At 63.3% G+C, this 56,484-nt stretch carries 54 protein-coding genes (1 of these 54 only partly in view); 25 read left to right on the top strand and 29 right to left on the bottom strand.

Annotated elements, in window-relative coordinates; all coding sequences use genetic code 11:
* Positions 1-293 carry the 5' portion of an MmcB family DNA repair protein gene (locus D0Y60_RS22970; protein ID WP_117372277.1) on the bottom strand. Its footprint begins 238 nt before the window's first position, so only the first 293 of its 531 coding nucleotides appear in the window; the start codon lies at positions 291-293; its stop codon lies off the left edge, out of view.
* Positions 294-679: 386 nt separating this feature from the next.
* Here D0Y60_RS22970 and D0Y60_RS22965 point away from each other — a divergent pair, with 386 nt between their 5' ends.
* A complete protein-coding gene (locus D0Y60_RS22965; RefSeq protein ID WP_117372276.1) occupies positions 680-1,342 on the top strand; it encodes a L,D-transpeptidase in 663 nt (220 codons plus the stop codon).
* Positions 1,343-1,449: 107 nt separating this feature from the next.
* Here the strand turns inward: D0Y60_RS22965 and D0Y60_RS22960 are convergent, their stop codons facing one another.
* Together D0Y60_RS22960 and D0Y60_RS22955 are read right to left on the bottom strand one after the other, a co-directional pair.
* Positions 1,450-3,618: a malate synthase G gene (locus D0Y60_RS22960; RefSeq protein WP_117372275.1), complete on the bottom strand. Its 2,169-nt coding sequence runs from the start codon at positions 3,616-3,618 to the stop codon at positions 1,450-1,452.
* 126 nt (positions 3,619-3,744) lie between these two features.
* On the bottom strand, positions 3,745-5,751 hold the full coding sequence (locus tag D0Y60_RS22955) for a hydantoinase/oxoprolinase family protein (protein ID WP_117372274.1): 2,007 nt from the start codon (positions 5,749-5,751) through the stop codon (positions 3,745-3,747).
* A gap of 124 nt (positions 5,752-5,875) precedes the next feature.
* Here D0Y60_RS22955 and D0Y60_RS22950 point away from each other — a divergent pair, with 124 nt between their 5' ends.
* Complete coding sequence (locus D0Y60_RS22950; protein WP_117372273.1) at positions 5,876-6,427, top strand: hypothetical protein; 552 nt, start codon at positions 5,876-5,878, stop codon at positions 6,425-6,427.
* Here D0Y60_RS22950 and D0Y60_RS22945 read toward each other — a convergent pair.
* The 6 genes from D0Y60_RS22945 to hslV all read right to left on the bottom strand — a co-directional run bounded on the left by D0Y60_RS22945 (position 6,372) and on the right by hslV (position 11,730).
* A complete protein-coding gene (locus D0Y60_RS22945) occupies positions 6,372-7,781 on the bottom strand; it encodes a cytochrome P450 (RefSeq protein WP_117372272.1) in 1,410 nt (469 codons plus the stop codon). The genes D0Y60_RS22950 and D0Y60_RS22945 overlap by 56 nt on opposite strands.
* 107 nt (positions 7,782-7,888) lie before the next feature.
* Positions 7,889-8,185, bottom strand: coding sequence for an immunity 53 family protein (locus tag D0Y60_RS22940; protein WP_117372271.1), 297 nt, complete (start codon positions 8,183-8,185; stop codon positions 7,889-7,891).
* A gap of 76 nt (positions 8,186-8,261) precedes the next feature.
* A complete protein-coding gene (locus D0Y60_RS22935) occupies positions 8,262-9,143 on the bottom strand; it encodes a DUF1402 family protein (protein ID WP_117372284.1) in 882 nt (293 codons plus the stop codon).
* Between the two features lie 232 nt (positions 9,144-9,375).
* The gene (hslU, locus tag D0Y60_RS22930; protein ID WP_117372270.1) at positions 9,376-10,680 is read right to left on the bottom strand and encodes an ATP-dependent protease ATPase subunit HslU; all 1,305 of its coding nucleotides are present in this window, start codon (positions 10,678-10,680) and stop codon (positions 9,376-9,378) included.
* Positions 10,681-10,688: 8 nt separating this feature from the next.
* The gene (locus tag D0Y60_RS22925; protein WP_117372269.1) at positions 10,689-11,183 is read right to left on the bottom strand and encodes a GNAT family N-acetyltransferase; all 495 of its coding nucleotides are present in this window, start codon (positions 11,181-11,183) and stop codon (positions 10,689-10,691) included.
* Entirely contained in the window at positions 11,170-11,730 is a 561-nt protein-coding gene (hslV, locus tag D0Y60_RS22920) for an ATP-dependent protease subunit HslV (protein WP_117372268.1), read from the bottom strand. Before hslV ends, D0Y60_RS22925 begins: the two co-directional genes overlap by 14 nt.
* Before the next feature lie 226 nt (positions 11,731-11,956).
* Here hslV and D0Y60_RS25275 point away from each other — a divergent pair, with 226 nt between their 5' ends.
* The 8 genes from D0Y60_RS25275 to coaA all read left to right on the top strand — a co-directional run bounded on the left by D0Y60_RS25275 (position 11,957) and on the right by coaA (position 16,994).
* The gene (locus D0Y60_RS25275) at positions 11,957-12,085 is read left to right on the top strand and encodes a hypothetical protein (RefSeq protein ID WP_281048175.1); all 129 of its coding nucleotides are present in this window, start codon (positions 11,957-11,959) and stop codon (positions 12,083-12,085) included.
* Positions 12,086-12,417: 332 nt separating this feature from the next.
* Positions 12,418-13,011 carry an imidazoleglycerol-phosphate dehydratase HisB gene (gene hisB, locus D0Y60_RS22915; protein WP_117372267.1) on the top strand — a complete coding sequence of 198 codons (594 nt, stop codon included), beginning with the start codon at positions 12,418-12,420 and terminating at the stop codon, positions 13,009-13,011.
* A gap of 25 nt (positions 13,012-13,036) precedes the next feature.
* Positions 13,037-13,507: a DUF2628 domain-containing protein gene (locus D0Y60_RS22910; RefSeq protein ID WP_117372266.1), complete on the top strand. Its 471-nt coding sequence runs from the start codon at positions 13,037-13,039 to the stop codon at positions 13,505-13,507.
* Position 13,508: 1 nt separating this feature from the next.
* Entirely contained in the window at positions 13,509-14,150 is a 642-nt protein-coding gene (hisH, locus tag D0Y60_RS22905; protein WP_117372265.1) for an imidazole glycerol phosphate synthase subunit HisH, read from the top strand.
* Between the two features lies 1 nt (position 14,151).
* On the top strand, positions 14,152-14,895 hold the full coding sequence (hisA, locus tag D0Y60_RS22900) for a 1-(5-phosphoribosyl)-5-[(5-phosphoribosylamino)methylideneamino]imidazole-4-carboxamide isomerase (protein ID WP_117372264.1): 744 nt from the start codon (positions 14,152-14,154) through the stop codon (positions 14,893-14,895).
* Positions 14,892-15,668: an imidazole glycerol phosphate synthase subunit HisF gene (gene hisF / locus D0Y60_RS22895; protein ID WP_117372263.1), complete on the top strand. Its 777-nt coding sequence runs from the start codon at positions 14,892-14,894 to the stop codon at positions 15,666-15,668. The genes hisA and hisF overlap by 4 nt, the downstream gene beginning before the upstream one ends.
* A gap of 10 nt (positions 15,669-15,678) precedes the next feature.
* A complete protein-coding gene (locus tag D0Y60_RS22890; protein ID WP_117372262.1) occupies positions 15,679-15,999 on the top strand; it encodes a phosphoribosyl-ATP diphosphatase in 321 nt (106 codons plus the stop codon).
* Positions 15,999-16,994: a type I pantothenate kinase gene (gene coaA / locus D0Y60_RS22885; protein WP_117372261.1), complete on the top strand. Its 996-nt coding sequence runs from the start codon at positions 15,999-16,001 to the stop codon at positions 16,992-16,994. Before D0Y60_RS22890 ends, coaA begins: the two co-directional genes overlap by 1 nt.
* Positions 16,995-17,000: 6 nt before the next feature.
* Here coaA and D0Y60_RS22880 read toward each other — a convergent pair whose 3' ends face one another.
* From D0Y60_RS22880 to D0Y60_RS22865, 4 genes are all read right to left on the bottom strand, one after another.
* Positions 17,001-17,624, bottom strand: coding sequence for an alpha-ketoglutarate-dependent dioxygenase AlkB (locus tag D0Y60_RS22880; RefSeq protein ID WP_117372260.1), 624 nt, complete (start codon positions 17,622-17,624; stop codon positions 17,001-17,003).
* Positions 17,625-18,137: a peptidoglycan-binding protein LysM gene (gene lysM, locus D0Y60_RS22875; RefSeq protein WP_117372259.1), complete on the bottom strand. Its 513-nt coding sequence runs from the start codon at positions 18,135-18,137 to the stop codon at positions 17,625-17,627. It lies immediately after the preceding gene.
* A gap of 172 nt (positions 18,138-18,309) precedes the next feature.
* On the bottom strand, positions 18,310-18,744 hold the full coding sequence (gene arfB, locus D0Y60_RS22870) for an alternative ribosome rescue aminoacyl-tRNA hydrolase ArfB (protein ID WP_117372258.1): 435 nt from the start codon (positions 18,742-18,744) through the stop codon (positions 18,310-18,312).
* Between the two features lie 113 nt (positions 18,745-18,857).
* Entirely contained in the window at positions 18,858-20,468 is a 1,611-nt protein-coding gene (locus D0Y60_RS22865; protein WP_117372257.1) for a phosphoenolpyruvate carboxykinase, read from the bottom strand.
* Positions 20,469-20,782: 314 nt separating this feature from the next.
* Between D0Y60_RS22865 and D0Y60_RS22860 the strand changes: the two genes are divergently transcribed.
* The 12 genes from D0Y60_RS22860 (at position 20,783) to trxA (ending at position 38,464) form a co-directional block, all read left to right on the top strand.
* Positions 20,783-21,520, top strand: coding sequence for a response regulator transcription factor (locus D0Y60_RS22860; protein ID WP_117372256.1), 738 nt, complete (start codon positions 20,783-20,785; stop codon positions 21,518-21,520).
* Between the two features lie 249 nt (positions 21,521-21,769).
* Positions 21,770-23,500, top strand: a complete 1,731-nt coding sequence (locus D0Y60_RS22855) for a sensor histidine kinase (RefSeq protein ID WP_245409281.1) — start codon at positions 21,770-21,772, stop codon at positions 23,498-23,500.
* Positions 23,497-23,952, top strand: a complete 456-nt coding sequence (locus D0Y60_RS22850; protein ID WP_117372254.1) for an HPr kinase/phosphorylase — start codon at positions 23,497-23,499, stop codon at positions 23,950-23,952. The genes D0Y60_RS22855 and D0Y60_RS22850 overlap by 4 nt, the downstream gene beginning before the upstream one ends.
* Before the next feature lie 151 nt (positions 23,953-24,103).
* The gene (locus tag D0Y60_RS22845) at positions 24,104-24,505 is read left to right on the top strand and encodes a PTS sugar transporter subunit IIA (RefSeq protein ID WP_117372283.1); all 402 of its coding nucleotides are present in this window, start codon (positions 24,104-24,106) and stop codon (positions 24,503-24,505) included.
* Between the two features lie 15 nt (positions 24,506-24,520).
* Entirely contained in the window at positions 24,521-24,793 is a 273-nt protein-coding gene (locus tag D0Y60_RS22840; protein ID WP_117372253.1) for an HPr family phosphocarrier protein, read from the top strand.
* 108 nt (positions 24,794-24,901) lie between these two features.
* On the top strand, positions 24,902-26,302 hold the full coding sequence (gene ahcY, locus D0Y60_RS22835) for an adenosylhomocysteinase (protein ID WP_117372252.1): 1,401 nt from the start codon (positions 24,902-24,904) through the stop codon (positions 26,300-26,302).
* 294 nt (positions 26,303-26,596) lie between these two features.
* The gene (locus D0Y60_RS22830; RefSeq protein WP_117372251.1) at positions 26,597-29,050 is read left to right on the top strand and encodes a PAS domain-containing sensor histidine kinase; all 2,454 of its coding nucleotides are present in this window, start codon (positions 26,597-26,599) and stop codon (positions 29,048-29,050) included.
* Positions 29,051-29,059: 9 nt separating this feature from the next.
* Positions 29,060-30,556 (top strand): tRNA (adenosine(37)-N6)-threonylcarbamoyltransferase complex ATPase subunit type 1 TsaE, encoded by a 1,497-nt coding sequence (gene tsaE, locus D0Y60_RS22825; protein ID WP_117372250.1) that lies wholly within the window; start codon positions 29,060-29,062, stop codon positions 30,554-30,556.
* A 13-nt stretch (positions 30,557-30,569) separates the two neighbouring features.
* Entirely contained in the window at positions 30,570-31,304 is a 735-nt protein-coding gene (locus tag D0Y60_RS22820) for a nucleotidyltransferase family protein (protein WP_117372249.1), read from the top strand.
* A complete protein-coding gene (addB, locus tag D0Y60_RS22815) occupies positions 31,301-34,477 on the top strand; it encodes a double-strand break repair protein AddB (protein WP_199564259.1) in 3,177 nt (1,058 codons plus the stop codon). Before D0Y60_RS22820 ends, addB begins: the two co-directional genes overlap by 4 nt.
* On the top strand, positions 34,470-38,039 hold the full coding sequence (gene addA, locus D0Y60_RS22810; protein ID WP_117372248.1) for a double-strand break repair helicase AddA: 3,570 nt from the start codon (positions 34,470-34,472) through the stop codon (positions 38,037-38,039). Before addB ends, addA begins: the two co-directional genes overlap by 8 nt.
* Before the next feature lie 104 nt (positions 38,040-38,143).
* Positions 38,144-38,464: a thioredoxin gene (trxA, locus tag D0Y60_RS22805; RefSeq protein ID WP_117372247.1), complete on the top strand. Its 321-nt coding sequence runs from the start codon at positions 38,144-38,146 to the stop codon at positions 38,462-38,464.
* A gap of 54 nt (positions 38,465-38,518) precedes the next feature.
* On the opposite strand, the gene D0Y60_RS22800 is transcribed toward trxA, so the two are convergent.
* From D0Y60_RS22800 to D0Y60_RS22780, 5 genes are read right to left on the bottom strand one after another with little or no spacing between them, the layout of a single operon-like run.
* Positions 38,519-39,862: a folylpolyglutamate synthase/dihydrofolate synthase family protein gene (locus D0Y60_RS22800; protein WP_117372246.1), complete on the bottom strand. Its 1,344-nt coding sequence runs from the start codon at positions 39,860-39,862 to the stop codon at positions 38,519-38,521.
* Between the two features lies 1 nt (position 39,863).
* Positions 39,864-40,766 carry an acetyl-CoA carboxylase, carboxyltransferase subunit beta gene (gene accD, locus D0Y60_RS22795; protein ID WP_117372245.1) on the bottom strand — a complete coding sequence of 301 codons (903 nt, stop codon included), beginning with the start codon at positions 40,764-40,766 and terminating at the stop codon, positions 39,864-39,866.
* A gap of 42 nt (positions 40,767-40,808) precedes the next feature.
* Positions 40,809-41,648 carry a tryptophan synthase subunit alpha gene (trpA, locus tag D0Y60_RS22790; RefSeq protein WP_117372244.1) on the bottom strand — a complete coding sequence of 280 codons (840 nt, stop codon included), beginning with the start codon at positions 41,646-41,648 and terminating at the stop codon, positions 40,809-40,811.
* A gap of 2 nt (positions 41,649-41,650) precedes the next feature.
* Positions 41,651-42,871: a tryptophan synthase subunit beta gene (trpB, locus tag D0Y60_RS22785; RefSeq protein WP_117372243.1), complete on the bottom strand. Its 1,221-nt coding sequence runs from the start codon at positions 42,869-42,871 to the stop codon at positions 41,651-41,653.
* Entirely contained in the window at positions 42,868-43,542 is a 675-nt protein-coding gene (locus D0Y60_RS22780; protein ID WP_117372242.1) for a phosphoribosylanthranilate isomerase, read from the bottom strand. Before D0Y60_RS22780 ends, trpB begins: the two co-directional genes overlap by 4 nt.
* 129 nt (positions 43,543-43,671) lie before the next feature.
* Between D0Y60_RS22780 and D0Y60_RS22775 the strand changes: the two genes are divergently transcribed.
* A complete protein-coding gene (locus tag D0Y60_RS22775) occupies positions 43,672-43,866 on the top strand; it encodes a YqaE/Pmp3 family membrane protein (RefSeq protein ID WP_117372241.1) in 195 nt (64 codons plus the stop codon).
* A gap of 17 nt (positions 43,867-43,883) precedes the next feature.
* On the opposite strand, the gene D0Y60_RS22770 is transcribed toward D0Y60_RS22775, so the two are convergent.
* From D0Y60_RS22770 to D0Y60_RS22730, 9 genes are all read right to left on the bottom strand, one after another.
* Positions 43,884-44,645: a SprT family zinc-dependent metalloprotease gene (locus tag D0Y60_RS22770; protein WP_117372240.1), complete on the bottom strand. Its 762-nt coding sequence runs from the start codon at positions 44,643-44,645 to the stop codon at positions 43,884-43,886.
* Between the two features lie 95 nt (positions 44,646-44,740).
* Positions 44,741-45,175, bottom strand: coding sequence for a DUF2852 domain-containing protein (locus D0Y60_RS22765; protein ID WP_117372239.1), 435 nt, complete (start codon positions 45,173-45,175; stop codon positions 44,741-44,743).
* Between the two features lie 128 nt (positions 45,176-45,303).
* On the bottom strand, positions 45,304-46,593 hold the full coding sequence (gene phaZ, locus D0Y60_RS22760) for a polyhydroxyalkanoate depolymerase (RefSeq protein WP_117372238.1): 1,290 nt from the start codon (positions 46,591-46,593) through the stop codon (positions 45,304-45,306).
* 192 nt (positions 46,594-46,785) lie between these two features.
* On the bottom strand, positions 46,786-47,799 hold the full coding sequence (locus tag D0Y60_RS22755) for a zinc-binding alcohol dehydrogenase family protein (protein ID WP_117372237.1): 1,014 nt from the start codon (positions 47,797-47,799) through the stop codon (positions 46,786-46,788).
* Between the two features lies 1 nt (position 47,800).
* Positions 47,801-48,775 carry an ABC transporter permease gene (locus D0Y60_RS22750; protein ID WP_117372236.1) on the bottom strand — a complete coding sequence of 325 codons (975 nt, stop codon included), beginning with the start codon at positions 48,773-48,775 and terminating at the stop codon, positions 47,801-47,803.
* Positions 48,776-48,803: 28 nt separating this feature from the next.
* A complete protein-coding gene (locus D0Y60_RS22745) occupies positions 48,804-50,357 on the bottom strand; it encodes a sugar ABC transporter ATP-binding protein (RefSeq protein ID WP_117372235.1) in 1,554 nt (517 codons plus the stop codon).
* 86 nt (positions 50,358-50,443) lie between these two features.
* A complete protein-coding gene (locus D0Y60_RS22740; RefSeq protein WP_117372234.1) occupies positions 50,444-51,433 on the bottom strand; it encodes an ABC transporter substrate-binding protein in 990 nt (329 codons plus the stop codon).
* A gap of 210 nt (positions 51,434-51,643) precedes the next feature.
* Positions 51,644-52,093, bottom strand: a complete 450-nt coding sequence (locus tag D0Y60_RS22735) for an RbsD/FucU domain-containing protein (protein ID WP_117372233.1) — start codon at positions 52,091-52,093, stop codon at positions 51,644-51,646.
* A gap of 27 nt (positions 52,094-52,120) precedes the next feature.
* Positions 52,121-53,140, bottom strand: a complete 1,020-nt coding sequence (locus tag D0Y60_RS22730) for an aldo/keto reductase (RefSeq protein ID WP_117372232.1) — start codon at positions 53,138-53,140, stop codon at positions 52,121-52,123.
* Positions 53,141-53,324: 184 nt separating this feature from the next.
* Here D0Y60_RS22730 and D0Y60_RS22725 point away from each other — a divergent pair, with 184 nt between their 5' ends.
* On the top strand, positions 53,325-54,203 hold the full coding sequence (locus D0Y60_RS22725) for a GntR family transcriptional regulator (RefSeq protein ID WP_117372231.1): 879 nt from the start codon (positions 53,325-53,327) through the stop codon (positions 54,201-54,203).
* A 10-nt stretch (positions 54,204-54,213) separates the two neighbouring features.
* Complete coding sequence (locus D0Y60_RS22720) at positions 54,214-55,305, top strand: mannitol dehydrogenase family protein (protein WP_117372230.1); 1,092 nt, start codon at positions 54,214-54,216, stop codon at positions 55,303-55,305.
* On the opposite strand, the gene D0Y60_RS22715 is transcribed toward D0Y60_RS22720, so the two are convergent.
* Both D0Y60_RS22715 and D0Y60_RS22710 read right to left on the bottom strand, forming a co-directional pair.
* The gene (locus D0Y60_RS22715; RefSeq protein WP_117372229.1) at positions 55,299-56,099 is read right to left on the bottom strand and encodes an HpcH/HpaI aldolase/citrate lyase family protein; all 801 of its coding nucleotides are present in this window, start codon (positions 56,097-56,099) and stop codon (positions 55,299-55,301) included. The genes D0Y60_RS22720 and D0Y60_RS22715 overlap by 7 nt on opposite strands.
* Positions 56,100-56,167: 68 nt before the next feature.
* On the bottom strand, positions 56,168-56,484 hold a 317-nt coding region (locus tag D0Y60_RS22710; RefSeq protein ID WP_117372228.1), incomplete at its 5' end, for an aldehyde dehydrogenase family protein.

The following is a 56,484-nucleotide window of genomic DNA, read 5'->3' as shown; positions in this document are numbered from 1 at the left end:
ACGTCCTTGTGGGTCGCGAAGAACAGCCGGTCGCAATGGCGGCGGTAGTCGGGCCATTTGCGGTCGACGCGAAAATCCTCGATCGACGTCTTGATCTCGACGATCCAGATCTCGCCCTTGTCCGACAGGCTGATCAGATCGGCGCGCCGGCCGCTCGCGAGCGTCAGCTCCGGCAGCACCGCATGGCGCATTTCCATCAGCATGCGCTGCACGCCGCGGCGCACCATCATGGCACGATCCGACTGGCGGCCGTCCAGCAGCGGATTGTCGTTGTGAAGAGAAACGATCGTCATCGGTCAAAACCTCGCGAATCACATTCTAGCCGTCGATCCCGCGAAATCGATTCGGCCCTGCCGGAAAACGTTAAGACAGCGGGCAAAACTGCGGCGAGAAAAAGACTCTGTTAACTGCGCGACTTTGTTCTTGTGCGGCTTCGACCCGATAGGCGGCAAGGCTATTGAATGGCGCGCGGCGGCGTGCTTGGCACTGTCTGGGCTGAGCGGAAGCGGCGGGATACCGGTATTGTTGTTGCAAAAAAACAATCCGGCAGCTTTTTGCTTTCGCATAAGCCCATGCCGCAGCGCACACACTTGCATTGACTGGTTTAATCGAAAATAAACCATAATCGATGAAAGTTCCCGCGTCCCGGAACTTCTTAATTCCTTTACAAGAGACTCTCATGCGCTTCCGCAATGCCCTCCTCCTGTGCGGCCTCGCAGCAGCCGTCACGCTCGCCGGTTGCTCCTCGTCCTCGACCTCCCTTCCGGGCGAGAAAGTGGCGACGAATGCCATCTTCACGTCGGATTACGGCGCCGTCGAAGACAATGGTTATGCCCTGCCGGCAATCCCGATCAACAAGGTGAACACCAAGTTCCACCGCCAGATCGTCGATTACGCCACCAGCGAGAAGCCCGGCACGATCGTCGTCAATACGCCGAACCGCTTCCTTTACTATGTGCTGCCCGGCGGCAAGGCCGTGCGTTACGGCATCGGCGTCGGCAAGTCGGGTTTCGCGTGGCAGGGTGAAGCCTACATCGCCTGGAAGCAGGAATGGCCGACCTGGCATCCGCCGAAGGAAATGGCAGACCGCAAGCCTGACGTCGCACGCTACGTCAAGGACGGCATGGGTCCGGGTCTGAAGAACCCGCTCGGCGCGCGCGCCATGTATCTCTTCAATGAAAAGGGCCAGGACACGCTGTTCCGCCTGCATGGCACGCCGGAATGGGCCTCCATCGGCACGGCCGCCTCGTCGGGCTGCATCCGCCTGATGAACCAGGACATCATCGACCTCTACAGCCGCGTCCGCCCCGGCAAGGGCGCCCGCGTCGTCGTCCAGCAGTAAGCAGACGACAGTCTCTGTATATAAAGAAGACGCCAGAGCGATCCGGCGGCTTCTTTCGTTTGGGGCATTGAACGGCAAGGCGATCAACCGCCTTGCCGGAAGGCACATCAGGCCGCAGCGGCCTTCAACTCGAGGCGGCGGCGGTGCAGGACCGGCTCGGTGTAGCCGTTCGGCTGCGCGCGGCCCTCAAGCACGAGTTCGACGGCGGCCTTGAAGGCGATAGAGCCGTCGAAATTGCCGGCCATCGGGCGATAGAGCGAATCACCGGCATTCTGCCCATCGACGACGGCGGCCATGCGCTTCATCGTCTCAAGAATCTGGGCTTCGGTGATGACACCGTGGTGCAGCCAGTTGGCGAGGTGCTGGGCGGAGATGCGCAGCGTCGCACGGTCCTCCATCAGGCCGACATCGTTGATATCGGGCACCTTCGAGCAGCCGACGCCCTGGTCGATCCAGCGCACGACATAACCCAGAATGCCCTGCGCATTGTTGTCGAGCTCGCGCTGGATTTCCTCCGGCGTCCAGTTCGGCCGCACCGCGACCGGGACGGAGAGGATGTCGGTGAGCTTTGCGCGTGGACGCGTGCGCAGCGAGGCCTGCACCGCAGCGACATTGACCTTGTGATAGTGCGTCGCATGCAGCGTCGCGGCCGTCGGCGAGGGAACCCAGGCGGTGTTGGCGCCGGCCTTGGGATGGGCGATCTTCTGCTCCAGCATCGCCGCCATCAGGTCCGGCATGGCCCACATGCCCTTGCCGATCTGCGCATGGCCCGACAGGCCGCAGGCGAGGCCGATATCGACGTTCCAGTTCTCGTAGGCGGAAATCCAGGCGGCCTGCTTCATGTCGCCCTTGCGGATCATCGGACCCGCTTCCATCGAGGTATGGATCTCGTCGCCGGTGCGATCAAGGAAGCCGGTATTGATGAAGACGACGCGCTCCTTGGCGGCGCGGATCGCCTCCTTGAGGTTGACGGTCGTGCGGCGCTCCTCGTCCATGATGCCCATCTTCATCGTGTTGGGCGCCATGCCGACGGCGGCCTCGACGCGACCGAACAGCTTGGACGCGAAGGCGACCTCTTCCGGGCCGTGCATCTTCGGCTTGACGACATACATCGAGCCGGCCGGCGAATTCTGGCGGCGGCCGTTCGGACCGACATCGTGCAGCGCGATCAGCGCGGTGACCATGGCATCCATGATGCCCTCCGGCACCTCGTTGCCGTCGCGGTCACGGATCGCCGGATTGGTCATGAGGTGGCCGACATTGCGCACCAGCATCAGCGAACGGGCGCGCAGCGACGCGGCAGAACCATCCGGCGCGGTGTAGGCGCGGTCGGGGTTGAGTCGGCGGGTGATGGTCTTGCCGCCCTTGGCGACCTCCTCCGTCAGGTCGCCCTTCATCAGGCCGAGCCAGTTGCGATAGACGACGACCTTGTCGTCGGCATCGACGGCGGCGACGGAATCCTCGCAGTCCATGATCGTGGTCAGTGCCGATTCGATCGCGACGTCGGAAATATGCGCCGCGTCGTCCTTGCCGGTCGGCGTCGTCGCATCCACGCGGATTTCGATATGCAGCCCGTTGTTGCGCAGCAGAATGCGCGTCGGTGCAGCGGCCTCGCCGACGAAGCCGGCGAACTTCGCTTCATCCGTAAGACCCGTCTTGCCGCCGCCGATCAGCGCGACGACGAGCTTGCCGCCCTCGACGGCAAGGCCCGCGGCCTCGCGCCAGGACGTGCCAGCAAGCGGTGCGGCCTCATCCAGGAAACCGCGCGCCCAGGCGATGACCTTGGCGCCGCGCACGGGATTATAGCCCTTGCCCTTTTCCGCGCCGTCGGTTTCCGGAATGGCATCCGTGCCGTAGAGCGCATCGTAGAGCGAGCCCCAGCGCGCATTGGCGGCGTTCAGCGCATAACGCGCATTCATGACGGGAACGACGAGCTGCGGGCCGGCAAGGCTGGCGATCTCCGGATCGACATTGTCCGTCGTGACGGAGAAGTCGCCGCCCTCGGGCAGGAGATAGCCGATCTCGCGCAGGAAGGCTTCATACGCCGCCATATCAACGGGCGCACCGTTTTCACGATACCAGGCGTCGAGCTTTTCCTGCAGCGCATCGCGCTTGGCGAGCAGGGCGCGGTTTTCCGGAGCCAGATCATGCACGATGGCGGAAAAATCGGCGAAATAGCGCTCCGCATCCACGCCCGTGCCGGGAAGGGCCTCCGTGACGATGAAATCGTAAAGGGCGCTGTCGATCGAAAGACCGGCTTTTTCGGTATAAGACATCTGAAAAGGCTCCGAATGGGCGGGACAAGGGGGAGTATCCCGAATGGTCCCACTTTCCGGAGGTTTCATTGAGTGTCAATTCGGCAAGGGTATAAAGAATTTATTCCGCTCGGGAATAAATCCTACTTATGCCTCTTCCGCGATGCGTGGCCGGCCGCTGGCGGTGGCCGTAAAACGCGCCTCGATCAGCTTGCGCGACCCCTCGACTTCAGGCGCATCTATGGCCTCCGACAGGGCGACGACCGGCTCGTCCGCCCCATTGGCCCGCGCGGCCTGCAACGCAGCCGTCATCGCCCGTTCCTTGGCCAGCGAGAAGGCTTTCTCCTCATCGATAAGGCGTACGCTGTCGCCGGCACCGTTGACGATGAAGATGCCCTCTTCGGGCTGGGTCACGAAGACCGTCACGGCATTGCGCACCTGGCCGACGACGGCCCCGACGGCATTGGCCACGCCGGCATCAGCGGGAATAGAGGATTCCGCGCCCAGCATGTCGGCAATGGCAGGATAATAGACCGGCGCAGAGGCGCCGAGGCCCACCAGCGGCCGGTCGAGCGCGATGCGGAATTTCACGATGCCGGGAACGCGGTGCAGCGCCCGGTCGATCGAGATCGAATTGGCCGGATCGAGCGCGCCGACGCCGTCATCGGCCAGGCAGGCGGAGAGGATGACATCGGCCGATTGCCGCGTGAGGCGGTCGACCAGCGTGCGGGCCAGCACTTCCGGCGTCTCGGCAATTGGTTTCCCGGTGCCGTCTTTGGTGCGGGCGGCAAGTTCGAGGCCGAGACGGGCGGCGACGGCATCCCATTGCCCCTGCCCGCCCAGCACATGCATGGCATCCGACGGCGTGATGCCGCAGATATGCACGAGACCGCGCGCGACCAGCCGGTCGAGCGTCGCCTTCTGCGGTGTGGAGACCAGCAGGCCATCGAGCGGCAGCGGTGTGGCACCGATCTTGTCGTAAAGCGCCTGCTCCTGCGCCGTCAGGCCGCTCGCCAGCCGCTCCGGCACGCCGGTGCGCACGGCAAAACGGCCATCATGCCGGCCCATATGCGGCGCGCGCAGCTGGCGTTCCAGCACGGGAACCACCGCTTCGGGATGCAGCTGCGAGGCGAGGCTGAGCGGCATGAAGCGGCGCGGCCCGAGATCAATCTTCGCCTTCAGCCCGCGGTCGTTGATACGCACTTCCGAATCACCGCCCAGCCCGAAGGTCCGCATGGCGACGGCTTCCACCATGGTGCGATAGCCGCCGACGACGGCGCCTTCGGCATCGAGCTTCGGCCGGCCGTTGTCCAGCACCGCGACGTCGGTCGTCGTGCCGCCGATATCGGAGACGACGGCATTGTCGAGGCCCGTCAGGTGGCGCGCGCCGACAAGGCTTGCCGCCGGGCCGGAGAGAATGGTCTCGATCGGCCGCAGCCGCGCTTCCGCCGCCGAGATCAGCGCACCATCACCGCGCACCACCATCATCGGCACATGGATGCCGCGGCGCTGGAGATAGTCCTCGCAGGCGCCAATCAGCCGGTCGATCATCGAGACGAGGCGGGCGTTGAGCAGCGTCGTCAGCGCCCGGCGCGGGCCGCCGAGCTTCGAGGACAGTTCGTGGCTGCACGTGACCGGCAGGTGCGAGACCGCGCGGATGCGGTCGCGCACGCGCTGCTCATGCGCCGGGTTGCGCACGGCGAAGTAGCCGGCAACGGCGAAGGAGGAGACGGTTTGCGACAGCTGCGGCAAGGCCTCGTCCAGCGCCATCATGTCGAGCGGCGTCTCGTTACCATGCACGTTGTGGCCGCCGGGCAGGAAGAGAACGGGGTCGTTGCCGAGCGCGTCGGCAAGCCCATCGCGCTTGAGATCGTCAGGCCCAAAGCCGATCATTACGAGGCCGGCGCGACCGCCCTGCCCTTCGACCAGAGCATTCGTGGCAAGCGTCGTCGACAGCGAGACGAGGCCGATGGCCGCGACCGGCACCTGCGCCTCGGTCAGCACCGCCTCCACCGCGCCGGATATGCCAACCGCAAGGTCATGTCGCGTGGTCAGCGCCTTGGCGCGGGCGACGACGCCCCTGGTTTCGCTGTAGAGCACGGCGTCCGTATAGGTGCCGCCGGTATCGATGCCGAGTAACAAATGGTCTGCCACGAGAATTCTTCCGGAGAGATCGCCGTCTCTTTTCAAAGCGGGTGTGGAATGGTGTTATTGCATGTCCAGGCCAAATGCCACCATCCCGCCGGCGACATCAGGTGAAAGAACGAGGAGCATTCCAGTGATCCACCCCTCCCTCCGACGGCCGCTGCTGGCGCGCCTGCTTCTTGGCGCCGCGCTCGCTGCCGCCAGCCTGCCCGCAAAGGCCCAGGAAAATGACGAAGAAGAGTACAAGGCGCAGATTCCCGATGTCGCGATCTACAAGGCGATGCTGGACGCCAACAAGCAGACCGGCTGGGTGCAGTTCCGCGAATTCTCCGGCCAGCAGCTCATCTATTTCACGGCTTTGCAGACCATGCATTGCCGGCTGAAGGAGGTGCGCTATTCGATCAATTCCGACACGCTGGACAAGACCTTCCCGATGGCCGCCTGCGATCCGGAACTGCCCTTCAACCTGCCGTCCGACGACAGCCAGAACTGGCTCTACCTCAACCTGAAGCCGGGTGAAGCGCAGACGATTGCCGTGCAGGCGGTGTGGGACGACGGCAGCGGCAGCGAGATCGTCGTTTACCAGCCCTGCAAGAACCCGGAAGCGACCTGCGCCTCGATCAAGACGATCAAGAAGCCGAAGAAGCGTGGGGACGAGCCTGCACCCGCAACGCAAGCCCGTTAGCCGGCTGCGTCGTCAGGCGCTGCACCGGCCAGGGCTTCGTGTCCTCGGTCATATCGAAGCGGAAACGGTGCATCAGAACACCAAGCGCGATAATCGCCTCCTGCATGGCGAAGGTCGCGCCGATGCAGATGCGCGGCCCCGCGCCGAACGGCAGGTACTGGAAGCGGTGAATCGCATCCCGGTTCTGCGGCAGGAAACGCTCCGGCATATAGGCGCGTGGTTTCTGCCAGAGCAGCGCATGGCGATGCAGCGTCCAGGGCATGACGAGAATGGTGACGTCACGCGGGATCTCGACCACCTCGCCGGACGGGCTCGTCCAGCGGTCGTCGGCAATCGCCTCGCGGTTGATCGAGGGTGCGGGCGGATAAAGCCGCATCGCCTCCTCGAAGGCCGCCCGCGTCCAAGGCATCAAATCCAGCCAGTCGACGGGATCGGCACCGCTTTCGACGACCCGGTCGATCTCCTCTTCCATCGCGTCGCGCACATGCGGGGAATTGGCGACGCAATAGAGCGTCCAGGCGAGCGCCCGCGCCGTCGTCTCGTGGCCGGCGCCGATGAAGGTGAGGATGTTGTCCTCCACCTCCTCCATGGTCAACCCTTCCGGCCCGGCCGCGCGCAACAGCAGCGTCAGGAAGTCGTTCGGCGCATTCCCATCGTCCGCCGCCATGCGCTTTAGGCGCAGATCCATGGTATCGCGCACGATCTTTCGGAATTTGCCCAAAACCCTGAGGCCGCCGATGCGCGTCACGCGCGGCACCCAGGAAGGTGCGCGCAGAAGATCCATCGGATCGACCCGGCCCATGGAATGCAGAAGGTCGTCCACGTCGTCGGCGAAATTGTTGGAGGACGTGACAATCTCGCCGGAAAACAGCGTTTCGGAGAGGATCGCGAAAGCCAGCTCCGTCATGTCGTTGCCGATATCGAAGACCTTGCCGTCGGCGCCGTCATACTTCCTTGCATAAAGCTCGGACTGCGCCAGCATCTGGGTAGCAAAACCCTTGGCATGGCGCGGCGTGAAGATCGGTGCCACCGCCTTGCGCGACCGGCGCCACACCGCACCCTCCGCCGTCAGCAATCCGTCGCGCAGGATGGGGCGCAGCACGAGCTGGCGCACCACGGCCATCTTGTAGTTCTGGGCATTGTCGACGAGCAGATATTTGATCAGGCCGGGATCGTTGACGATCAGCGTCTTCTCGCCGAAGAAGCTCGTCATGATCCAGGGCAGCGTATAGGACGGCTCACCCCATAGTTCGAGCGGATTGCGGAAGACCGTCCTGATGATCTCGAGTTTCGAGGGCGGTACGGTGCGCGGGATCGGGGCCGGCGGTTCGAACGGCTCGGGACGCATGTCCATCATCTGCCTCCTTATGATCGGTCCGTCTTACGGGAAGACTGAGCCGATATGGAGGCGGAGGTTAGAGCAATCCAGTAAAAGTATGGAGCGGAAAGCCGGTCAAATTCTTAATGAGCATTCATCGCCCATTTGCGAAACATCGCGAGAAGCGAATGAAGATGAAGGGGACCACCTGCACCGTGAAACACGTTGTCCTCGGTCCAACACGCCCACCAATCAGTTTCATGATCATAGTTGTAAGTAGTCCGATCAAGCGACCGGCCGTCGCAGTCCGTCCCTGTAAGATCGATTTTTATCGACCAGCCCGGATTGTCGACAGTGTTGATCGACACACCAAATTCATGCTCCCAATCGCCGTTACATTGGGAATTGTACCAGTGGGAAAACCATTCCAATACATCCATATGCCAATGCTATCGGAGTGGCGGCATGGCGAAAAGAGCCATAACGCTTCTACAGCGTCCTAGGCGACTGACGTGGCTAAAGCAGCCCCTGAAGCTCCGCCAGCTTGTCGTTGATCAGCCAGCCGTAATAGTTCTCTTCCGGCCAGGTGACTTCGCCGGCGGCGCGGCGCGCGGCAAAGGCGGCGGCGCGGGCGTCGGGGTTGCCGATATTGTAGAGCGTCGAGGTCAGGCCCGGATTCTTCGAAATATCAACGCCGGCGATCTTCTTGTAGGCATCGATCGAGCGGCGGATGGAGGCCGCCATATAGGCGAGCGAGATATCGGGATCCATGATCGCCTGGTAGACGCCGGCCGCATCGTTTTCATCGAGCTTGTCGTAACCGGAGATGCGCGCCACGTCGTCGGTCAGGGTCAGCGCCGTCAGCGGGTTGATCTGGCCGAGACCGAAAGTCTGGCCGGCATAGAAGGGCTGGAAGAACACCGCGCTGAAGCGGTTGTTCGGGAAGGACGTGCCGCCGACCGTCTCGCCCTTGAATGTGCGGTTCCAGACACCCTCGCGGCAGGTCCACAGCGCGTAGGAGCCCTTCTTGTCGGCGCATTTGGCAAATTCCGGCCGCGCGACGAAATCGGCGACATTTTCGCCGTCATAGGCGAAGCGGAAGTTGCCCGTATAGGAGGCTGCCTTGACATAATAGCTCTGCAGCCGGTCATAGGCGTCGACATTGTAGGTGTGCTCGCCGACGATGGCGCCGACCATATGAATCGGGGCGATGCCGTATTTTGCAGCGGTCGCCTTGATCTTGCTCGTCAGCTGGCGATCGCTCGCCAAGAGGTCGCGCACCTTCTCGTATTTGGCATCGAAGGAGGTCTTGCCCGCTTTGGTGCGGCGTACGGAGGCGCCGGGAATGGCCGGCTGCTCGGCATTGCGGTTGCCTTCGGGCACCACGTCCATCGCCATGACCGTGGTCTGGCTCTGGAAAACGAGCGTGGCGGCAAGGGCAAACACAGGGATGAGCTGTCGCACGGTTGCGGTTCCTGTCTGATCGAATCTGTCGGCGATGGCAGGACCGATGCAAGACAATCGTGTCGGAATGATGCCAGCGCGGGCAAAGGCCTAGGCCGCGTCGCCTTCCCTGTCGAGCAAAAAAAGTGGCACCGGCGACGCCGAATGGGTCGCCGGTGCCGAAAGGTCACAGGATGTAGCGCGACAGGTCGGTGTTGGCCGCCAGCGTGCCGACATGCTTCTTCACATAGTCTGCATCGATAACCAGCTTATTGCCGCCCTTGTCCGGCGCCTCGAAGGAGATCTCGTCGAGCACCCGTTCCATCACCGTCTGGAGACGGCGGGCGCCGATATTTTCCACGCTCGCATTGAGCTGCACGGCGACATCTGCCAGCGCATCGAGCGCATCTTCAGTGAAATCGAGCTCGACGCTTTCGGTCTCCATCAGCGCCTTGTACTGGCGGATGAGGCTCGCCTCCGTCTCCGTCAGGATGCGGCGGAAGTCCTCCTTGGTCAGCGCTTTCAGCTCGACGCGGATCGGCAGGCGACCTTGCAATTCCGGCAAGAGGTCAGACGGCTTGGAGACATGGAAGGCGCCCGAGGCGATGAAGAGGATATGGTCAGTCTTCACCGGCCCATATTTCGTCGCCACCGTCGTGCCTTCCACCAGCGGCAGCAGGTCGCGCTGCACGCCCTCGCGGGAAACGCCCGCGCCCATGCCGCCGTCGCGCGCGGCGATCTTGTCGATCTCGTCGATGAAGACGATGCCGTCGTTTTCGGCCGAGCGGATCGCCTCGCGCTGGATCTGCTCGTTATCGAGCAGCTTGTCGGATTCGTCGTCGATCAGGATCTTGTAGGAATCCTTAACCGTCGTCTTCACCTTCTTCGTGCGGCCGCCCATCGCCTTGCCGAACATTTCCGACAGGTTCAGCACGCCGATATTGGCGCCCGGCATGCCGGGGATTTCGAAACCGCCGGGGGTACCGGTATCGGCGACGTCGACTTCGATTTCCTTGTCGTCCAGTTCGTTGTTACGCAGCTTTTTCCGGAAACTGTCGCGCGTCGCCGGCGAGGCGGTGGCGCCGACCAGCGCGTCGAGGACGCGTTCCTCGGCATTGGCATGGGCCTTGGCCGTCACCTCGGCGCGCTTCTTCTCGCGCACCAGGCCGATGCCGACCTCGACGAGGTCGCGCACGATCTGCTCGACGTCACGGCCGACATAGCCGACCTCGGTGAACTTGGTGGCCTCGACCTTGACGAAGGGTGCGCCGGCGAGTTTGGCCAGACGGCGGGAAATCTCCGTCTTGCCGACACCGGTCGGGCCGATCATCAGGATGTTCTTCGGCATCACCTCGTCGCGCAGGTCGGGCGAAAGCTGGTGGCGGCGCCAGCGGTTGCGCAACGCGATGGCCACGGCGCGCTTGGCGTCGTGCTGGCCGATAATGTAGCGGTCGAGTTCGGAGACGATCTCGCGGGGGGAAAAATTGGTCATGGTTTCCTCTAGCAACGGTCCCGGGCCATCATCAGCACCGGGCCATCCTCAGTCATGCGTTGATCGAAAACATGGAATCCGGCCTTTTCATAGGCCCGGATGGCATGGCTATTGTCGGGATGCGGATCGAGCACGACCCGCTTCACTCCCTGTGAAAACACCGTCTTCACGAAGGCGTCGATCATCGCCGGCCCGTGGCCGATGCCGACCATGTCGGAGGGGCCGATGAACTGGTCGATGCCGACGGTGCGGTCGGGGCGATCACCGAAGGACAGGTCCTGGGGGTCGATCCTATAGGCCTGCAGATAGGCGAACGGCGTTCCGGCATGGAGCACCACGAAGGATGTCATGGCCGGATCGTCGAAATCCGCCGCGATGCCGGCGACCTCGTCGGCCGGTTCACCCCACCAGCGCCGGACATGCGGCGCATTCAGCCAGCGCTCCAGCATCGGCAGGTCGGCAGTTGTCACCGGCCGGAAGGTGTAAGCCTCAGCGGTCGGCATCCAGCGTCTCCACCACGAAATTGTGGTTGGTATAGACGCAGATGTCGCCAGCGATCTGCATCGCCTTGCGAGCGATCTCTTCCGCCGACTTGTCGCTGTCCATCAGCGCGCGCGCCGCGGCATAGGCGTAGTTGCCGCCCGAACCGATCGCCATCGTGCCATGTTCCGGCTCCAGCACGTCGCCATTGCCGGTCAGCGCCAGCGTGACGGTCTTGTCGGCCACCAGCATCATCGCCTCGAGACGGCGCAGATAGCGGTCGGTGCGCCAGTCCTTGGCAAGCTCGACGGCCGCGCGCATCAGCTGATCTGGATATTGTTCGAGTTTGGCTTCCAGCCGCTCAAGCAGTGTGAAGGCGTCAGCCGTCGCGCCGGCAAAACCGGCAATCACGTCGCCCTTGCCAAGGCGGCGCACCTTGCGGGCATTGCTCTTCATGACGGTCTGGCCAAGGCTCACCTGGCCGTCGCCCGCCATCACCACTTTGCCGCCCTTGCGGACGGTGATGATCGTCGTGGCGTGCATGGAAGCGTAAGGATTATGTTCACTCATAGGATACCTCTGGGGCCCGGAAACCGGGCGGGTACACCGCCAGCGAGGCGGCCTCGTTGTGTCCTATGTAAGCGGCGTTTCGCCAATTGCAAACGCCGCCATCCTGTCGTCCGGCCCTGGTTGCGCACGGTAGGTGGGACAAGGACACGGCCGCCCAAAATAAGCCTTGCTTTCCCGCCCTGATGAGCAGGTTATGGTCTCCCAACAACACGAAGGGGTTACGGCAATGGCAAAAGGGCAGGTCCGCAGCAACAAGGAAACGCGCAAACCCAAGAAGGACAAGGTGGCCGCCAAGGCCCCGCCGGCGCTGGGATCGCAGGTGAAGAGCAGCGAGAGCGCGACGAAGAAAAAGTGAAGCGCAACGGGGATGTCGGCAGACCCGCATCCCCCTCATCCTCCTTTCCTTCTTTCCTCTTCTCTCCACAGCGCGCCCTCTCCGCCATATCGCGGCTTTCAAGCCCAGAATGACGCCGTTGAGGCTTGCCAAAAAAAGCTCGGACAATACGAACCCGACGCCCCCCACAACGCCATTCCGGTTGCTTGGCTTTCGCGCTGCTCCGCCGATCATTCCCTCCTCCTGGCGGCAAGCCGTGCGGGCTTCTCCCGCATGCGCCGAAACCCCTCGAAAGACTGGTCTTTTGTGAAGAGCCCTGTTATGGAGCGGCGGTAAAATTACCGGAGACTGCCATGAGCCGCACCGCCAGCGTTTCGCGCAAGACGAACGAGACCTCCGTATCGGTCACCGTCGACATCGACGGCACCGGCACGTCGCGCATTTCGACGGGCGTCGGTTTCTTCGATCATATGCTCGACCAGCTGTCGCGCCATTCGCTCATCGACATGGAGATCAAGACCGAAGGCGACCTGCATGTCGACGACCACCACACGGTAGAAGACACCGGCATCGCCATTGGACAGGCCATCGCTAAAGCCCTTGGCGACCGCCGCGGCATCACGCGCTATGCCTCGCTCGACCTTGCCATGGACGAAACAATGACGCGCGCCGCCGTCGATGTCTCCGGCCGTCCGTTCCTCGTCTGGAACGTCAATTTCTCCGCCCCCAAGATCGGCACGTTCGACACCGAGCTGGTGCGTGAATTCTTCAACGCGCTTTCCCAGCATGCCGGCATTACGCTGCATATCCAGAACATCTACGGCGCCAACAACCATCATATCTCGGAGACGTGCTTCAAGGCCGTCGCACGCGTGCTGCGCACCGCGACCGAGATCGATCCCCGCCAGGCGGGCCGCGTTCCCTCGACGAAGGGTTCGCTGGCCTGATCCAAGGGCAAAGCTGGAGGCCGTCATGGCCACATTCCTCGTTCTGATACCGCCGGGCACGACATCCGGTGACGAAAGCGCCCGTATCGTCCGCGACCGATTTTCCTGGGTCGCGTTCGTCCTGCCCGTCATCTGGCTCCTCTGGCATCGCGCCTGGCTTGCCGCAGCCCTTGCCTTCGCCGTCCAGGCGCTCGGCGCGGCGATTGCGGATCATCCTATCTTCGGCCTTGCCGGCCTCGGCATCTGCCTTGCCACCAATCTCATCGTCGCCCTCGAAGGCCCTGCCATGTTCGTCGCCGGCCTGGAACGCCGGGGCTGGACGGTCGATGCGGTGATTTCGGCCGACGATCGCGCCACGGCGGAGGAGATTTATTATACGCAAACCCCGGCCGGTGAGGCGGAAACGCGCGACAGCGTTTCGCTCCCGGCCTCCGAAACCTCCGCGCGCCGGCACGCTCCCATGCTCGGCCTCGTCGGTTTCAAGGAAGGACGCTAGAATGCGCGTTGCAATCATCGATTACGGCTCGGGCAACCTGCGCTCGGCCACCAAGGCCTTCGAACGCGCCGCCCGCGAGGCCGGCATCGCCGCCGAGATCGACCTGACGGACAAGGCCGAGCGCGTCGCGAGCGCCGACCGTATCGTGCTGCCCGGTGTCGGCGCCTATGCCGATTGTCGCCGCGGCCTCGATGCCGTGCCCGGCATGGTGGAGGCGCTGCGCGAGAGGGTCGAGGCGAAAGCCCGCCCCTTCCTCGGCGTGTGCGTCGGCATGCAGCTGATGTCCTCGCGCGGCCTCGAAAAGACCACGACCGAAGGCCTCGGCTGGATCAAGGGCGACGTCGTCAAGATGGCACCCGGCGACCAGAGCCTGAAGATCCCGCAGATCGGCTGGAACACGCTGGATCGCAGACAAGCCCATCCGCTGTTTGACGGCATCCCGGAGACGCTGCACGCCTATTTCGTGCACTCCTACCATCTTGCCGCCGAAAACCCTGAGGATGTGGTCGCGACTGTCGATTACGGCGGCGCGATGACCGCCTTCGTCGCCAGCGGCAACAAGGCCGGCGCGCAGTTCCACCCGGAAAAGAGCCAGACGCTCGGCCTCGCCCTCATCACCAATTTCCTGCGCTGGAAGCCCTGACATGATCCTCTTTCCCGCCATCGACCTGAAAGACGGCCAGTGCGTTCGCCTGAAACTCGGCGACATGGACCAGGCCACCGTTTACAATCCCGACCCGGCCGCCCAGGCGAAAGCCTTCGAGGACCAGGGCTTCGAGTGGCTGCATGTCGTCGATCTCAACGGCGCCTTCGCCGGTGAGAGCGTCAACGGCGCCGCCGTCGATGCCATCCTCAAGGCGACGAAGAACCCGGTGCAGCTCGGCGGCGGCATCCGCACGCTCGATCATATCGAAAACTGGCTGTCGCGTGGCCTCTCCCGTGTCATCCTCGGCACCGTTGCGGTGCGCGATCCGGCGCTCGTTATCGAGGCCTGCAAGCAGTTTCCCGGCAAGGTCGCCGTCGGCATCGACGCCAAGGGCGGCAAGGTCGCCGTCGAGGGCTGGGCGGAAGCCTCCGAGCTCGGCGTCATCGAGCTCGCGAAGAAGTTCGAGGGCGCCGGCGTCGCCGCGATCATCTACACCGACATCGACCGCGACGGCATTTTGGCCGGCATCAACTGGGCATCCACGCTGCAGCTTGCCGAGGCCGTCTCCATCCCCGTCATCGCCTCGGGCGGCCTCGCCTCGATGGACGATATCCACCGTCTCGTCGCCCCCGACGCCCGCAAGCTGGAAGGCGCGATTTCCGGCCGGGCGCTCTATGACGGCCGCATCGATCCCGAGGAAGCGCTGGCTGCCATCCGTGCAGCACGGGGAGAAACCGCATGACCCTGAAAGCCCGCGTCATTCCCTGCCTCGACGTCAAAGACGGCCGCGTCGTCAAGGGCGTCAGCTTCCTCAATCTCGTCGATGCCGGCGATCCCGTCGAATCGGCCAAGGTCTATGATGCGGCCGGTGCCGACGAGCTTTGCTTCCTCGACATCACCGCCTCCTCCGACAATCGCGACACGATCTTCGACGTCGTGGCGCGCACGGCCGATCATTGTTTCATGCCGCTGACCGTTGGTGGCGGCGTGCGCACGGTTGCCGACATCCGCAAGCTGCTGCTCGCCGGCGCCGACAAGGTCTCGATCAATTCGGCGGCCGTGTCGAACCCGGATTTCGTAGCGGAAGCCGCCGACAAGTTCGGCAACCAGTGCATCGTCGTCTCGATCGATTCGAAGAAGGTGTCTGCCGAAGGCGAAGAGGGCCGCTGGGAGATCTTCACCCATGGCGGCCGCAAGGCGACCGGCATCGACGCCGTCACCTTCGCCGAGAAGATGGTCGAGCGCGGCGCGGGTGAACTGCTGCTCACCTCCATGGACCGCGACGGCCAGAAGGGCGGTTATGACATCGCGCTGACCCGCACCATTGCCGACCGCGTCTCCGTGCCGGTCATCGCGTCCGGCGGCGTTGGCACGCTCGACCACCTGGTCGAGGGCGTGCGCGACGGCCATGCGACGGCCGTGCTCGCCGCATCCATCTTCCACTTCGGCACCTACACGGTCGGCGAAGCCAAGCGCTACATGGCCGAGCATGGCATCGCCATGCGGCTGGACTGAGGAGGCCCCCATGAGCACCTTCACCCTTGCAGACCTCGTGGAGATCGTCGACGCCCGTTCGAAGGCCGATCCGTCGGAAAGCTGGACGGCCAAGCTCGTGGCTTCAGGACAGCAGAAAGCGGCAAAAAAGCTCGGGGAAGAGGCCGTCGAGACCGTTATCGCGGCGATCGAGGGCGATAAAGCCGCCTTGACGAGCGAAACGGCCGATTTGCTCTATCATCTGATGGTCGTATTGAAAATCGGCGGGGTGGCGTTACAAGATGTGATGGGGGAGCTGGAGCGGCGTACGAGCCAATCCGGTCTCGTGGAGAAGGCCAGCCGGAAAAGCTGATGATTCAGGCAGCGCGTGACAAGGACCAGCCGGATATTCCGGATGATTTCGGCAACCGGGATTATTCGCCCTACCGCTTTTTCACGGCAGACGAATGGGCCCATTTCCGGGCCGACACGCCGCTCACGCTGACGGCTGATGAAGTCCAGCGGCTGCGCTCGCTGAACGACCCGATCGACCTAGACGAGGTCCGGCGCATCTACCTCTCGCTGTCGCGCCTGCTCTCGGCCCATGTCGAATCCTCGCAAATGCTGTTCGAGCAGCGCAAACGCTTCCTCACCCTGTCGGACGAGGCGAAGACGCCGTTCGTCATCGGCATTGCCGGCTCTGTGGCGGTCGGCAAATCGACCACAGCGCGTATTCTCGCCGAGCTCCTGTCGCGCTGGCCCTCCAGCCCCAAAGTCGACCTCGTGACGACGGATGGTTTCCTCTATCCGAATGCCGTGCTCCAGCGCGAAAACCTGATGGAGCGTAAGGGTTTTCCGGAAAGCTACGATATCGGCGCGCTCCTGCGTTTCCTCTCGGCGATCAAGGCCGGTAAGAAGGACGTTCAGGCACCAACCTATTCGCACCTCACTTATGACGTGCTGCCCAACACCTTCCGCACCATCGACCGACCGGATATCCTGATCTTCGAGGGCATCAATGTGCTGCAGTCGCGCAATCTGCCGGCCGACGGCAAGATCGTGCCGATGGTCTCCGACTTCTTCGACTTCTCGATCTATATCGACGCCGAGGAGACGCTAATCCATACCTGGTATGTCGATCGCTTCATGCGCCTGCGCGAAACGGCATTCCGCAACCCGGATTCCTACTTCCACCGCTATGCGACGATCAGCGAGGCGGAGGCATTGGGTATCGCGGAAAATCTTTGGCGCAACATCAACCTGAAGAATCTGCACCAGAACATTCTTCCCACCCGTCCGCGCGCCGACCTTATCCTGCAAAAGGGCAAGAACCACCTCATCGAGACGGTGGCGCTGCGCAAACTGTAGCCGGATTCAAGGGTTCACGCGGCGAAGCGTCAGGTTGATGCGCCCGGCATTCTTCAGCAGCGTCGAGGTACCGGGATAGATCCGGTCGACGCCGTGAAAGATCAGCCGGCTTTCTCCGCCAAACACAAAGACATCGCCACTCGACAGCCGGAACGATCGCGTCGGATCGTTGCGCGAGACACCGCCGACGCGAAACAGGCATTGATCGCCCAGCGAGACGGAGACGACCGGCGCGTCAAACTCGTTTTCGTCGCGGTCCTGATGCAGGCCCATCCTGGCATCCGGATCATAGAAATTGACGAGGCAGGCTTCCGGCGGCCTGTCGAAGCCGGAAACATCCGCCCAGAGCGCCAGAAGCGCCTCGGGAATGGCCGGCCAGGGGCGGCCGGTCTCTGGATGGGTGGGCTGGTAACGGTAGCCGCGCTCCTTGTCCGTCACCCAGCCAAGCGATCCGCAATTGGTCATGCGGACCGACATGGGTTTACCCGTCTTCGGCATGCGCGGCACGAAGAGCGGTGCCTCCGTCACGACCTGCCTGATGGCCGCGACGAGGGCTTCCTGCGCGGCACGGTCGAAATGATCGGGGAGGTAGCGCAGCCCCGGAGCGAGGCCGTGCCCGGACGCTGCCACTTACGCTTCCGAGAGGTCCGGAATGCGCAGCACCTGGCCGGGATAGATCTTGTCCGGATGGGACAGCATCGGCCGGTTGGCATCGAAGATCAGCGTGTGTTTGGTGCCCTTGCCCTTGCCGTAATGCGCCTCGGCGATCTTCCAGAGATTGTCGCCCTTCTTCACGGTGTAGAGCGTGGGGGCGGCGGCCGGCGTCGAGGTCTTCAGGAGTTCGGTCAGGTCGATCTTCTCGAGCTTCAGGCCGGATTCGGGCGCGACCTTGAGCTCGGCGGCTTCCACCTTGGAAATGCCGAGCGTGTTGCCCACAGCAATGACAGCCTTTTCGAAGGCGGTCTGGTCGGCCACGACGCCCTTCAGAACGCATTTGTCGCCTTCGACGGAGACTTCGACATTCTTGGTGCCGAGATCGAAGGAATCGAGCTCCTTCTTGACCGCTTCGGCTGCCGGCGCTTCCTCGTCGTCGCCGATGCCGAGCTTCTTGCCGGCGTTCTTGATAAAGCTGAAGAGACCCATGCCTACCTCCCTGATTTTTCCGAACGGAACCTGCCGGGTTCCAGGTTTTTGTTTCGTTTGTCCTTTCGGGAAAACCGGTTCTCGCTTTTCCCTGACAAACTCTAAAGCAGAGCCTTCCTGTAAAGGAAAGGTTTCGTTTCCATCCCACGCATAAACGGCCAAGTTGCGGCAATCATTCGCCGCCGGGCTTGGCCCGCATACGTTTCACGTCCGACCGGCCGGATTTTTCCTTGAGCCGGCGTTCGATCGACCCTTTCGTCGGCTTCGTTTTCTTTCGCGGCGGCGGTGGCGGCGCCGCCGCCTTGAGGATCAGCTCCTTCAGCCGCTCGCGGGCATCCTCTCGATTGCGCTCCTGACTGCGAAAACGGCTCGCCTCGATCATCAGCACGCCGTCCTTTGATACCTTGCGCCCGGCTAGTTTTTCCGCGTTTACCTTGACACGCTCGTTCAACGACGGGGAATTCCGCAGGTCGAAGAACAGCTGGACCGCGGTCGAAACCTTGTTGACGTTCTGCCCACCCGGACCGCCCGCCAGCACGAACTGCTCGGTCAGTTCCCAGCCGGCAAGGGTGATCGTGTTGCTGATATAGAGAGGGTCGCTGGCCATGGAAATTCCTTTCCGGGCCGTTGTAACCGGCGAACAGACAAACGAAAAGCCGTTTGCACAGACGAAAAACCCGGCATTATGAGCCGGGTTTCACGTGAATCATTACCGAGAGCTTACTCGGCAGCGGCCTTGAGGCCGGGTGCTGCATCGCGCACGCTGCCATCCACCTGGTCCTCGAACTTCTCGAAGTTGGCAATGAACATGTCGACAAGCTTCTGGGCCTGCTTATCGTAAGCGGCACCATCGGCCCAGGTCGAGCGCGGGTCGAGGATCTTGGTGTCGACCTCGGGAACCGAGACCGGGACCTGGAAGCCGAAATTGTCGTCGCGGCGGAACAGCGCGCTCTTCAGCGAGCCGTCGAGGGCGGCGGCGAGCAGCGCGCGCGTCGCCTTGATCGGCATGCGGCGGCCTTCGCCATAGGCGCCACCGGTCCAGCCGGTGTTGACCAGCCAGCAATCAACGCCGTGTTCGGCGATGAGTTCCTTGAGCAGGTTGCCGTAAACCGTCGGGTGACGCGGCATAAAGGGGGCGCCGAAGCAAGTCGAGAAGGTGGCTTCCGGCTCGGTCACGCCACGCTCGGTGCCCGCAACCTTGGCGGTGTAGCCGGAGAGGAAGTGGTACATGGCCTGGTCGGGCGTCAGCTTGGCGATCGGCGGCATGACGCCGAAGGCATCGGCGGTCAGCATGATGATCGTCTTCGGATGAGGCGCACGGCCGGTCTCGCTGGCATTCGGAATGAAGTGTAGCGGGTAGGCGCAGCGGGTGTTTTCCGTCAGCGAGCCGTCGTTGAAATCCGGAACGCCATTGCCGTCGAGGATGACGTTCTCAAGAACGGTGCCAAAACGCTGGGTCGTCGCGTAGATTTCCGGCTCGGCTTCGGCCGAAAGACGGATGGTCTTGGCGTAGCAGCCACCTTCGAAGTTGAAGATGCCGTTTTCGCCCCAGCCATGCTCATCGTCGCCGATCAGCGTGCGGTTCGGATCGGCCGAGAGCGTCGTCTTGCCGGTGCCCGACAGGCCGAAGAACACGGCGGCGTCGCCATCCGGGCCGACATTGGCCGAGCAGTGCATCGGCATGACCTTTTCCGACGGCAGCAGCCAGTTCAGAACGGTGAAGACCGACTTCTTCATCTCACCGGCATAGTAGGTGCCGGCAATCAGGACGATGCCGCGGGTCAGGTCGCAGGCGATCATGGTTTCGGTGCGCGCGCCGTGACGGGCCGGATCGGCCTTGAAGGTCGGCAGGTCAATGATCGTCAGCTTCGGCGCGAAGCCGGCCAGATCCTTCTCTTCCGGGCGGATGAGCAGGTTGCGGATGAACAGCGAGTGCCAGGCAAGCTCGGTCACGACGCGGGTCGGCAGCGCGTAGTCCTGGTCGGCACCGCCGATGAGGTCCTGCACGAAGAGATCGCGGCTGCCGGCATGGGCCAGCATGTCGGCATGCAGCGCATCGAAATGCTCGCGCGACACGGCCTTGTTGTTGTCCCACCAGATGGCGTTTTCGGTGTTTTCGTCGCGGACGACGAACTTGTCCTTCGGCGAGCGGCCGGTATGCTGGCCGGTGAGCGCGCGAAGGGCGCCGTGAGCGGTCTTCACAGCTTCGCCGCGACCGAGCGCCTCTTCATAGAGAGCCTCTGCTGCAAAGTTGTACCGAACCGTGCCGTTGGTGTTGATACCCATCGCGGTGAGCCCCAGAGCGGGGTTGCGAACGCCGATTTCCTGCATGGTCCAGATTTCCTCCGTGGACGAAGACCCATGGTGAATTTTGCCGGAAGCTAATCTGCTCTTGTCATAAAAACAAGAGGCGAATGGAAATTAGGCAATAATATCAATTAATTAATCGATTTAAATATTTGTCTGACTTTTTTAATCGGTTGAATAATCGATTTAAAAGCCGATTGAAAAACCGCCATGAAACGTCATCCTTTATCTCTGCCACAATTTGTTCCACCTTTACCCCCAGGAAGGCGCATCACATCCAGGACAGGAACTCGGATCCGAGGTCGGGAAAGGCGCCGATGAATATGGAGACTAACAGGATGCAGACGATCGCACTCGTCGACGACGACCGGAATATTCTCACATCCGTGTCGATCGCTCTGGAGGCCGAGGGCTATAAGGTCGAGACCTATACGGACGGTGCGTCCGCGCTCGACGGCCTTCTCGCCCGCCCGCCGCATCTCGGCATCTTCGACATCAAGATGCCGCGCATGGACGGCATGGAACTCCTGCGGCGGCTCCGCCAGAAATCGGACATCCCGGTCATCTTCCTCACCTCCAAGGATGAAGAGATCGATGAGCTGTTCGGTCTCAAGATGGGCGCCGACGACTTCATCACCAAGCCGTTCTCGCAGCGCCTGCTCGTCGAGCGCGTCAAGGCGATCCTGCGCCGCGCGTCCAGCCGCGAGGCCGCTGCCTCGGCCGGCGGTGGCGCCACCGGCACACCGGCCAAGGCCGGCGAAGTGACCGCCCGCTCGCTGGAGCGCGGCCAGCTCGTCATGGACCAGGAGCGCCACACCTGCACCTGGAAGGGTGAACCGGTGACGCTGACGGTCACGGAATTCCTCATCCTGCACTCGCTCGCCCAGCGCCCCGGTGTGGTGAAGAGCCGCGATTCGCTGATGGACGCCGCCTATGACGAGCAGGTCTATGTCGACGACCGCACCATCGACAGCCACATCAAGCGGCTTCGCAAGAAGTTCAAGATGGTCGATACCGATTTCGACATGATCGAAACGCTCTATGGCGTTGGCTACCGTTTCCGCGAAGCGGCTTAAAGTTTGCCAGGAAAAGTGGGAACCGGTTTTCTCGGTAAGGCAAACGGAAACAAAGAAATTGAGACTCCGTTTGGTTCATCTAGAACCAGACGGAGTCTCAGGCGTAAAATCGCTTGCATGAACCGCGGCAGCGATGGCATGCCGCGGTCGGCGGCGTGATGCCGCCCGCATGAGGGACAGAATCAGGTGTTGCAGACCGTGCCGGACAGGGATGGAGACGACGTCGAGGGCAGGCCCGCGCCGCGCTCGCTGCGCCGCCGCTGGACGCATCCCTTCACCATCGCACGCCGCATCTTCGGCAATGCCGTCTTTTCCAGCCTCACGCGCCGCATCCTGTTCTTCAATCTCGTCGCGCTGGTCGTGCTCGTCGCGGGCATTCTCTATCTCAACCAGTTCCGCGAGGGGCTAATCGACGCGCGTGTGGAAAGCCTACTGACGCAGGGTGAAATCATCGCCGGCGCGATTTCGGCCTCGGCCTCCGTCGATACCAACTCGATCACCATCGATCCGGAAAAGCTTCTGGAGCTGCAGGCCGGCCAGAGCATCACGCCGCTGCCGAACGACGAGGATCTTGAATTCCCGATCAATCCGGAGCGCGTCGCGCCGGTCCTGCGCCGGCTGATCTCGCCGACCCGCACGCGCGCCCGCATCTACGACACCGACGCCAATCTGCTGCTCGATTCACGCCATCTCTATACGCAGGGCCAGGTGCTGCGCTTCGACCTGCCGCCCGTCGAGCCGGAAAGCTCGAGCATCGCCGAACGGCTGAACGTCTGGTTCAACCGCATGCTGCAGCCGGGCAACCTGCCGCAATACAAGGAAGCGCCCGGTGGCGATGGCTCGATCTACCCGGAGGTGATGAATGCGCTGACCGGCGTGCGTGGTGCTGTCGTGCGCGTCAACGACAAGGGCGAGCTGATCGTCTCGGTCGCCGTGCCCGTACAGCGTTTTCGTGCGGTGCTCGGCGTTCTCCTTCTGTCAACGCAGGCGGGCGATATCGACAAGATCGTGCATGCCGAACGCCTCGCCATCATGCGCGTCGCGGGTGTCGCGGGCCTCGTCAATATCGCGCTGTCGCTGTTGCTTTCCTCGACCATCGCCAATCCGCTGCGCCGTCTTTCGGCCGCGGCGATCCGCGTGCGGCGCGGGGCAAAGGAACGCGAGGAGATCCCCGATTTCTCGGTGCGCCAGGACGAGATCGGCAACCTCTCGATTGCGCTGCGCCAAATGACGACGGCGCTCTACGATCGCATCGATGCGATCGAGAGCTTTGCCGCCGATGTCAGCCACGAATTGAAGAACCCGCTGACCTCGCTGCGCAGCGCCGTCGAAACCCTGCCGCTCGCCCGCACGGACGATTCGAAGAAGCGCCTGCTCGACATCATCCAGCATGACGTGCGCCGCCTTGACCGCCTGATTAGCGACATCTCCGATGCCTCGCGGCTCGATGCGGAACTGGCGCGCAGCGATGCCCGTACCGTCGACCTCGAAAAGCTGCTCGGCGACCTCATCGACATCTCGCGCCAGGTCAACACACGCAAGAAGCCCGTCAGCCTCGACTTCGTCGTCGATCGCAAGGACAATCCGAAGGTCAAATTCGAGATTTCCGGCTACGAGCTGCGCATCGGCCAGATCGTTACCAACCTGATCGAGAACGCCCGCTCCTTCGTGCCGGATCCGGGCGGACGCATCGTCGTGCGCCTGTCGCGCGGCCGCAACGACCGCTGCATCATCCAGGTCGAGGACAATGGTCCCGGCATCCAGGCGGAAAATATCGACCGCATCTTCGAGCGCTTCTACACGGACCGCCCGGCAACCGAGGACTTTGGCCAGAACTCCGGCCTCGGCCTCTCGATTTCGCGGCAGATCGCCGAAGCGCATGGCGGCACGCTGAAGGCCGACAACATCGTCGACAAGAAGACCGGCACGATTTCGGGCGCGCGCTTCACCCTCTCTCTGCCAGCCGGCCCCCAGAAATGACCGCGCCCACCAACGTGCACGCAACGGCCATCGTCATCGGCACGACGGGACTTCTCTTCACCGGACCCTCCGGCAGCGGCAAAAGCGCCATTGCTCTCCACTGCATCGAGGAAGCCCGCGGGCGCGGTCTGTTTGCCGCCATGGTCAGCGACGATCAGGTTCTGATCTCCGAGGCCAACGGCCGCCTGATCGCGCGGGCGCCCAAAAGCATCGCCGGCCTTGCGGAGGTGCGCGGCGCCGGCATCGTGACCGTCGAAACCATCGAAGCAGCGGTGCTGCATCGGGCCATTCGGCCGATGGAGGCGCCCTTTGCCGAACGGATGCCGCCGCAGGCGGAACGCCTCGCGGTTCTGCCCGCCCGTTCCTTGCCGCTGACCCGCCTGCCGCTCTTTACCGGCGCCACGGCCTTCTCGACTTTGATCGCAATTCACCCGGAATTGCTTGATCCTTGACCGCAAAAGCTCCGCCAAAACGCAAAATCGGCCATTTAGGGCTTGCACTTGGGCTTTTCATTGACAAGATGGCCACCCCAGCGGTGGACGGAATTGTTGCATTGCGGTATTCGGCCGACCGTTTCGAGTTGGGAAAGTGGAGCGATTGCTGATGATCGGACTGGTGCTTGTCACCCATGGCAGGCTGGCGGAAGAGTTTCGTCACGCCCTCGAGCATGTGGTCGGTCCGCAGAAAGCGATCGAGACCGTCTGCATCGGCCCCGAGGACGACATGGACCAGCGCCGCCAGGACATCCTGGAAGCGGTGCAGCGCGCCGACCAGGGCCACGGCGTCATCATCCTCACCGACATGTTCGGCGGTACGCCTTCCAATCTCGCTATCTCCGTCATGTCCGGTGAGAAGATCGAGGTGATCGCCGGCGTGAACCTGCCGATGCTGATCAAGCTCGCCGGCATCCGTGGCGAAAACAACATGGAAAAGGCGCTAATCGACGCGTCCGAAGCCGGCCGGAAATATATCAACGTGGCAAGCCGCGTGCTTAGCGGCAAGTAAGGTCTCCTGCCCTCCATGACCGTCTCGAAAGAGCTTCTCATCATCAACAAGCGCGGCCTGCATGCCCGTGCTTCGGCAAAATTCGTCCAGACGGTCGATGGCTACGACGCGGAAGTCACCGTTTCCAAGGACGGCATGACGGTGGGCGGCACCTCGATCATGGGCCTGATGATGCTGGCCGCCAGCCCCGGCTGCTCCGTCTTCGTGACAGCAACGGGTGCGCAGGCGCAGGCCGTTCTCGATGCGCTCGATGCGCTCGTCGCCGACAAGTTCGGCGAGGAGATGTAAGTCTCCCGTTAATATAAGGATATAAAGACTTCTTTATGTCCGGTTGCTCCAGCGGCCGTTTCCTGATAGGAAGCGCCATCAATCAAAGCCAGAAGGCTGGAGCTCTTCATGACCACCACCCATGACTACCACGTCGCCGACATCGCGCTTGCCGATTTCGGCCGCAAGGAAATCCAGATCGCCGAAACCGAAATGCCGGGCCTGATGGCCTGCCGCGAAGAGTTCGGCGCATCCAAGCCGCTCAAGGGCGCGCGCATCACCGGCTCGCTGCACATGACCATCCAGACCGCCGTTCTCATCGAGACGCTGGTGGCACTCGGCGCCGACGTGCGCTGGGCCTCGTGCAACATCTTCTCCACGCAGGACCACGCCGCCGCCGCGATCGCCGCCGCCGGTATCCCGGTCTATGCCGTGAAGGGCGAGACGCTGACGGAATACTGGGAATACACCGACAAGATCTTCCAGTGGACCGATGGCGGCTTCTCCAACATGATCCTCGACGATGGCGGCGACGCCACCATGTACATCCTGCTCGGCGCCCGTGCCGAAGCCGGTGAGAACGTGCTCGTCAATCCGGGTTCGGAAGAAGAAGAGATCCTGTTCGCCCAGATCAAGAAGCGCCTTGCCGCCTCCCCGGGCTGGTTCACCAAGCAGCGCGACGCCATCCAGGGTGTGACGGAAGAAACCACCACCGGCGTCAACCGTCTCTACCAGCTGCAGCAGAAGGGCCTCCTGCCCTTCCCGGCAATCAACGTCAACGATAGCGTCACCAAGTCGAAATTCGACAACAAATATGGCTGCAAGGAATCGCTGGTCGACGGCATCCGCCGCGGCACCGACGTGATGATGGCCGGTAAGGTCGCCGTCGTCTGCGGTTACGGCGACGTCGGCAAGGGCTCGGCTGCCTCGCTGCGTGGCGCTGGCGCCCGCGTGAAGGTCACCGAAATCGATCCGATCTGCGCGCTCCAGGCCGCCATGGACGGTTTTGAAGTCGTTCAGCTGGAAGACGTCGTGTCCTCCGCCGATATCTTCATCACCACGACCGGCAACAAGGATGTCATTCGTATCGAGCATATGCGCGAGATGAAGGACATGGCGATCGTCGGCAATATCGGCCACTTCGACAACGAGATCCAGGTCGCCGCGCTGCGGAACCTGAAGTGGACGAACATCAAGCCGCAGGTCGACATGATCGAGTTCCCGAAGGGCAACCGCATGATCCTGCTGTCGGAAGGTCGCCTGCTCAACCTCGGCAACGCCACCGGCCACCCGTCCTTCGTGATGTCCGCCTCGTTCTCCAACCAGGTGCTGGCGCAGATCGAGCTCTACACCAAGGGTGATGCTTATAAGAACGAGGTCTATGTCCTGCCCAAGCAGCTCGATGAGAAGGTCGCCCGCCTGCACCTCGCCAAGCTTGGCGCAAGGCTCACGGAGCTTTCGGACGAGCAGGCCGGCTATATCGGCGTGACGACGACCGGTCCGTTCAAGGCTGAACACTACAGGTACTGATCCTTACCCGGATTATCCACAACATCTAGAGGCGGCGCGCTTGACACAAGCGCGCCGCCTCTTTTTTGGGCCGATGCCTTCCCGTCGATTCGGGAAACAAGTATCGTTTAAAGCATTGATTCGGCGTGCAGATGCGGACCCTTCGCGCCGGATTGGGATGTCTTGTCGATCAGGCGGCAAACGGACGGAGACATACCGGGGATGATGTCGGAATTGAAACGAGGCCGTTCCAGGCAGGCTTTCGGCGTGCCGGAGCGGGATTGCGCGCATGGCTTTGCGCTGCAAAATGTATTTATGGTTAACAACTGGTTGACGAGTGGCCGACGCCGTCTCGTTTCGGCACTGTCGGCTGGCTCGGCGCTGATGGCCTTTGCGAGCCCCGCCCATGCCGCCGGCCGCTACTTCGCCACCACGGAAATCGTCACGGGCTCCATGCTGATCGGCGTCATGTCGGCGGCGACGGTTTCCGCACTCTGGATGGGCCGCCAGCGCGCCAAGATGGCTGCCGAAAGCCGCGCGCTGAAGGCCAGCCTGTCCGATGCCAGACACAATGTATCCCGTCTGCAGGCGCTGATCGGCGACAAGGACCGCCGCATCGTCGTGTGGGACGGCCGTTCCGGCAAGCCGGAGTTTCTGGGTCAGCTGCCGGCCGAGACCGGTGCACCCCAGGCCGACAATGAATTTCTGGCCTTTGGCCGCTGGATGAAACCCGCCTCGGCCGGCGAGATCGAGCGCGCCGTCGAAAAGCTGCGCTCCCAGGCCCAGAGCTTCGACCTCGTCGTGGAAACCAACCGCGACGAAGTGTTGGAAGCCCAGGGCCGCGTGTCTGGCGGACAGGCTTTCGTGCGTTTCGTGGCGCTCAACAATCTGCGCGCCGAGGCTGCCGAGCTGAAGCTCGAGCGCGACCGCTTGGTCGCGGCGCTCACCACCCTCCAGGGCCTGCTCGACCAGATCGACCAGCCCGTCTGGCAGCGCGCCGCCGATGGTTCCCTCGCCTGGGTGAACGACGCCTATGCCGAGGCCGTCGAGGCAAAGGACGCGGCAAGCGCCGTGCATGAAGGCCGCGAATTGCTGCCGACCATCGCGCGCGAAAAGATCCGCGCCACCAGCACTTATGACATGCCTTACCGAGACAAGGTCTCGACCGTCGTGCACGGCAATCGCGGCTTCTTCGACGTGGTCGATGCCCGCAGCCCGACGGGCTCGGCCGGCATCGCGATCAATGTCTCGGATGTCGAGGCCGTGCGCGAGGAACTCGTGCGCACGCTGAAGAGCCATGCAGAAACGCTCGACCATCTCGCCACGCCCGTCGCGATCTTCGACGGCGACCAGCGCCTGCAATTCTACAATCAGGCCTTCCAGCATATGTGGGAGGTCGACATGGCCTTCCTCGAAGGCAAGCCCGGCAATGGCGAACTCTTCGACAAGCTGCGCGCCGCCGGAAAGCTGCCGGAACAGCTGAACTGGAAGCAGTGGAAGGAGACGGCGCTTTCCGTCTACCGCGCCATCGAGACGCAGACCGACCTCTGGCACCTGCCGAATGGCCAGACCCTGCGCGTCTTTGCCACCGCCCGCCCGCAGGGCGGCGCGACCTGGGTCTTCGAGAACCTGACGGAGAAGGTCGATCTCGAAACGCGCTACAACACGCTGGTGCAGGTGCAGGACGAGACGATCGACCATCTGGCCGAAGGTGTGGCTGTGTTCAGTCCCGACGGGCGCATCCGTCTCTCCAACCCGGCCTTCCGGGCGCTCTGGGGTATCAGCGAGGCGGAAGCGAAATCCGGCACGCATATCCGCGCCATCGAGCAGGCCTGCGCACCGTCCTATGACAAGCCGGACGGCTGGAAGCGCTTCGCCCATATCATCACCAGCTTCGATGACGAGCGGCCGTCCTGCCAGGGCGTGCTGGAGCTGCGCACTGGCCTGGTGCTCGACTTTGCTGTCATTCCGCTCTCCAACGCCCAGACGATGCTGACCTTCGTCAACATCACCGACAGCGTACGGGTCAGCCGCGCGCTCACCGAAAAGAACGATGCGCTGCGCAAGGCCGACGCGCTGAAGAACGATTTCGTCCAGCACGTCTCCTATGAGCTGCGCTCGCCGCTCACCAACATCATCGGTTTTGCGGATTTGCTGAAGACGCCAACCATGGGCGAGCTCAACGACCGCCAGTCGGAATATGTCGACCACATCGCGACCTCCTCGGCGGTTCTGCTCACCATCGTCAACGACATCCTCGACCTTGCGACCGTCGATGCCGGCATCATGGAGCTCGACTATACCGAGATCAATCTGACCGACCTTCTTGACGACGTGTCGATGCAGTTCGCCGACCGGCTGCACGAGGCGCAGGTGACGCTGGAAATCACCGCGCCCGACAATCTCGGCACCATCATCGCCGACCAGCAGCGCCTGAAGCAGATCCTCATCAAGCTGCTCGGCAATGCCGCGAATTTCGCTCCGGCGCACAGCTCAATTGGCTTGCGCTGCTGGCGCGAGGGCGTCGATCTCGTCTTCACGGTCACGGACCGTGGGCCGGGCATCCCGCAGGACGTGCTGAAGACGGTGTTCAACCGCTTCGAAAGCCACGGCCGTCAGGGCGGCGCCGGCCTCGGCCTCTCGATCGTCGAGAGCTTCGTCAGCCTGCACCACGGCACCGTCTCCATCGACAGCCAGGAGGGCCGCGGCACGAACGTGACCGTGCGCATTCCCTCGGCGACGATGACCTCCTTCGCAGCCGCGGAATAGAAGGCCCGCATGGCGCTCTCACTCTTCCTCGCCGATGAAGCCGCGACCATCCGTTTCGGCGAGGACATGGCGCTTGCGGCCAAGCGCGGCGACTACATTGCGCTGTCGGGCGATCTCGGCGCCGGAAAATCGACCTTTTCGCGCGCCCTCATTCGCGCGATTGCCGACGATGCCATGCTCGAAGTGCCGAGCCCGACCTTCACGCTGGTGCAGACCTACGACCTGCGCGTGCCGGTCGCGCATTTCGACCTTTACCGCATCGCCGACGCCGCCGAGATCGACGAACTCGGTTTCGACGAAGCGCTGTCGGACGGCATCTGCCTCGTCGAATGGCCAGAAAAGGGTTTTGGCGCGCTGCCGGCGGAAGGCATCACGCTGACCTTCACGCATGAGGGCGACGGGCGACGCGTCACTATCAATGGCGCGGCATCGGCTTTAAGCCGGATTGGCCGCTCGCTGGCGATTCGCACCTTTCTCGATGACGCCGGCTATCAGGCCGCGACGCGCCGTCATCTGACGGGTGACGCCTCGGTGCGAGCCTACGAACATGTCTATTTTGATGACCAGCGTTTCGTGCTGATGGACGCGCCCCGTCACACGCCGGGGCCGATCCTTGCACAGGGCAAATATTACCAGCAGATCGCCCATATCGCCGAGGACGTGAAACCCTTCATCGCCGTAGGCCGGCATCTCGTCGCACGCGGTCTGCGGGCACCGGAAATCTACGAGACGGATATCGAGCAGGGCATCCTGTTGATCGAAGACCTCGGCAGCGACAGCGTTCTCGACGAGCACGGCGTGCCGATCGACGAGCGCTATCGCGAAAGCGCGGCGTGCCTGGCCCATATGCACGGGCAGGCTTTCGCGCGCGACCTGCCGGTGGCCGAAGGCATCCAGCATCACGTGCCGGATTTCGACCGGGATGCCATGCAGATCGAGGTAAGCCTTCTCACCGACTGGTACCTGCCCTGGAAACGCGGCACGCCGGCGAGCGACGACGAGCGCAAGGCCTATGTCGCGATCTGGGACGACCTGATCGCCAGCCTTTCGAGCGCCGAGCACAATCTGCTGCTGCGCGATTTCCATTCGCCCAACATCATCTGGCGTCCCGAGGCTTCCGGCACCGATCGCGTCGGCATCATCGACTTCCAGGACGCGATGATCGGCCCTTCGGCCTACGATGTCGCCTCGCTGGTGCAGGATGCCCGTGTCGACATGCCCAAGGGTATGGCGGACGCGGTGCTCGACCATTATCTGTCGCTGCGCGAAAACCATGCCGGCTTCGACCGGACGCGCTTCCTGCGCGACTGGCATGTCATGGCGGCGCAGCGCAACTGCAAGCTCGTCGGCATCTGGGTGCGGCTGATGCAGCGCGACGGCAAGCCGGCCTATATGCGCCACATGCCGCGCACCTTCCGCAATCTGACGCGCGCGCTCTCCCATCCCGACCTCGCCCCCTTGCGCGACTGGTGCGAAAAGGCTGGAATCCTCGCGACCGAATCATAACCGCGAGTGCTTGATGAAGATCGAAGACGCCATGGTGCTGGCCGCCGGCCTTGGAACGCGCCTGCGCCCCATCACCGACAGGATGCCGAAGCCGCTAGTGCCGATCGCCGGCAAGCCAATGATCGACTATGGGCTGGATGCGCTGGCGGAGGCGGGCGTCAAGCGCGTGGTCGTCAACGTGCATCACTTCGCCGACCAGATGACGGCACATCTCGCAAACCGAAGCCAGCCCGAGATCATCCTGTCCGACGAGACGGCGCAACTGATGAATTCCGGCGGCGGGCTTGCCAAGGGCCTGAAGCTGCTCGGCCCCGCACCCGTGCTCGTCATGAATGCCGATCTCTTCTGGGTCGGCGAAAAGCCGGGTGAAAAGACCAATCTTCAGCGCCTTGCCGAAGGCTTCGACCCCGATCGCATGGACATGCTCATGCTCTGCGTGCGGCTGGAGGACACGACGGGCCACAACGGCAAGAAGGATTTTTCGATGGACACGGACGGGCGGCTTACCCGTTACCGGGATGAAAACGGCAACCCGGTCGTCTATGCCGGCGCCATCGCCATGATGTCGGCGCTTCTCGACGACGCCCCCGACGATGCCTTCAACCTCAACATCTATTTCGACCGCGCCATCGAGAAAGGCCGGTTGTTCGGCCTGATGCTGGAGGGGCATTGGATCACCGTCGGCACACCCGACGCCATCGATGCGGCGGAAACCGTCATCGGCCGTTTCCACGAGGCGGCGGCGTGACCAGCGCGCGCGGCGGCCGCATCTTTTCGATCCCGGCTAGCCTGCCTTTCCTGAAGACGGTGGCGGCAAGCCTCATCGACGGCCGCCTCGTGCCCGGATTCACCTATGATCCCGCCGATCCGCTGGCGCTGGCCGACGTCACGATCTATGTGCCGACGCGGCGCTCGGCCCGCGTGCTGCGCTCGGAATTTGTCGATCTCCTCGGCGGCAAGTCGGCAATCCTGCCGGTCATCCGGGCGCTCGGCGAGACCGATGACGACAGCGGCTTCTTCGACGAGGTGGCACCGGCATTGCTCGACATGGCTGAACCGCTCTCCGGCCCGGCGCGCCTCATCGAGCTTGCCCGCCTCGTGCTCGCCTGGCGCAACAGCCTGCCCGCCGCCGTCACCTCCGTGCATGCCGAAAGCCCGCTCGTTGCGCCGGCAAGCCCGGCCGATGCCGTCTGGCTTGCCCGCAATCTCGCTGAGATCATCGACGCGATGGAGACGGAAGAGCTGGACTGGGCCGCACTCGACGGCCTCGATGTCTCCAACCATGCGCTCTGGTGGCAGCTCACGGCCGAGTTTTTGAAGATCGCCAGCGAGTTCTGGCCGGCGCGCCTGGCGGAGCTTGGCCGCTCCTCGCCGTCGCTTCGGCGCAATGCGACGCTGCATGCCGAAACCGAGCGCTACCGTCATTCGCCGCCGGCAGGCCCCGTCATCATCGCCGGCTCGACCGGTTCCATCCCCGCAACTGCCGGGCTGATCGCCGCCGTGGCAAAACTGCCAAACGGCGTGGTGATCCTGCCGGGTCTCGACCGTTTCATGTCGGATCCCGAATGGCTGCTGGTCGGCCATCAGGGCGGCGCGGCGGGCGGGCAGAAGCCGGACGCCGCCGCACGCAGCCATCCGCAATACGGCCTGCACCGCCTTCTGACCCGCATGGGCGTGACGCGCAACGATGTGGAGCCGCTCGGCTCTCCCCCCGACGATCTGGAATATCGCTCGAAGCTCCTCTCCAGCGCCTTCCTGCCGACACAGGCGACGGCCGGCTGGGGCGAGGTGCGCGGCGCGCTCGATGCCGACCGCATGGCCGCGGCGTTTCGTGACGTCTCCCTCGTCGAGGCGGCCAATGAACGCGAGGAAGCGCTGGCGATCGCCATTGCGCTGCGGCTTGCGCTGGAAGAGAGCGACGATGCCCAGGCGGCCTTGATCACGCCGGACCGGAAACTTGGCCGGCGTGTCGCCGCCGAGCTTGCCCGGTTCGGCATCGAGGCGGACGATTCGGCCGGCACGCCGCTCCTCTCCACGCCGCAGGGCACCCTGCTGCGGCTTCTCGTGGAAGCAGCGCTGCGCCCCGGCGACCCGGTGCCGCTCGTCGCACTGCTGAAACATCCGCTCGCCCGCTTCGGCCTTCCCGTCGACGACCTCCGCACGGCCGTGACCGCGCTGGAGTTGACGGCGCTGCGCGGCGGCACGGCGGAGATCGATATTTCCACGCTGGAGCCGCTGCTCGCGGCTGCTCTCGAACGACAGGCTGGGGATCGCCACCCGCCGGTCTGGCGCACCGCACTGCCGGAGACGGCGATCCCGCTCGCGCAGGACCTGACGCGCCGCGTCACCGCCGCCGTCGAGCCTCTGGCCGGTCTTCTCGTGCAGGAGACCCGCACGGGGCGGCGTTTCTCCTCGAAACTGCCGCTGTCCGATTGGGCCGAACGCACCGGCCGCGCGCTGGAAGCGGTGGCGTTGGATGAACGCGACAATCTTGCCGCGCTCTGGTCGAGCGAGGCCGGCGACAGCCTCGCCAATCTCCTGAAGAGCGTGATGGAGACGGACGGGCAGATCGAGGCCGACGGGCCGCAATGGTGCGATATCATCGAGGCGCTGGCGGCGAGCGAAAGCGTCAAGCCGCGCTCCATGCGCCATCCGCGCGTCTTCATTTTCGGCGCACTCGAATCGCGCCTGCAAAGCGTCGATACAGTCGTCATCGGCGGACTCAACGAGGGCACCTGGCCGGGACAGGCGGCGAACGACGCCTTCCTCTCGCGCATCATGAAGGTGGAGATCGGCCTGGAGCCACCGGAGCGGCGCATCGGCCAGCTCGGCCACGACTTGCAAATGGCCGCCGCCACGCCGAAACTGGTTCTGACGCGGGCGTTGCGCAACGGCACCGCGCCCACTGTCGCCTCGCGTTGGCTCCAACGTTTGCTCGCGGTTGGCGGCCCGACATTGGCCGCCGATCTGCGCAGCCGCGGCAGAAACCTTATCGACTGGGCAGGCGATATTGACCGGAGCGCCAGCGTGCCGACCGCACCGCGCCCCGCGCCGAAACCGCCGGCGGATTTGCAGCCGAAGAAATATTCCTTCAGCGAGATCGGCCGCCTGCGCCGCGACCCCTATGCCATTTATGCCCGCCATATCCTGCGGCTGCACCCGATCGCGCCCTTTAACCTCGATGCCGGACCGGCCGAGCGCGGCTCGCTCTACCATCGCATCGTCGATCGCTTCGTGCGCGCGGAGGGGAGCGGCGAGCCGCTGACCCTCATCGGCCATATTCTCGATGAGGAATTCGACGTCATCGCGCTGCCGCCGCATATCGATGCCGTCTGGCGGCCGCGCTTTGCCGCCGTCGCCCGCGCTTTCGTCGATTGGCACCTGAAGCGCGCGCCCGGCGTGCGCGAAAGCCTAACGGAGGTGCCGGCCTCGCTCGATCTTTCCGTCGGCGGCATCCGCCTGACGGGCATTGCCGACCGCATCGATATCCTGCCCGATGGCAGCGCCGATATAATCGACTACAAGACCGGCAGCACGCCGTCGCTGAAGGTGGCGCGCGCGCTGCTCGATCCGCAGCTGGCGCTGGAAGCCGCCGCCATCCGCCGCAGCGCCTTCCGCGGTTCCGGCCAACGCGAGCCGGCGAACCTTCTCTATGTGCGCCTCAAACCTGGCGAACGGTTCGAGGCCGAGCAGGTCAACAACGAGGGCGCCAAGACCAATCCGAAATCGGCCGTGGACCTGGCGGAGGATTCGCTGGCCGAGCTGGAAAAGCTGCTGACCGGCCTGATCGACGGCCGTTTCGGCTTCGCCTCGCGGCTCATTCCCGAGCAGGAGCGCGACTATGGCGGCGAATACGACCATCTGGCGCGCGTCGCCGAGTGGTCATCCGCGGAAAACGGTGGAGAGGGCGACGATGCGTGAGAGCGAAGCCGAAGACCGCCCCGCTTCCGCCGATCCCGCGGCATGGCTGAGCTGGACATCGCAGAAACAGGCGACGGCATCGGACCCGGCCCGCTCCGCCTGGGTTTCGGCCAATGCCGGCTCGGGCAAGACGCATGTGCTGACCCAGCGCGTCATTCGGCTGCTGCTCGCCGGCTGCCGGCCCTCGGCCATTCTCTGCCTGACCTATACCAAGGCGGCGGCCTCCGAAATGTCGAACCGCGTCTTCGAACGGCTGGCCGAATGGGCGACGCTTTCGGACGAGGCGCTGTCCGACCGTGTTGCCGCCATCGAGGGCAAGCGGCCGGACCTTTTCAAGCTCGCCGAGGCCCGCCGTCTCTTCGCCCGCGCGCTGGAAACTCCTGGCGGGCTGAAGATCCAGACGATACACGCCTTCTGCGAGGCGCTGCTGCACCAGTTTCCGCTGGAAGCGAACGTCGCCGGCCATTTTTCGGTGCTCGATGACCGTGCTGCGGCCGTGCTGCTGGCGGATGCGCGCCGCACGCTCCTGACAGCCACGGCGAACGAGGACGACCGGGCGCTGGCCGATGCTTTTGCGACAGTGCTCGACATCGCCGACGATACGGGCCTCGAAAAGCTGATCTCCGATATCGTTGCGGCACGCGGCCCGATCCGCGCCTTCATCGACGCCGCCGACAAGGCCGGCGGCGTGGACGCGGTGCTGCGGCGGGAAACCGGACTTGCGGCAACGGAAACCGCCGACACCATCCTTTCCGCCTTCTGGCCGCTCGACGGTCTCTCGGGCACGACGCTGGAGGCCTATCTTTCGGCGGCGGAAACGCTTGGCAGCGAGACCGTGAAGAAATCTGCCGCCGGTCTGCGTGGCCTGATCCGCCTCACGGATGCGGAGGCGCGTCGCGCGGCCCTGCACAAGTTGTTCTTCACGGACAGCGGCAGTCCGCGAAAGATCGACAATGCCTTCTTCTCCGCCGCGCTGAAAAAACAGTTTCCGCAGTTCGAGGACGCACTGATCGCTGCGCAGGCGCATGTCGTGGCCTGCACCGAGCGGCTGCGGCGCCTGCGCATGGTCGAGGCGACGCTGGCCGCGCTCACCATCGCCGAACGGCTGATCGGCGACTACGAAGATCTGAAGCGGGCGCGCAGCCTGCTTGATTTCGACGACCTGATCGACCGAACCGCGACGCTGCTCACCCGCGAGCGGGTCAGTGCCTGGGTGCATTACAAGCTTGACCAGGGCATCGATCATATCCTCGTCGACGAGGCGCAGGACACCAGCCCGCGGCAATGGCAGATCGTGAAGGCACTGACCGACGATTTCTTTGCCGGCGAAACGGCACGGCAGGTGGAACGCACGATCTTCGCCGTGGGCGACGAAAAGCAGTCGATCTACTCCTTCCAAGGTGCGCGGCCGGAACGCTTCGCCGAGGAAGGCCGCGAGGTTTCGCGGCGCACGCAGAGGGCGGAGGCCGCCTTCAGCCCGATCCGGCTGCTGCTCTCCTTCCGCTCGACGCGCGACGTGCTGTCGGCCGTCGACCAGGTGTTTCTCGACCCCGCCAATGCGCGCGGCCTTTCGCCCGATGGCGATGAGATCGTGCATGCCTCCAACCGCGGGCGCGAGCCCGGTGCCGTCGATGTCTGGGAGGTGATTGCCGCACCGCCCGGTCTCGAGGAGGAGGACTGGACGGCGCCCTTCGACGCAGTGGCCGAGGAGGCGCCGATCAATGTGCTGGCGCGGCGCATCGCCGATACGCTCGCCTTGTGGATCGGCCTCGAGACGGTGACGGAAAAGGGCAAGGCGCGGCCGATGACGGCGGGCGACGTGATCGTGCTGGTGCGCAAGCGCGACGCCTTCGTGAATGCGCTGACGCGCACACTGAAGCAGCGCCACAACCTGCCCGTCGCCGGTGCCGACCGGCTGGTGCTGACAAAGCATATCGCCGTGCAGGACCTGATGGCGCTCGGCCGCTTCGCGGTGCTGCCGGAAGACGATCTCTCGCTGGCCGCGCTGATGAAAAGCCCGCTTTTCGGCCTGAGCGAGGAGACCGTCTTCGAGCTTGCCGCCCGGCGTGAGGAGCAGCAGAGCCTCTGGATGCGGCTGCGGGCGATGGCGGAGACGAATGCTGCCCTCGAACCGATCGTTCGCCGGCTTGCCGATCTCATCAGCCATGCACGCGAACAATCCGTGCATGATTTTTATGCCCGCATTCTCGGTGCCGGCGGCGGGCGGCGGGCGTTCCTCGCCCGGCTCGGGGCGGAGGCAGGCGAGATCGTCGACGAATTCCTGACTTTCGCGCTGGAGCAGGAGGAAAACGGCCTGCCCGGCCTGCAAGCCTTCGTTTCCACGCTGGAGCTGGAGGCTCCGACGGTCAAGCGCGAGCAGGACAAGGCGCGTGGCGAGATCCGCATCATGACCGTGCACGCCGCCAAGGGTCTTGAAGCACCTGTGGTCTTTCTCGTCGACGGCGGCTCGAAGCCGTTCAATGCCAACCACATGCCGAAGCTGCGGTTCCTGGCGGACGGCGGTGTCGAAGGCGGCCTTCCCGTCTGGCTGCCGCTGAAGGATCTGGGCAACGGTCTGACGGAGGCCGATGCCGAACGCATCAGGGCCGGCGCGGAGGAGGAATACCGGCGGCTGCTCTATGTGGCGATGACACGTGCGGCTGACCGCCTCGTCGTCTGCGGCTATCGCGGCCGGCAGGAGGCCAAGGACACCTGGCACGCGATGATCACGGCAGCGCTTTCCGCCGACGCGGCGCGGTGTCGCGAGACGACCTTTTCGACGCCAGGCGAAAGCTGGCAGGGTTTCTCCTGGCGCGAGGAGGGCGCGGCGGATATCGGCGCCATATCGGTTGGGGCGGCCGAAGAGTGGGCGAAGATGGTGTTGCCGGAAGCGCTCGGCAAACCGCTGCCACCGCAGAAGGCCTTGCCGCGCCCCTTGAGCCCTTCGGGTGCGGCAGCCGTCATCGAGACCGATGCGGCTGATCTTCTTGTGCCCTCCGCGCTGTTCGGCCGGAAGGGTGGCGGGGTACCCGGCAGCGGGCTTGCGCTGGAGCGCGGGCGCATCCTGCACCGCTTCCTGCAGATTCTGCCGTCCTTTCCCGCAGAAGAACGCCCGGCGGCGGCACGGCGCTATCTGGAGCGCGCGGTTGCGCATTGGCCGGACCATGCCCGTGCTTCGCTGGTGGAGGCCGCGCTGGCGGTGATCGGCGACGTGAGCCTTGCAACGATCTTCTCGCCTTCGGGGCGCGCGGAAATTTCGATCATGGGCACGCTGTCGCTCGGCCATCGGAATTTTGCGGTCTCCGGCCGCATCGACCGCATGGTCGTCAGCGGCGACGCCGTCGAGATCGTCGATTTCAAGACGAACCGCGTGCCGCCGGCTTCCGTTTCCGACATTCCGTTCGAGCACCGGGCGCAGCTTGCCATCTATCGGGCGATCCTCGCGCCGCTCTATCCGCACAAGGAAATCCGATGCGGGCTGATCTATACGGAAGCGGCGAAAACCTTCTGGCTGGAGCCGATGCTGCTCGATGCGAGCCTTGCCGAACTCACGGCAAAGTGAGATACCGGGCGAGACGGATCGCGCCGGCGCGGCAATTCAGGGCTTGAAACCGAAGGCCCGGCGCATCACATTTCATGCAACAATCACCGTTCAAGGAGAGCCTCATGGCTACCGTAAAAGTCGACCAGTCCAACTTCCAGGCTGAAGTCCTGAATTCCGCAGAGCCTGTCGTCGTCGATTTCTGGGCCGAATGGTGCGGCCCGTGCAAAATGATCGCACCGGCGCTCGAGGAAATCTCGACGGAACTCGCCGGCAAGGTGAAGGTCGCCAAGCTGAACATCGACGAGAACCCGGAACTGGCCGCGCAGTTCGGCGTGCGCTCGATCCCGACACTTGCCATGTTCAAGGGTGGCGAAGTGGCAGACATCAAGGTTGGCGCTGCCCCCAAGACGGCACTTGCCTCCTGGATTTCCAGCGCCGCGTGATCGGTCCGACTGGTCCAAAGAAAAAGCCCGGCTGAAGCCGGGCTTTTTTGTTTCTCAGGTCGGTGGCGTCCCATTATCGGCGAGCACATCGCCGACGAGATAGAGCGAGCCGCCGATCAGGATGCGGGGCGGCACGGCGTCTTCCGCGGTGATGCGGCCGATTTCGGCCAGCGCTTCTGCAACGGTCGAATAGGCTTCTGCCTCTAGACCCGCGCGCGCGGCATCCTCGGCCAGCGCCACCGGATCGAGGCCGGCGTCGGAGCCACGGATCGGCACTGTGAAAACGCGCTCGGCCAAGCCACCGAAGGGCTCGAAATAGCCAACCGGGTCCTTCGTGTTGATCATGCCCGTCACGAGGAAAAGCGGGCGGGCCTCGCGCTCCTCGAAATTCGCCATGGTCTCGGCGATCACCTGGCCGGCACCGGGATTGTGGCCGCCATCGACCCAGATTTCGCTGGCGCGCGGGGCGATGCGGGCAAGCGCACCGTCCGTCAGCCGCTGCAGGCGGCCCGGCCATTCGACGTGGCTGAGGCCCATTTCGAAAGCGTGTTCGGAAATCGTGAAACCGGCGGCTTTCACTGCGCGGATCGCAGCGGCGGCGTTGGCATATTGGTGGCGGCCAGGCAGGCGCGGCAGCGGCAGATCGGCGAGGCCGAATTCATCCTGATAGACGAGACGGCCGTATTCCTGATGCGCCATGAAATCCTGGCCATAGACGGTATGCGGGCAACCGAGCCGCTCGGCGGTCTCGATCAGCACGTCACGGGCAGCATCTTCAGTCTGGAAGCCGATGACGACGGGCGCGCCGCGCTTCATGATGCCGGCCTTCTCGGCAGCGATCAGCTCGACGCGGTCGCCGAGATAGGCCTGGTGATCGAGCGAAATCGGCATGATGATGGAGACGGCCGGGCGCGGGATGACGTTCGTCGCGTCGAAACGGCCGCCGAGGCCGACCTCAATGATCGCGACATCAGCCGGGTGCTCGGCAAACAGCACGAAGGTGACGGCGGTCAGGATTTCGAAGACGGTGATCTTTTCCCCGCCATTGGCGTCGGCGACACGGCGCACGGCATCCGCCAGGACCGCGTCTTCCACGAACTGCCCACGGCCGCCTTTGACACCGAGACGGTAGCGCTCATGCCAGTTGACCAGATGCGGCGAGGTGTGGACGTGCACGCTGAGGCCCTGAGCCTCAAGGATGGCGCGGCAGAAGGCCGTGACCGAGCCCTTGCCGTTGGTGCCGGCCACATGGATGACCGGCGGCAATTTCAGATGCGGATCGCCGAGGGCGGAAAGCAGCCGCGTGATCCGGTCAAGCGAAAGATCAAACCCCTTGGGATGGAGACCGAGAAGCTTCTCGATCTCCGCTGCCGCCTCGCTGACCATCACGCTGGTCATCTTACTGGGCCGCGATGGCGACGGCGCCGTTGGTGACCGAGGCGGCCGCTGGCTTCTTCATGAGAATTTTCAAAAGTCGGGCCAGCGTTTCGGGAATGTCATGGCGCTTGACGACCATGTCGACCATGCCGTGCTCCAGGAGGTACTCCGACGTCTGGAAGCCCTCGGGCAGCTTTTCGCGGATGGTCTGCTCGATGACGCGTTTGCCGGCAAAGCAGATTTCGGCGCCCGGTTCGGCGAGATGGATATCGCCCAGCATGGCGTAGGAGGCCGTAACACCGCCGGTCGTCGGGTTGGTGAGGACAACGATATACGGTAGGCCCGCTTCCTTCAGCATTTCCACGGCAACGGTGGTGCGCGGCAGCTGCATCAGCGAGAGAATGCCTTCCTGCATGCGTGCGCCGCCCGAGGCGGGGAACATAACGAGCGGGCACTTTTCGGCGATCGCCCGTTCGAAGGCTTTGATGATCGCTTCGCCGGCGGCGATGCCGAGCGAGCCAGCCATAAAGCTGAATTCATGAACAACCGCGACGAGCTTGACGCCGCGCACCTTGCCGACGCCGGCAACGATCGTGTCTTCAAGGTCTGTCTTGGTGCGGCTTTCCTTAAGGCGATCCGTATATTTCTTCGAATCGCGGAACTTCAACGGGTCCTGCGCCACCTTCGGCTGCTGCAGGGCTTCATAGACGCCATCGTCGAAGAGATCCTTGAGGCGGGCCTTGGCCGGCATCTTCATGTGGTAGCCCGAAGCGGGGATTACCCACTTGTTTTCCTCGAGATCGCGATGGAAGACCATCTCGCCGGTTTCCGGGCACTTGATCCAGAGGTTTTCCGGTACATCCCGGTCAGGGCGGCCAAGCATCGAGTTGATCTTCGGCCGAACGTAATTCGTGATCCAGTTCACGGTCTAGACTCCCGTTATAATGGTGGTTCCCATGTGGGAACTTTATTCCGCCGCCGCAAGGCGCGACGCGCGCACACCCGATGCGAGGCTCATGACCAGCGTTTCGACACCGGCAACGGTGGCTGCACTGGCCTTGCCGTCCGCCGTCAGGCTGGAGGCGATCTGGTTGACGATAGCCGTACCGACGACGACGCCGTCCGCCGAAGCGCCGATGGCACGGGCGTGTTCGGCCGTCTTGACGCCGAAGCCGACGCAGACCGGCAGCCTGGTATGCGCCTTGATGCGGCCGACGGCGCCGCCGATCAGCGACGGGTCCGGCAATGCCGAACCGGTGATGCCGTTCATCGAAACGTAGTAGACGAAGCCCGACGTGTTCTTCAGAACGGCCGGCAGGCGCTTCTCATCGGTCGTCGGCGTGGCGAGACGGATGAAGTTGATACCCTTGGCAAGGGCCGGGATGCACAGTTCGTCATCCATTTCCGGCGGCAGGTCGACGACGATCAAGCCGTCGATGCCGGCTTCCAGCGCGTCGTCGAGGAAACGATCGACGCCATAGATGTAGATCGGGTTGTAGTAGCCCATCAGAACGATCGGGGTCGCGTCGTCTTCCTTGCGGAAGTCGCGCGCCATCTGGATCGTCTTGGCGAGCGTTTGACCGCCGGCGAGCGCGCGCTGGCCAGCCACCTGGATCGCCGGGCCGTCGGCCATCGGATCGGAAAAGGGCATGCCGAGTTCGATGACGTCGGAGCCCGCCTTCGGCAGCGCCTTCATGATCTCCAGCGAGCTCGCGTAATCCGGATCGCCGCCCATAAAATAGGTGACGAGGGCCGGGCGGCCTTCCGCGGCGAGATCCGCGAAGCGTTTGTCCATGCGTGCGGTCATGCTCAGAGCTCCATGCCGAGGATCTTGCCGACGGTAAAGATGTCCTTGTCGCCGCGGCCGGAGAGGTTCATCAGGATGATCTGGTCCTTGCCCATCTTGGGGGCGCGCTTGATCACCTCTGCAATGGCATGGCTCGGCTCGAGCGCCGGAATGATGCCTTCGAGTTTGGTCAAGAGCTGGAAGGCTTCCAGCGCTTCGTCGTCCATGATCGGAACATATTCGGCGCGACCGATCTGGTGCAGCCAGGCGTGCTCCGGGCCGATGCCGGGATAGTCGAGGCCAGCGGAGATGGAGTGTCCTTCCTTGATCTGGCCGTCGGCATCCTGCAGCAGATAGGTGCGGTTGCCGTGCAGAACGCCTGGCGAACCGGCTGTCAGGGAGGCACAGTGCAGCTCGCCGTCGAGGCCCTTGCCACCGGCTTCGACGCCGACGATCTGGACGTTCTTGTCGTCGAGGAACGGATGGAAGATGCCGATGGCATTGGAACCACCGCCAACGGCGGCGATGACCATGTCCGGCAGGCGGCCTTCGGCTTCGAGAAGCTGCTCGCGGGCTTCCGTGCCGATGACGGCCTGGAAATCGCGCACCAGCTCGGGATAAGGATGCGGACCGGCGGCGGTGCCGATCAGGTAATAGGTGTCGTCGACATTGGTGACCCAGTCGCGCAGCGCCTCGTTCATGGCGTCCTTCAGCGTGCCGCTGCCGGCGGTGACGGGTTTCACCTCGGCACCGAGCAGCTTCATGCGGAAGACATTCGGCGCCTGACGCTCGACGTCGGTGGCACCCATATAGACGACGCAGGGGAAGCCGAAGCGCGCAGCAACGGTCGCCGAGGCCACGCCGTGCTGGCCGGCGCCGGTTTCGGCGATGATGCGCGTCTTGCCCATGCGCTTGGCGAGCAGGATCTGACCGATGCAGTTGTTGATCTTGTGCGAGCCGGTGTGGTTCAGCTCTTCACGCTTGAAATAGATCTTTGCGCCGCCGAGATGCTGCGTCAGGCGTTCGGCATAATAGAGCGGGCTCGGGCGGCCGATATAATGGGCACCGAGGTGCTTCAGCTCCGCCTGAAAGGCCGGATCGGTCTTGGCCTTGTCCCATTCCGCCTGAAGTTCGAGGATCAGCGGCATCAGGGTTTCGGCGACGAAACGACCGCCGAAAATGCCGAAGCGGCCGTCCTCATCGGGACCTTCGCGATACGAATTCAGGTTGGGTGACTGGTTCACTTGCCTCTCCCTGCGACGGCGGTCATGTCGTCCGCCTTGTTCGCCGCCTCAAAAAACGCTTCCATCAGGCCGAGATCCTTGACCCCAGGCGCACTTTCGACACCCGAACTGGTGTCGATGCCCGGCGCGCCGGTCAGTTGAATGGCCTCGGCGAGGTTATCCTTGTTCAGCCCACCCGAAAGCATGTAATCGACGCTTCCGTCAAGCAAATGCATGAGGTTCCAGTCGAAGGAGACCCCGTTGCCGCCCGGAAGTTCAGAGCCTGCCGGCGGCTTGGCGTCAAACAGGAACCGGTCGGCGATACCGATATAGGGATCGATCTTCTTCAGATCATCCGCCTCGCGCACCGAAAAAGCCTTCATCACGGGCAGACCATAGACTGCCTTGACCGTCAGCACCCGCTCGGGGCTTTCCTTGCCGTGCAACTGGAGAATATCGGGCGAGAGCTGATCGACGATCTCGTCCAGCGTGTCGCTGTCGGCATCGACGGTCACCGCAACGATCTTCACGCGGCCGCGCACCCGGTCTGCCAGACGGCCGGCGTCGGAGGGCTCGATGTTGCGCGGGCTTTTCGGAAAGAAGATGAAGCCGATATGGGTCGCACCGAGCGCAACCGCCTTGTCGACGGCCTCTTCGGTCTTCAGCCCGCAGATTTTAATGTCGCGTTTCATGGGGAAGGGGTTCGCACGAATCACCGGAAGAGTCGAGCCGAAAGACGGCGGCAATAGGACTGGAAACGCCACCCTTGCACGGCCCACGATACGGCCCATATGGAAGGAAACGACAGACCGGAGACATCCATGCGGCTCATTATTGCCATCCTCCTGCCCTTTCTCGTGTTTTTCACTATCGGGCGACCGATCGCCGGCATTATATGCCTGATTTTGCAAGTGACGCTGATCGGCTGGCTACCGGCCGCGATCTGGGCAGTCTATGCGCTCGGCCAATACAACACCGACAAGAAGATCAACGAAGCGCTCGGCAGCCGCCGCTAGTTTTTTGCGGAAACGGCTTAGCCAAAATCCAGCGCATGCAGCAAACTGCCGTTGCGCTTCAACCAGCGCTTGGCCTCTTCCGTTGCCGGGCACAGTTTTTCGCACAGAGCCCAAAAGGCTGAGCTGTGGTTCATCTCCTCGAGATGCGCCACTTCATGGGCTGCGAGATAGTCGATGACATGCGGCGGGGCCATGGCGATGCGCCAGGAGAAGCTGAGCGCGCCATCCGCCGAGCAGGAGCCCCAGCGGCTGCGGGTATCGCGCAATGTTAGCGACTTGACCTTTCGGCCGATCCTTCCTGCATGGATGGTGACCAGACGGTCCAGCTCCAGCCGCGCCTCCTTTTTCAGGAAATCCGAGATGCGGCGGGGAATACTCTCCTCCATGCCGCCGACGCGCAGCACTGCCTCGTCATCGACAACGACGGCCTCAGTCAAACCGCGCAGCCGGCCGGTCGCCTCGATGCGATGGGCAACGCCGCGGATCATGACGTAACCGCCGTCGGCCAGCTCATTCGTCGTGCGGAATTTCGCGAGCTTCGTCATCAGCCAGCCCTGATGACGATCGAGAAAATCGCGGATTTCGCGTTCGGCGATGCCTGACGGCACCGTCATGCGCAACGCCCGGCCACCGGGTTCGATGCGCAGCGTCAGGCGCGTCGCACGCGAATCCCGCTTGATGGTGAGCGGCAGACGCCGGCCATTGACGTCGAGCTCGCGCCGTTCGGGCGGCGGCGGCGTCTTCAGAGCCTTTCGGGGCTTGCGCAACGAGGAAAACATGCTGCCTTTCATAGCCGATTCGAGGCCGGCTGAAATGCCTCAACGAAAAACCGGCGCTCACGGCGCCGGCTCTGTTTGCAAGGATCCTGATCGTATCAGGTCGCCGGGAAGCCCGGTACGTCGCCCTTCCCTTCGGCGCGGCGTTCGCGCATGAAGCGGTCGAACTCCTCCTGGTCCTTGGCACGGCGCAGCTCGCGGCTGTAGGCATCGAACTGTTCGCGCATCTCGTCGAGCTTGCGGCGCTCTTCGTCGAGGCGGGCGAGTTCGGCGTCACGCCAATCGTCGAAAGCGACATTGCCGGTGGTGCTGCGGAACGCAGGACCACGACCGCCGCGGAACTTGCTGCGGCAGGAGGCGAACAGGCCGTCGAGATTGTCGTTGGCGTCTTTCTTGAAGTTTCTCAGGCGATCGCCGAAGATGATGTAGGCAAGCATGGCAAGGCCGAGCGGCCAGAATACCACGAAGCCCAGCACCATCAGGGCGATGGTCGCAGGCGTCCAGTCCGGACGAATGAGCGCTGACTGGTTCATGTGCAATCTTCCTCACGATCGACGGAAACCACCTCGGTTTCCGGTTAAACCGATGTGGTTAGACCGCCCATCGCGTTCAAGACGATGGCGCATGAATTCGGGCAAGTACCTGAAACGAGCCTGAAAAATCAGGAGGCCGCTTCAGCCTTGCCACCTCTGATGACGCGCGGCGCAGGCTTTGCCTTGTTGGCTTTGCCGTGGGTCTCGATAAAGGACAGGATGCGCGGCGCGATCTCCTTGCGGAAGCGCGAGCCGTTGAACACGCCGTAATGGCCGACATCCGGCTGCATGTAGTGCATGCGCATGTCGTCGGGAATGTTCGTGCAGATCGTCTGCGCCGCCTTGGTCTGGCCGACGCCCGAGATATCGTCGTTCTCGCCCTCGACGGTGAGCAGCGCCACCTTGCGGATCGCCGTCGTATCGACGCGACGCGAGCGGTGCATCATCTCGCCCTTCGGCAGCGCGTGTTTCATGAACACGGTTTCGACGGTCTGGAGATAGAACTCGGCCGTAAGGTCCATGACGGCAAGATATTCGTCGTAGAAATCGCGGTGCTTTTCAGCCGCATCGCCGTCGTTCTTCACGAGATGGGCGAAGAACTCCTTGTGCGCGACGACATGGCGATCAAGGTTCATCGACATGAAGCCCGAAAGCTGCAGGAAGCCCGGATAGACCTGGCGCATGAAGCCCGGCTGCGGCCACGGAACCGGCATGATGACATTGTCGCGGAACCAGTCGAGCGGCTTTTCCTTGGCAAGGTTGTTCACCGCCGTCGGGTTGATGCGCGTGTCGATCGGTCCACCCATCAGCGTCATGGTGGAGGGCGACAGCGGATCGTTGTCGGCTTCCATCACGGCTACGGCGGCCAGCACCGGCACTGCCGGCTGGCAGACGGCGATCACATGCGTATCCGGCCCCAGCGCATGCAGCATCTGGATGACATAGTCGATGTAATCGTCGAGATCGAAAGTGCCTTCTGAGATCGGCACCATGCGTGCATCGATCCAGTCGGTGATATGCACTTCGGCATGCGGGAGCAGCGCTTCGACGGTGCCGCGCAAGAGCGTCGCATAATGGCCAGACATCGGCGCGACGATCAGGACTTTCGGATCCTTGCGATGGCCGGCGGGCAGACAGCGCTCGAAATGGATGAGATTGCAGAAGGGCCGTTTCCAAACGATCTTCTCGTGAACCGAGACGTCCTTGCCGTCGATCGGTGTGGTGGGCAAGTCGAAGGCGGGTTTGCCGTAACGCCGGGTGGTGCGCTCGAGAACCTCGAAGCCCGCGGCCATCGTGCGGCCGAAATAGGTATGGGAAAGCGGGTTGAGCGGATTGCGGAAGGCGATCCGCATCTGGTCCGCCGCGGCGCGCCAGGGCGCCATCATCGCATGGTTGAGTTCGTAGAGCTGATAATACATCGGACGCGTTATCCCATTTTCCCGGTGCGGGGCTCATGCCCGCACACCGTCTCACCCGGTTTCCGCACTTGCGAAAACACTAACAGGTTTTCGCTGCGTGGCAACATGCCACAGCGGCATCCTACGCCCGCGAACCTTTCGCGGACATGAACGAAGTCCAACCTCTTCAGATGGGTGCGCGCGTGGACGGGCTTATTCCGCAACGCAAACGATAGCCTTGATCAGACCGGCCTTCTCGGTTGCCCAGCGCGCAAGGTCGGCGGGTACATCACCCAGCGTCGTGCGGTGGGTGACGAGTGCCTCGATCGGCACATGGCCCGCGCGGATACTCGCCATGACATGCTCGAAATCGACCCGCGTCGCATTGCGGCTGCCGATCAGCATCATCTCGCGCTTGTGGAATTCCGGATCGGAGAAGCGGATCTCGTCCTTCACCACGCTGACCAGCACCAGCGCCCCGCCATGGGCGACATAGCCGAAAGCCGCTTCCATGGATTTGCCGTAACCCGTCGCGTCGAAGACGACGTCAAAGCCGTCGCCATCCGTTACCCGGCTGACGTCTTCGGCGGCGGTCGCTCCGGCAACCAAGCCGGATGCGAAACCGAAACGCTCCGCCGCCATGGCCAGGCGTTCTCGCGACGTATCCATCAAGGTGACGTCATGGCCCGCAATGCGCGAGAAGAGCGCAGTGCCCAAGCCGATCGGGCCAGCTCCGATGACGAGGGCACGGGAACCGGCCGGCGCTAGCGAGCGGCGCACGGCATGGGCGCCGATGGCCAGAAACTCGACGGTCGCGGCGGCCTCCAGCGAAAGACCTTCCGCCGGGTAAAGATTCTCCGGCGGGACGGTGATTTCCTCGCAAAAGGCGCCGTCGGTGTGCACGCCGAGCACGCGGATGGCGGTGCAGCAGTTCGGCTTGTCCTTCCGGCAGGCGACGCAGACGCCGCAGGAGATATAGGGGTTCACAACGACGGGTGCGCCGACGACAAGGCCGCTTGTGCCGGGCTCAATAACCGTCGCTGAGACTTCGTGACCCATCACGCGGGGGTATTCGAGGAACGGATGTTTGCCCTCAAAGATATGATAATCCGTGCCGCAGATGCCGACATGGCTGACTGCCACGCGCGCCCAGCCCTCCGGCACCGCAGGCCGTTGCCGTTCGACCGTCTCGAGGCGGCCGGGTTCTACGCAGACGACAGCTTTCATCTCAGCGGCTTCCGCGGCGACGCAATTGGTCGAAATAGACGATGACGATGATCAGAAGGCCGGTAATGATGCGCTGCCAGAACGAATTGACGTTGAGTAGGTTCGCGCCGTTATTGATGGTGGCGAGGATGAAGGCGCCGAGCAGCGGGCCATGCACCGAACCCACCGCACCGAACAGGCTGGTGCCGCCGATGACCGAGGAGGCGATCGCCTGCAACTCCCAGCCTTCCGCTTGCGTGGCGTTGCCGATGCCGATGCGCGAGGCGAGCAGCAGGCCGACAAAGGCGGCGCAGGTGGCCGACAGGATATAGGCGAGATAGATCGTGCGGTTGACATTGACGCCCGACAGGCGTGCGGCTTCGCTGTTCGAGCCGACCGCGAAGAGATAGCGGCCGAAGCGTGAGAGATGCAAGAAGACGAAGGCCGGGATCGCCACGAGGATGACCATCCAGAACAGGCTCGGCACGCCGAGGAAATCCATGCGCGAGAAGTTGGTGAAACCCTCATGGTTGATCGAGATCGTCGAACCATTGGTGATGAGCAGGCCGATACCGCGTAGCGAGGTGAGCGTCGCGAGCGTGATGATGAAGGGCGGCAGCCCCATGCGCACGATGCCGAAACCATGGAACGCGCCGATCGCCACACCCATCAGGAGCGTCAGGATGATCGAGGCCCAGAGCGGAACGCCAGCCTGAAGCAGCCAGGCGACGATGACGCTGGTGAAGCCGACGATCGCCCCGACCGAGAGATCGATACCGGCGGTGATGATGACGAAGGTCTGGCCGACGGCAAGGATCGCCGTCATCGCCCCCTGGCGCAGCAGGTTGGAAATGTTACCCGGAGTCCAGAAGGCGTGGGTGGACAGGCCGAGCGCCAGCCACAAAGCTGCGAGAAGCCCGAACAGGGTCAGGCCGAGCAGGATGTTCCGGCCCTTCCTCGGTGCCGGTGCGCTTTCCGTCGTCGTGTCCACGCTCATGTTTCTTCTCCCTTTTTTCGCGTAGCGCTCAAATGCCGATAGCTTGGGTCAAAACGTCTTCATGGGTGCCGGCACGATAGTCGTGGCTCGCGACGAGACGGCCGCCGCGGAAGACGTGCAGCCGGTCGGAGAGTTCATAGACTTCCGGCAGGTAGGACGAGATCAGGATGATGCCGGCGCCCCGTTTCAGGAGTTCGCCGAACAGCCGATAGATTTCCGCCTTGGTGCCGACGTCGACGCCGACGGTCGGCTCATCGAAGATGAAAAGCTTCGCCCCATGGCTCAGCCACTTGCCGATGACGATCTTCTGCTGGTTGCCGCCGGACATGGCCGAGGCCAGCACGCTGCGCGACGGTGTCTTGATGCGCAAGTCCCGGATCTGCCGCTCGGCATTGTCCGCTTCGTCGCCCTTGCGGATGACGAGCCCCGAACTCAGCCGCTTGAAGACCGGCAGGTTGATGTTGAGACCGATCGACAGATTGAGGCAGAGGCCCTGGTCGCGCCGGCTTTCCGGGGCGAGCGCGATACCGAGGTCCATGGCCTTGCGCTCGTTGGAAATCTCGACCTTCTGGCCCTCCCAGAGGATTTCACCTGATTTCACCGGCTGGCGACCATAGAGGCCGAGCGCGAATTCGCTGCGCCCGGCACCGATCAGGCCATAGAGGCCGACGATCTCACCGGATCGCACCGTCAACGAAACATCCTCGAAACCCGGGCCGGACAGGCCTTTCGTCTCGACGATCGGCTTGCCGATGACGACCTTCTCCTTGTGATAGATTTGCTCGATCGAGCGGTTGATCATCAGCGCGATCAGCTCCGCCTCGTTGGTCTCGCCGATCAGCCGCGTGCCCACATGGGTGCCGTCGCGCAGAACCGAGACACGGTCGGCCAGTTCGAAGACTTCTTCCATGCGGTGGCTGATATAAACGATAGTGACGCCCTGATCACGGAGGCGACGAATGAGCCGGAAGAGTTGGGCGGATTCCTGGCGTGTCAGGTAAGCGGTGGGCTCGTCGAAGATGAGGAAACGGATGCCGCGCATGGCGGCCTTGGCCGTTGCGACCAGTTGCTGCTGGCCGATGGTAAGGCTGCCGAGAGGCGCTGCGGCCGGAAGCTGGAAGCCGAGATCGTCCAGTACGGCCTGCGCTGCCTTTTCCATCGCGCCTTTGCGCATCAGGCCATAGCGGTTCATCTCGTCGCCGAGGAACATGTTGGCGGCGACGGAAAGATGCGCGCAGAGAACGACCTCCTGGTGCACGGCGTTGATGCCGCGCGAAATCGCCTCGTTGGGTGTGGCGAGTTGCACGGGCTTGCCGCACCAGAAGACCTCGCCCGCCGTGCGCCTGATGACGCCGGTCAGAAGCTTGATGAGCGTGGATTTTCCCGCACCGTTTTCGCCGACGATGGCGTGGATTTCGCCGGCCAGGAACGTCACCGTCGCCGGTTTCAGCGCTTCAACGAGGCCGTATTTCTTCTGCAGGCCGCGCAGTTCGAGGATGGGCGCACCGCGCGGCACGGTGTCGGACTCGGCCAGTTTCGCCTGGTCGTCATGCCGATGGCTGAGCTCTTCGAGGCTGCTCATCGCGTTCTCCTCCCTGACTGCGGAAAGCGTCCCGCCCGGATGATGCCGCCCGGGCGGGACAGGGTCAAACCGTCATGATTTTCCCGTCATTTGATCTTGGGGTTCAAGAGGGCGTCGATCTTCGGATCCGCCATATTGTCCTTGGTCACAAGATTGGCGCCCGTGTCGACGAAAGCCTCGACCTTCTCGCCCTTGGAGACGGCAAGCGCCGTCTTCACGCCGTCGTAGCCCATGCGATAGGGATCCTGCACGACGAGGCCGGCCAGCACGCCTTCCTTGAGGAAGCCGACGGTCTTCTCATCCGAGTCGAAGCCGATGACCTTGATCTTGTCGCCGAGCTTGTTTTCCGCGATCGCCTGGCCGACGCCCTGCGCCATGATGAGGTTGGAGGCGAAGACGCCGACGAGGTTCGGGTTGGCGGTGATGAGGTCGGTCATCATGTTCAGGCCGGTGGTGGCCTGCCCGTCGGCATATTTGTCGGCCACGACCTTCAGGCCCGGATACTTGGTCTTGACCTGGTCGAGGAAGCCTTCGCGGCGCTGGTCGAGCGAGCCGACGCCCGGCAGGCTGGTGATGATGGCGATCTCGCCCTCTTCCTTGCCGGTCGCGGCCTTGATGGCAGCGGCAAGGCCGTCAGCGGCGATGCGGCCGCCCTGTACGTTATCCGTCGTCAGGAATGATGTGAAGGCCTTGGAATCCGCCGAGGAATCGATGCCGATGATCGGAACGGATTTTGCGGCTTCGTCCACCGGCTTGCCGAGCGCCTTGAATTCCGTCGGCGAGATGACGACGGCGGCAGGACCGCCGGCCACGGCGTTTTCCAGAATGCTGATCTGACCGTTGATGTCGGATTCCGACTGCGCGCCGAGCTCCGGCACGGTAACGCCGAGATCCTTGCCGGCCTGGCGGGCGCCGGCGAGCACGATCTGCCAGTAGAAGGATGTCGTGTCCTTGACGATGATCGGAATGGTGACATCCTGCGCGAAGGACGCTGCCGGCGTCAGGGTGGCGAGGACTGCGGCACCCGCCAGTGCCGTGAAGGCGCGGCGGGACAGAAGCGATCTTACAATGCTCATCAGGTTTCTCCTCTCAGATGCTTCCTGTCCTCCTTGAGGGATCGTGTTGCAGGAAGCGAACAACTCGATCTTTTATCGATAAAAAACATTTATTGCGGCACGCTACACCCGAGCCGGTGTCCTGGCAAGCGGGTGAAATTCACGAAAAAATCTGCAATTCCTAGCTTTCCAGTCCATCGCCGCCGTCCTCCCAAACGGTGGCCGCCGGGTTCACGAAACCCGGTAGACCTCATGCGGGTGCAGAACACCCTTCTTCAGAATGATATTGCCATAGAGGCGGAATTCCGTCGTGGCGACGATATAGGCCGCCTTCTTCGCCATCTCGTAGAAGGCGAAGCGCTCGACCGAATGAACGGTGAAATCCCCCGCCAGCCGGTTCACCAGATCCTGAAACGTCGCACAGACCTCCGGCACCGCCGTGGGATCGCCGACGACCTCCATGCGCCACGCCGCCTGGGGCACAAACGTATCGAGCGGCATATGGGCCAGTATCGCCTCGGTGATCGCCACGGCATCGACACCATCGGCGCGGATGACCTTCGGACCTAAAAAGCTCGACGGGAAGTTGGCATCGGCAATGACGATGTCGTCGCCATGCCCCATCGTTCTGATCGCGTGCAGTAGTTCCGGCCCGAGCAGCGGATGAATGCCTTTCAACATGGTCTTGCGATCCTTTCCGATCGAAATCTATTGCCTGACAGCGTCCTGACCCAATTCGGGCGCCACCAGAGTATGCGGCTCGAAAGCCGGGTAAATATCCTTGCTCAAATCCAGGCGCGCGAGCGCCATATTGCGGTGCAGGCTCTCCGGCTTTGCCGTCCCGATGAGCACCGAGGCGACGGCGGGATGCTCCAGCGGAAACTGCAGCGCCAGTGCGGCCAGCGGCACGCCGCGGCTTTTCGCAATCTCCATCATCGCACCGACCTTGCCGGCAATATCGGCTGTGGCTGGCATATAGTCAAAATGCGCGCCCTCGACCGGGCCGGTCGCGAGAATACCTGAATTGAACACGCCGCCAACCACCAGCGACGTGCTTTTTGCCGCGCAAAGCGGCAACAGGTCCGCCACGGCCGAACGATCCAGAAGCGTATAGCGGCCGGCAAGCAGGATGCAGTCGAGGTCGGTCTCGTGCAGCACGTCGAGACAGACGGGTATCTCGTTGACTCCAAGGCCGAAGGCCTTGATGGTCCCTGACGATTTCAGCTCCTGCAAGGCTTTCAGGCCGGAGTCGAAAAACTGGCGCATATGAAAGGCATTGCGCTCGGCGCCATGCGTATAGACGCCGATATCGTGCACATAGAGCATGTCGATGCGGTTGAGGCCTAACCGCGCATGGCTGAGTTCGACCGAGCGCATGATGCCGTCATAGCTGTAGTCGTAGCGCACATCGAAGGGCAGCGGGTCGACATAGCCATAGCTTGGCACCTTGTCGTCCGGCACCGGGAACATGATGCGGCCGACCTTGCTGGAGAGCACATAGTCGCTCTTCGGTTTGTCGCGCAGGAAATCGCCAGTCACGCGTTCGGCGAGGCCGAAACCATACCAGGGCGCGGTATCGAAATAGCGTAGCCCCTCGTCCCAGGCGGCTTGCAGCGTGGCCATCGCTACATCGCGCGGACAGGCGCGGTAGAGACCGCCGAGCGCTGCGGTTCCGAAACTGAATTCGGTCACGGCAAGGCCTGTCCTCCCGATGGTCCGCGTCTTCATGTCTCCTCCCCGCCAGCGTCCTCTGCAAGCACTTTTGTCTTTTATCGACAATAGACAGATCGTCGTCAATGGGTAATATGACGAGAGTAAACGCGGGAGGATGCGGCGAGTGGCATGAGCCGCGCGTCTGGCCATTTGCCTGCACAATGACTAAGGGACGCGAACCCAACAACCGGCGACACCCATGGCCAAACAGAACACCGTCTTCAAGGACGCCTTCAATCGCTGCCTCAAGCTCTTGGAGCAGACGGCAAGCCTTCCGTCCGAGCCGGAGCTTGGCGCGGCATTGGGCATCAGCCGCACCACCGTACGCACCATCCTGACCCGGCTGGAAGAGGTAGGGCTCCTCGCCTGGGAGAAGCGCCGGAAGATCGTGCTGCGCAAACCTGTGGCGGCTGATTATTTCCCGACGGAGGAAACGGATTCGCTCTCCGAAATCATTGAGCGCAGCTTCATGCGCCGGATTCTGGCCGGCGGTGCCGAGCCCGGCATGCAGATCAACGAGCTGGAACTGGCGCGGGAAATCGGTATCGGCACGACGAGCGTGCGCGAATTCCTGATCCGCTTCAGCCGTTTCGGCCTGATCGAGAAACGGCCAAACAGCCATTGGGTTCTGAAGGGTTTCACCCGCGATTTCGCGTTGGAGCTGACGGAGGTGCGCGAAATGTTCGAGCTTCGCTCCGCCGCCGCCTTCGTGCATCTGCCAGAAGAACATTCCGCTTGGCAGGAGCTCGACGCCATCGAGGCGGTGCATCACGCCATCCTTGCCGACATCGAGAGCCGCTATCTCGACTTCTCCGAGCTCGACGAGCGCTTCCATCTCCTCGTGCACCGCGCATCGAAGAACCGCTTCGTCGTCGATTTCTACGATGTGATCGCCATCGTCTTCCACTATCACTACCAGTGGAACAAGACGAATGCGCGCGAGCGCAATGCCCGCGCACTGGAAGAGCATCTCGCCTATATATCCGCGCTGCGCTCGCGCGATCCGGCCCGAATCGAACATGCCTGCCGCCAGCACCTGAAGTCGGCGCGCGAAACCCTCCTGCAATCGATCAACTGACGAGACGGCTATGAAAACGCCCATCCTGCAATTCGGAACGAGCCGCTTCCTGCAGGCCCATGCGGACCTCTTCGTCAGTGAAGCCCTGGAGCGGGGCGAGGCGCTTGGCCGCATCACCGTCGTGCAAACGACCGGTTCACCGGAGCGCGCCGGACGGCTCGAGGCCCTTGCCGCGCCGGAGGGCTATCCTGTCATCGTACGCGGCCGAAAAGATGGTCTAGAGATCGACAGCCGGCAACGCGTCATTAGCATCGCCCGCACCCTTTCGACGGTGACGGACTGGGATGCTGTAAAAACGGTCTGTCGCGATGAGGCCGAGGTCGTTATCTCCAATACCGGCGATACCGGCTATCAGGTCGGCCCCGACGATCTTGCCGGTGCCGTGCCCGCCTCGTTCCCGGGCAAGCTGCTGGCGCTGCTGCACGATCGCTTCCGCGCCGACCGGCCCGGCCTGACGGTGCTGCCCTGCGAACTCGTCGCGCGCAACGGTGACGTGCTCAAGCACCTGATCCTCGATCTTCAGGCTGATCGTTACCCGGATTCTGTTTTCCGACACTGGCTGTCCTATGAAGTGATCTGGGCCAATACGCTGGTCGACCGCATCGTCTCCGAGCCGATCGAGCCGGCAGGCGCGGTGGCGGAACCCTATGCGCTCTGGGCGATCGAAAAGCAGCCGGGCCTGACGGTGCCGTGCACGCACCCGAACATTCTCGTCGTCGACGATCTCACGCCCTATGAGAAGCTGAAGCTGCACATTCTTAATCTGGGCCATACCGTGCTCGCGGATATCTGGCTTCGGGATGGCAGGGCCGCGGACGAGACCGTGAAAGCGATTCTCGCGGATATCAGCGTTCGGGAGCGGTTGCTCTTTCTCTACAGGCAGGAGGTCGTGCCGGGCTTTGCCGCCAAGGGGCTTAAGAGCGAGGCCGAAACCTATGTCGCCGCGACACTGGAGCGCTTCGACAATCCCTTCCTCGATCACCGGCTGCGCGATATCGCCAATCATCATGCGGAGAAGCTCGTCCGCCGCATTGTCGATTTCCATGCCTGGACACCCGATGTGCCCAAGCCCGAACTCCTGACGATTGCCGGCGGTCAGTAACCGCCGCCGCGCTTTTCCGCTTCCTTTTCGCCGAGGAAGCTGCGGCGCAGGTTCTCGACCGCCGAAACAAGGCAATTGACGTCGGTGCCGATCGCCAGGAAATCCGCGCCGAGATCTCGATAGACTTCGGCCTGTGGCAGCGAGACGGTCATGATGCCCCGCGCCTTGCCGTGCGCCTTGGTGCGCGCGAAAATATGCTTGATCGCTTCCAGCACCTCCGGCGCGCCGGGATTGCCGAGATGGCCCATATCGGCCGCCAGATCAGACGGGCCGATGAAGATGCCGTCGACACCGTCGACCGCCGCGATCTCATCGACCGCCGCAAGGCCCGCGCGGTTTTCCACCTGCACGATCAGGCAGATCTGGTCATTGGCGGTCGTGATATAGTCAGGCGTGCGGTTGAAATCGCTGGCCCGGCCAAGGCCGGCACCAACGCCGCGAATGCCGTGCGGCGGGTAGCGCAGGGCGCGCACCAGAGCCTTGGCCTCTTCGGCTGATTCGACCATCGGGATCAGGAAGGTCTGGGCACCCTGATCGAGCAACTGTTTCAAGATCCACGCCTCGCCCATGGGCGGGCGGACCATGGCATGGGTGGGCGTGTGGCGCAGCGCGCCGATCTGCGCGCTGATCAGCGGCATGTCGTTCGGGCCGTGCTCGCCGTCGATCAGCAGCCAGTCATACCCACTGGTCGAGAGGATTTCCGCCGCATAGGCGCTGCCGAGCGCCGCCCAGAGACCAAGCTGAAACCGGCCCTCGCGAAGGGCTGCCTTGAAGGCGTTTTTGGGTGCTGTCACGTTTTTCCCTCTCGAAACAAAACCGGCCGGCAGAAAAATGCCGGCCGGGTCATCAGATTACAGGCTGCTCATGCAATACCGCCGAGGCAGACATATTTGATCTCGGTGAACTCCTCGATGCCATAGCGCGAGCCCTCGCGGCCGAGGCCGGAGAGCTTGACGCCGCCGAACGGCGCTTCCGCCGTCGAGATCAGGCCGGTGTTGACGCCCACCATGCCGTATTCCAGCGCTTCGGCCACGCGGAACACCCGCGACAGTTCCTTGGCATAGAAATACGAGGCAAGCCCGAACTCCGTGTCGTTCGCCTGCGCGATCACATCGTCCTCGTCCTTGAACCGGAACAGCGGCGCGACAGGGCCGAAGGTCTCTTCCCTTGCAACCGCCA

The organism is Shinella sp. WSJ-2 (assembly GCF_003432075.1).
Classification (GTDB): Bacteria; Pseudomonadota; Alphaproteobacteria; order Rhizobiales; family Rhizobiaceae; genus Shinella.
This window is presented reverse-complemented; position numbering and strand designations above follow the sequence as displayed.

Excerpts from the sequence above, each read along its gene's own strand:
- D0Y60_RS22720 (WP_117372230.1), top strand. The coding sequence starts at position 54,214 with ATGAAAACGCCCATCCTGCAATTCGGAACGAGCCGCTTCCTGCAGGCC.
- trpA (WP_117372244.1), bottom strand. The coding sequence starts at position 41,648 with ATGACCGCACGCATGGACAAACGCTTCGCGGATCTCGCCGCGGAAGGC.
- D0Y60_RS22845 (WP_117372283.1), top strand. The coding sequence starts at position 24,104 with ATGATCGGACTGGTGCTTGTCACCCATGGCAGGCTGGCGGAAGAGTTT.
- D0Y60_RS22940 (WP_117372271.1), bottom strand. The coding sequence starts at position 8,185 with ATGGATGTATTGGAATGGTTTTCCCACTGGTACAATTCCCAATGTAAC.
- coaA (WP_117372261.1), top strand. The coding sequence starts at position 15,999 with ATGATTCAGGCAGCGCGTGACAAGGACCAGCCGGATATTCCGGATGAT.
- D0Y60_RS22755 (WP_117372237.1), bottom strand. The coding sequence starts at position 47,799 with ATGAAAGCTGTCGTCTGCGTAGAACCCGGCCGCCTCGAGACGGTCGAA.
- D0Y60_RS22945 (WP_117372272.1), bottom strand. The coding sequence starts at position 7,781 with ATGGACATGCGTCCCGAGCCGTTCGAACCGCCGGCCCCGATCCCGCGC.
- D0Y60_RS22850 (WP_117372254.1), top strand. The coding sequence starts at position 23,497 with ATGACCGCGCCCACCAACGTGCACGCAACGGCCATCGTCATCGGCACG.
- D0Y60_RS22770 (WP_117372240.1), bottom strand. The coding sequence starts at position 44,645 with ATGTTTTCCTCGTTGCGCAAGCCCCGAAAGGCTCTGAAGACGCCGCCG.
- D0Y60_RS22925 (WP_117372269.1), bottom strand. The coding sequence starts at position 11,183 with ATGCCGACCGCTGAGGCTTACACCTTCCGGCCGGTGACAACTGCCGAC.
- D0Y60_RS22775 (WP_117372241.1), top strand. The coding sequence starts at position 43,672 with ATGCGGCTCATTATTGCCATCCTCCTGCCCTTTCTCGTGTTTTTCACT.
- D0Y60_RS25275 (WP_281048175.1), top strand. The coding sequence starts at position 11,957 with ATGGCAAAAGGGCAGGTCCGCAGCAACAAGGAAACGCGCAAACCCAAG.
- D0Y60_RS22965 (WP_117372276.1), top strand. The coding sequence starts at position 680 with ATGCGCTTCCGCAATGCCCTCCTCCTGTGCGGCCTCGCAGCAGCCGTC.
- D0Y60_RS22780 (WP_117372242.1), bottom strand. The coding sequence starts at position 43,542 with ATGAAACGCGACATTAAAATCTGCGGGCTGAAGACCGAAGAGGCCGTC.
- tsaE (WP_117372250.1), top strand. The coding sequence starts at position 29,060 with ATGGCGCTCTCACTCTTCCTCGCCGATGAAGCCGCGACCATCCGTTTC.
- hisF (WP_117372263.1), top strand. The coding sequence starts at position 14,892 with ATGACCCTGAAAGCCCGCGTCATTCCCTGCCTCGACGTCAAAGACGGC.
- hisA (WP_117372264.1), top strand. The coding sequence starts at position 14,152 with ATGATCCTCTTTCCCGCCATCGACCTGAAAGACGGCCAGTGCGTTCGC.
- arfB (WP_117372258.1), bottom strand. The coding sequence starts at position 18,744 with ATGGCCAGCGACCCTCTCTATATCAGCAACACGATCACCCTTGCCGGC.
- D0Y60_RS22890 (WP_117372262.1), top strand. The coding sequence starts at position 15,679 with ATGAGCACCTTCACCCTTGCAGACCTCGTGGAGATCGTCGACGCCCGT.
- addA (WP_117372248.1), top strand. The coding sequence starts at position 34,470 with ATGCGTGAGAGCGAAGCCGAAGACCGCCCCGCTTCCGCCGATCCCGCG.
- D0Y60_RS22730 (WP_117372232.1), bottom strand. The coding sequence starts at position 53,140 with ATGAAGACGCGGACCATCGGGAGGACAGGCCTTGCCGTGACCGAATTC.
- D0Y60_RS22960 (WP_117372275.1), bottom strand. The coding sequence starts at position 3,618 with ATGTCTTATACCGAAAAAGCCGGTCTTTCGATCGACAGCGCCCTTTAC.
- D0Y60_RS22820 (WP_117372249.1), top strand. The coding sequence starts at position 30,570 with ATGAAGATCGAAGACGCCATGGTGCTGGCCGCCGGCCTTGGAACGCGC.
- D0Y60_RS22865 (WP_117372257.1), bottom strand. The coding sequence starts at position 20,468 with ATGCAGGAAATCGGCGTTCGCAACCCCGCTCTGGGGCTCACCGCGATG.
- D0Y60_RS22765 (WP_117372239.1), bottom strand. The coding sequence starts at position 45,175 with ATGAACCAGTCAGCGCTCATTCGTCCGGACTGGACGCCTGCGACCATC.
- D0Y60_RS22935 (WP_117372284.1), bottom strand. The coding sequence starts at position 9,143 with ATGGCGATGGACGTGGTGCCCGAAGGCAACCGCAATGCCGAGCAGCCG.
- D0Y60_RS22840 (WP_117372253.1), top strand. The coding sequence starts at position 24,521 with ATGACCGTCTCGAAAGAGCTTCTCATCATCAACAAGCGCGGCCTGCAT.
- D0Y60_RS22800 (WP_117372246.1), bottom strand. The coding sequence starts at position 39,862 with ATGACCAGCGTGATGGTCAGCGAGGCGGCAGCGGAGATCGAGAAGCTT.
- hisH (WP_117372265.1), top strand. The coding sequence starts at position 13,509 with ATGCGCGTTGCAATCATCGATTACGGCTCGGGCAACCTGCGCTCGGCC.
- lysM (WP_117372259.1), bottom strand. The coding sequence starts at position 18,137 with ATGGGTCTCTTCAGCTTTATCAAGAACGCCGGCAAGAAGCTCGGCATC.
- D0Y60_RS22740 (WP_117372234.1), bottom strand. The coding sequence starts at position 51,433 with ATGAGCATTGTAAGATCGCTTCTGTCCCGCCGCGCCTTCACGGCACTG.
- D0Y60_RS22830 (WP_117372251.1), top strand. The coding sequence starts at position 26,597 with ATGGTTAACAACTGGTTGACGAGTGGCCGACGCCGTCTCGTTTCGGCA.
- D0Y60_RS22745 (WP_117372235.1), bottom strand. The coding sequence starts at position 50,357 with ATGAGCAGCCTCGAAGAGCTCAGCCATCGGCATGACGACCAGGCGAAA.
- hisB (WP_117372267.1), top strand. The coding sequence starts at position 12,418 with ATGAGCCGCACCGCCAGCGTTTCGCGCAAGACGAACGAGACCTCCGTA.
- hslU (WP_117372270.1), bottom strand. The coding sequence starts at position 10,680 with ATGACCAATTTTTCCCCCCGCGAGATCGTCTCCGAACTCGACCGCTAC.
- hslV (WP_117372268.1), bottom strand. The coding sequence starts at position 11,730 with ATGAGTGAACATAATCCTTACGCTTCCATGCACGCCACGACGATCATC.
- trxA (WP_117372247.1), top strand. The coding sequence starts at position 38,144 with ATGGCTACCGTAAAAGTCGACCAGTCCAACTTCCAGGCTGAAGTCCTG.
- D0Y60_RS22860 (WP_117372256.1), top strand. The coding sequence starts at position 20,783 with ATGCAGACGATCGCACTCGTCGACGACGACCGGAATATTCTCACATCC.
- phaZ (WP_117372238.1), bottom strand. The coding sequence starts at position 46,593 with ATGTATTATCAGCTCTACGAACTCAACCATGCGATGATGGCGCCCTGG.
- D0Y60_RS22910 (WP_117372266.1), top strand. The coding sequence starts at position 13,037 with ATGGCCACATTCCTCGTTCTGATACCGCCGGGCACGACATCCGGTGAC.
- ahcY (WP_117372252.1), top strand. The coding sequence starts at position 24,902 with ATGACCACCACCCATGACTACCACGTCGCCGACATCGCGCTTGCCGAT.
- D0Y60_RS22750 (WP_117372236.1), bottom strand. The coding sequence starts at position 48,775 with ATGAGCGTGGACACGACGACGGAAAGCGCACCGGCACCGAGGAAGGGC.
- D0Y60_RS22735 (WP_117372233.1), bottom strand. The coding sequence starts at position 52,093 with ATGTTGAAAGGCATTCATCCGCTGCTCGGGCCGGAACTACTGCACGCG.
- D0Y60_RS22725 (WP_117372231.1), top strand. The coding sequence starts at position 53,325 with ATGGCCAAACAGAACACCGTCTTCAAGGACGCCTTCAATCGCTGCCTC.